Annotated in this window: 45 protein-coding genes (2 of these 45 cut by a window edge); 17 read left to right on the top strand and 28 right to left on the bottom strand. The window is 70.7% G+C overall.

The annotated features are described in order from the left end of the window. The 9 genes from H180DRAFT_RS25300 to mce all read right to left on the bottom strand — a co-directional run. On the bottom strand, window positions 1–297 hold the start of the coding sequence (locus tag H180DRAFT_RS25300) for a 4Fe-4S dicluster domain-containing protein (protein ID WP_079100393.1). It extends 765 nt beyond the left edge of the window; the window shows 297 of its 1,062 coding nt (coding positions 1–297); the start codon lies at window positions 295–297; the stop codon falls past the left edge of the window. Further along, window positions 294–3,563 carry a formate dehydrogenase gene (gene fdh, locus H180DRAFT_RS25295; protein ID WP_055488453.1) on the bottom strand — a complete coding sequence of 1,090 codons (3,270 nt, stop codon included), beginning with the start codon at window positions 3,561–3,563 and terminating at the stop codon, window positions 294–296. Before fdh ends, H180DRAFT_RS25300 begins: the two co-directional genes overlap by 4 nt. Window positions 3,564–3,717: 154 nt before the next feature. Next, entirely contained in the window at window positions 3,718–4,815 is a 1,098-nt protein-coding gene (locus H180DRAFT_RS25290) for an ABC transporter permease (protein ID WP_074466992.1), read from the bottom strand. After that, the gene (locus H180DRAFT_RS25285) at window positions 4,812–6,164 is read right to left on the bottom strand and encodes an ABC transporter ATP-binding protein (RefSeq protein WP_055488452.1); all 1,353 of its coding nucleotides are present in this window, start codon (window positions 6,162–6,164) and stop codon (window positions 4,812–4,814) included. Before H180DRAFT_RS25285 ends, H180DRAFT_RS25290 begins: the two co-directional genes overlap by 4 nt. Before the next feature lie 179 nt (window positions 6,165–6,343). Continuing rightward, on the bottom strand, window positions 6,344–7,114 hold the full coding sequence (locus H180DRAFT_RS25280) for an ABC transporter permease (protein ID WP_055488451.1): 771 nt from the start codon (window positions 7,112–7,114) through the stop codon (window positions 6,344–6,346). Continuing rightward, a complete protein-coding gene (locus H180DRAFT_RS25275) occupies window positions 7,114–8,079 on the bottom strand; it encodes an ABC transporter ATP-binding protein (RefSeq protein ID WP_055488450.1) in 966 nt (321 codons plus the stop codon). The genes H180DRAFT_RS25280 and H180DRAFT_RS25275 overlap by 1 nt, the downstream gene beginning before the upstream one ends. 322 nt (window positions 8,080–8,401) lie before the next feature. Further along, window positions 8,402–9,361 carry a coiled-coil domain-containing protein gene (locus H180DRAFT_RS25270; protein WP_055488449.1) on the bottom strand — a complete coding sequence of 320 codons (960 nt, stop codon included), beginning with the start codon at window positions 9,359–9,361 and terminating at the stop codon, window positions 8,402–8,404. Window positions 9,362–9,484: 123 nt separating this feature from the next. Continuing rightward, window positions 9,485–12,838, bottom strand: coding sequence for a polarized growth protein Scy (gene scy, locus H180DRAFT_RS25265; protein WP_055488448.1), 3,354 nt, complete (start codon window positions 12,836–12,838; stop codon window positions 9,485–9,487). Between the two features lie 171 nt (window positions 12,839–13,009). Next, on the bottom strand, window positions 13,010–13,471 hold the full coding sequence (gene mce / locus H180DRAFT_RS25260) for a methylmalonyl-CoA epimerase (protein ID WP_055488447.1): 462 nt from the start codon (window positions 13,469–13,471) through the stop codon (window positions 13,010–13,012). A 242-nt stretch (window positions 13,472–13,713) separates the two neighbouring features. On the opposite strand from mce, the gene H180DRAFT_RS25255 reads away from it, so the two are divergent. Together H180DRAFT_RS25255 and meaB are read left to right on the top strand one after the other, a co-directional pair. Further along, a complete protein-coding gene (locus H180DRAFT_RS25255; RefSeq protein ID WP_055488496.1) occupies window positions 13,714–14,904 on the top strand; it encodes an acetyl-CoA C-acetyltransferase in 1,191 nt (396 codons plus the stop codon). Window positions 14,905–15,081: 177 nt separating this feature from the next. Continuing rightward, window positions 15,082–16,041: a methylmalonyl Co-A mutase-associated GTPase MeaB gene (gene meaB / locus H180DRAFT_RS25250; RefSeq protein WP_055488446.1), complete on the top strand. Its 960-nt coding sequence runs from the start codon at window positions 15,082–15,084 to the stop codon at window positions 16,039–16,041. A gap of 90 nt (window positions 16,042–16,131) precedes the next feature. Here the strand turns inward: meaB and H180DRAFT_RS25245 are convergent, their stop codons facing one another. Then, window positions 16,132–16,854, bottom strand: a complete 723-nt coding sequence (locus H180DRAFT_RS25245) for a PepSY domain-containing protein (RefSeq protein ID WP_055488445.1) — start codon at window positions 16,852–16,854, stop codon at window positions 16,132–16,134. Between the two features lie 109 nt (window positions 16,855–16,963). Between H180DRAFT_RS25245 and H180DRAFT_RS25240 the strand changes: the two genes are divergently transcribed. After that, entirely contained in the window at window positions 16,964–17,629 is a 666-nt protein-coding gene (locus tag H180DRAFT_RS25240) for a response regulator transcription factor (RefSeq protein WP_055488444.1), read from the top strand. After that, a complete protein-coding gene (locus tag H180DRAFT_RS25235) occupies window positions 17,622–19,094 on the top strand; it encodes a sensor histidine kinase (RefSeq protein ID WP_055488443.1) in 1,473 nt (490 codons plus the stop codon). The genes H180DRAFT_RS25240 and H180DRAFT_RS25235 overlap by 8 nt, the downstream gene beginning before the upstream one ends. Here H180DRAFT_RS25235 and H180DRAFT_RS25230 read toward each other — a convergent pair. From H180DRAFT_RS25230 to H180DRAFT_RS25215, 4 genes are read right to left on the bottom strand one after another with little or no spacing between them, the layout of a single operon-like run. Next, window positions 19,091–19,576 (bottom strand): MarR family winged helix-turn-helix transcriptional regulator, encoded by a 486-nt coding sequence (locus tag H180DRAFT_RS25230; RefSeq protein WP_055488442.1) that lies wholly within the window; start codon window positions 19,574–19,576, stop codon window positions 19,091–19,093. The genes H180DRAFT_RS25235 and H180DRAFT_RS25230 overlap by 4 nt on opposite strands. 48 nt (window positions 19,577–19,624) lie before the next feature. Continuing rightward, window positions 19,625–20,410, bottom strand: a complete 786-nt coding sequence (locus H180DRAFT_RS25225) for an AIM24 family protein (protein WP_055488441.1) — start codon at window positions 20,408–20,410, stop codon at window positions 19,625–19,627. Then, window positions 20,407–21,057, bottom strand: a complete 651-nt coding sequence (locus tag H180DRAFT_RS25220; protein ID WP_055488440.1) for an AIM24 family protein — start codon at window positions 21,055–21,057, stop codon at window positions 20,407–20,409. The genes H180DRAFT_RS25225 and H180DRAFT_RS25220 overlap by 4 nt, the downstream gene beginning before the upstream one ends. Beyond that, on the bottom strand, window positions 21,057–21,695 hold the full coding sequence (locus H180DRAFT_RS25215; protein WP_055488439.1) for an AIM24 family protein: 639 nt from the start codon (window positions 21,693–21,695) through the stop codon (window positions 21,057–21,059). The genes H180DRAFT_RS25220 and H180DRAFT_RS25215 overlap by 1 nt, the downstream gene beginning before the upstream one ends. A gap of 119 nt (window positions 21,696–21,814) precedes the next feature. Here H180DRAFT_RS25215 and H180DRAFT_RS25210 point away from each other — a divergent pair, with 119 nt between their 5' ends. Further along, window positions 21,815–22,177, top strand: coding sequence for a DUF3817 domain-containing protein (locus tag H180DRAFT_RS25210; protein WP_107097768.1), 363 nt, complete (start codon window positions 21,815–21,817; stop codon window positions 22,175–22,177). Then, window positions 22,174–22,470 (top strand): MTH1187 family thiamine-binding protein, encoded by a 297-nt coding sequence (locus tag H180DRAFT_RS25205; protein ID WP_055488437.1) that lies wholly within the window; start codon window positions 22,174–22,176, stop codon window positions 22,468–22,470. The genes H180DRAFT_RS25210 and H180DRAFT_RS25205 overlap by 4 nt, the downstream gene beginning before the upstream one ends. A gap of 150 nt (window positions 22,471–22,620) precedes the next feature. On the opposite strand, the gene H180DRAFT_RS25200 is transcribed toward H180DRAFT_RS25205, so the two are convergent. Both H180DRAFT_RS25200 and H180DRAFT_RS25195 read right to left on the bottom strand, forming a co-directional pair. Next, window positions 22,621–24,741, bottom strand: a complete 2,121-nt coding sequence (locus H180DRAFT_RS25200; protein WP_139151440.1) for an AfsR/SARP family transcriptional regulator — start codon at window positions 24,739–24,741, stop codon at window positions 22,621–22,623. Between the two features lie 468 nt (window positions 24,742–25,209). After that, a complete protein-coding gene (locus H180DRAFT_RS25195; protein WP_055488435.1) occupies window positions 25,210–26,229 on the bottom strand; it encodes an ArsR/SmtB family transcription factor in 1,020 nt (339 codons plus the stop codon). Window positions 26,230–26,463: 234 nt separating this feature from the next. Here H180DRAFT_RS25195 and H180DRAFT_RS25190 point away from each other — a divergent pair, with 234 nt between their 5' ends. The 4 genes from H180DRAFT_RS25190 (at window position 26,464) to H180DRAFT_RS25175 (ending at window position 30,616) form a co-directional block, all read left to right on the top strand. Beyond that, entirely contained in the window at window positions 26,464–27,747 is a 1,284-nt protein-coding gene (locus H180DRAFT_RS25190) for an MFS transporter (RefSeq protein ID WP_074466991.1), read from the top strand. A 21-nt stretch (window positions 27,748–27,768) separates the two neighbouring features. After that, complete coding sequence (locus H180DRAFT_RS25185; protein ID WP_055488434.1) at window positions 27,769–28,278, top strand: MarR family winged helix-turn-helix transcriptional regulator; 510 nt, start codon at window positions 27,769–27,771, stop codon at window positions 28,276–28,278. Between the two features lie 210 nt (window positions 28,279–28,488). Further along, window positions 28,489–28,821, top strand: a complete 333-nt coding sequence (locus tag H180DRAFT_RS25180; protein ID WP_055488495.1) for a DUF3817 domain-containing protein — start codon at window positions 28,489–28,491, stop codon at window positions 28,819–28,821. Window positions 28,822–28,915: 94 nt separating this feature from the next. Then, a complete protein-coding gene (locus H180DRAFT_RS25175; RefSeq protein ID WP_055488433.1) occupies window positions 28,916–30,616 on the top strand; it encodes a coenzyme B12-dependent isobutyryl-CoA mutase large subunit in 1,701 nt (566 codons plus the stop codon). Between the two features lie 145 nt (window positions 30,617–30,761). Here the strand turns inward: H180DRAFT_RS25175 and H180DRAFT_RS25170 are convergent, their stop codons facing one another. Beyond that, the gene (locus H180DRAFT_RS25170) at window positions 30,762–31,391 is read right to left on the bottom strand and encodes a TetR/AcrR family transcriptional regulator (RefSeq protein WP_055488432.1); all 630 of its coding nucleotides are present in this window, start codon (window positions 31,389–31,391) and stop codon (window positions 30,762–30,764) included. 310 nt (window positions 31,392–31,701) lie between these two features. On the opposite strand from H180DRAFT_RS25170, the gene H180DRAFT_RS25165 reads away from it, so the two are divergent. From H180DRAFT_RS25165 to H180DRAFT_RS25145, 4 genes are all read left to right on the top strand, one after another. After that, entirely contained in the window at window positions 31,702–32,664 is a 963-nt protein-coding gene (locus H180DRAFT_RS25165; protein WP_055488431.1) for a tetratricopeptide repeat protein, read from the top strand. Window positions 32,665–33,309: 645 nt separating this feature from the next. Beyond that, a complete protein-coding gene (locus H180DRAFT_RS25155) occupies window positions 33,310–33,927 on the top strand; it encodes a DUF6230 family protein (RefSeq protein ID WP_055488430.1) in 618 nt (205 codons plus the stop codon). A 111-nt stretch (window positions 33,928–34,038) separates the two neighbouring features. Further along, a complete protein-coding gene (locus tag H180DRAFT_RS25150) occupies window positions 34,039–34,662 on the top strand; it encodes a DUF6114 domain-containing protein (protein ID WP_055488429.1) in 624 nt (207 codons plus the stop codon). Window positions 34,663–34,807: 145 nt separating this feature from the next. Beyond that, on the top strand, window positions 34,808–35,929 hold the full coding sequence (locus tag H180DRAFT_RS25145; RefSeq protein ID WP_254666179.1) for a hypothetical protein: 1,122 nt from the start codon (window positions 34,808–34,810) through the stop codon (window positions 35,927–35,929). Between the two features lie 212 nt (window positions 35,930–36,141). On the opposite strand, the gene pyk is transcribed toward H180DRAFT_RS25145, so the two are convergent. The 3 genes from pyk to pta all read right to left on the bottom strand — a co-directional run bounded on the left by pyk (window position 36,142) and on the right by pta (window position 41,133). Further along, entirely contained in the window at window positions 36,142–37,569 is a 1,428-nt protein-coding gene (gene pyk / locus H180DRAFT_RS25140; protein WP_055488427.1) for a pyruvate kinase, read from the bottom strand. Window positions 37,570–37,631: 62 nt separating this feature from the next. Further along, the gene (locus tag H180DRAFT_RS25135; RefSeq protein ID WP_055488426.1) at window positions 37,632–38,873 is read right to left on the bottom strand and encodes an acetate kinase; all 1,242 of its coding nucleotides are present in this window, start codon (window positions 38,871–38,873) and stop codon (window positions 37,632–37,634) included. 136 nt (window positions 38,874–39,009) lie between these two features. Next, a complete protein-coding gene (gene pta, locus H180DRAFT_RS25130) occupies window positions 39,010–41,133 on the bottom strand; it encodes a phosphate acetyltransferase (RefSeq protein WP_055488425.1) in 2,124 nt (707 codons plus the stop codon). 312 nt (window positions 41,134–41,445) lie between these two features. On the opposite strand from pta, the gene H180DRAFT_RS25125 reads away from it, so the two are divergent. Beyond that, window positions 41,446–42,471 (top strand): ATP-dependent 6-phosphofructokinase, encoded by a 1,026-nt coding sequence (locus H180DRAFT_RS25125; RefSeq protein ID WP_055488424.1) that lies wholly within the window; start codon window positions 41,446–41,448, stop codon window positions 42,469–42,471. 126 nt (window positions 42,472–42,597) lie between these two features. Continuing rightward, window positions 42,598–44,013 (top strand): FAD-binding oxidoreductase, encoded by a 1,416-nt coding sequence (locus H180DRAFT_RS25120; protein ID WP_055488423.1) that lies wholly within the window; start codon window positions 42,598–42,600, stop codon window positions 44,011–44,013. A 106-nt stretch (window positions 44,014–44,119) separates the two neighbouring features. Here the strand turns inward: H180DRAFT_RS25120 and H180DRAFT_RS25115 are convergent, their stop codons facing one another. From H180DRAFT_RS25115 to H180DRAFT_RS25095, 5 genes are all read right to left on the bottom strand, one after another. Then, window positions 44,120–44,890: a carbohydrate ABC transporter permease gene (locus H180DRAFT_RS25115; protein WP_254666185.1), complete on the bottom strand. Its 771-nt coding sequence runs from the start codon at window positions 44,888–44,890 to the stop codon at window positions 44,120–44,122. 152 nt (window positions 44,891–45,042) lie between these two features. After that, window positions 45,043–45,876, bottom strand: a complete 834-nt coding sequence (locus tag H180DRAFT_RS25110) for a carbohydrate ABC transporter permease (protein WP_055488493.1) — start codon at window positions 45,874–45,876, stop codon at window positions 45,043–45,045. Window positions 45,877–45,977: 101 nt separating this feature from the next. Then, entirely contained in the window at window positions 45,978–47,336 is a 1,359-nt protein-coding gene (locus H180DRAFT_RS25105; protein WP_175437826.1) for an extracellular solute-binding protein, read from the bottom strand. 474 nt (window positions 47,337–47,810) lie between these two features. After that, window positions 47,811–48,518 (bottom strand): response regulator, encoded by a 708-nt coding sequence (locus H180DRAFT_RS25100; RefSeq protein WP_055488421.1) that lies wholly within the window; start codon window positions 48,516–48,518, stop codon window positions 47,811–47,813. Then, window positions 48,515–50,284 carry a sensor histidine kinase gene (locus tag H180DRAFT_RS25095; RefSeq protein WP_055488420.1) on the bottom strand — a complete coding sequence of 590 codons (1,770 nt, stop codon included), beginning with the start codon at window positions 50,282–50,284 and terminating at the stop codon, window positions 48,515–48,517. The genes H180DRAFT_RS25100 and H180DRAFT_RS25095 overlap by 4 nt, the downstream gene beginning before the upstream one ends. Window positions 50,285–50,449: 165 nt before the next feature. Here H180DRAFT_RS25095 and H180DRAFT_RS25090 point away from each other — a divergent pair, with 165 nt between their 5' ends. Continuing rightward, the gene (locus H180DRAFT_RS25090) at window positions 50,450–51,889 is read left to right on the top strand and encodes a cation:dicarboxylate symporter family transporter (RefSeq protein WP_055488419.1); all 1,440 of its coding nucleotides are present in this window, start codon (window positions 50,450–50,452) and stop codon (window positions 51,887–51,889) included. A 118-nt stretch (window positions 51,890–52,007) separates the two neighbouring features. Here H180DRAFT_RS25090 and glgB read toward each other — a convergent pair whose 3' ends face one another. The 3 genes from glgB to treS form a co-directional block, all read right to left on the bottom strand. Continuing rightward, entirely contained in the window at window positions 52,008–54,785 is a 2,778-nt protein-coding gene (gene glgB / locus H180DRAFT_RS25085) for a 1,4-alpha-glucan branching protein GlgB (RefSeq protein WP_074466990.1), read from the bottom strand. A 63-nt stretch (window positions 54,786–54,848) separates the two neighbouring features. Beyond that, window positions 54,849–56,387 (bottom strand): maltokinase N-terminal cap-like domain-containing protein, encoded by a 1,539-nt coding sequence (locus H180DRAFT_RS25080; RefSeq protein ID WP_055488418.1) that lies wholly within the window; start codon window positions 56,385–56,387, stop codon window positions 54,849–54,851. A 192-nt stretch (window positions 56,388–56,579) separates the two neighbouring features. Further along, window positions 56,580–57,671 carry the 3' portion of a maltose alpha-D-glucosyltransferase gene (treS, locus tag H180DRAFT_RS25075; RefSeq protein WP_055488417.1) on the bottom strand. Its footprint extends 621 nt past the window's final position, so 1,092 of the gene's 1,713 nt are visible here — the last part of the coding sequence; the start codon falls outside the window, past its right edge — the gene reads right to left on this strand; the stop codon is at window positions 56,580–56,582.

Below are 57,671 nucleotides of genomic sequence, written 5' to 3'. Positions count from 1 at the left end.
GATGAACGCGACGTGCCGCCACGTCGAGGCGCCCAGGCCCTGCGAGTTGTCGTAGCTCATCCCGGTCAGGTCGAGGCCGTCCTCCGGGATGGCGTTCCACTCCTTGCACGCCACCTCGCACGCCTTGCAGCCGATGCAGACGGAGGTGTCCGTGAAGAAGCCCATGCGGGGCGGGTGTTCGCCGGGCGCGCCGTGCCCGGCGTCGCCGGCCGGGTCTCCCTCGGGCCCCGCCAGCAGGTTGCGTCCGACGAGGGAGCCCTCGCCGCTGCGGGTCCGCCGCGTGCCGGAGCCGGTCATCCTCGTACCTCCATTCCCGTCTCCTCGCCGGTGCCGCTGCGCTCCCGGTACTCCTCCAGCAGCCGCAGCAGGTCCTGGCCGCGGGGCCGGCGCCCCGGGCGGATGTCGGCGGTGAGGGCCTTGACTTCCTGGATGTGCACGTTCGGGTCGAGGGCGATGGACGTCAGCTCGTTCGCCGAGTCACCCGTGGAGTAGCCGTTGCGTCCCCAGTGGTAGGGCAGCCCGATCTGGTGGATGGTGCGCCCGCCGGCCCGCACGGGGGACATCCGCTCCGTGACGAGCACCCGCGCCTCGACGGCGGAACGCGCCGTGACGACCGTCGCCCACCCCGCGTGCTCCAGGCCGCGTTCGGCGGCCAGCTCCGGCGAGACCTCGCAGAAGAACTCCGGTTGCAGCTCCGCCAGATACGGCGACCAGCGGGTCATGCCGCCGCCGGTGAAGTGCTCGGTGAGGCGGTACGTGGTGACCACGTAGGGATACACGTCGCCGCCCGGCTCCGTCACGTCGGGGTGGTAGCGGTTGTGCTCACGCGCGAAGATCTGCCGGACGGGGCTGCGCTGCTGCCCGTACAGCGGGTTGGCGACCGGGGAGTCCTGAGGCTCGTAGTGCGTGGGCATCGGCCCGTCGAGGAGCCCGGCCGGTGCGTAGAGCCAGCCCTTGCCGTCGGCCTGCATGATGAACGGGTCGACGCCGCTGATGGCGTCGGGGCCCGTCGCACCCGGTTCCGGACGGAAGGACGGCGGCCGGTCGGCGATGAAGTCGGGAACGTCGTGCCCGGTCCAGCGGCCCGCGCTCTCGTCCCACCACACCAGCGCCTTGCGGCTGCTCCACGGACTGCCGTCGGGGTCGGCGGAGGCCCGGTTGTAGAGGATGCGCCGGTTGAGCGGCCATGCCCACGCCCACTCGGAGGCCACCCAGTCCTGTTCCGTGTGGGGTTTCTTGCGGGCCGCCTGGTTGACGCCGTCCGCGCGGACCCCGCAGTAGATCCAGCAGCCGCACGAGGTGGAGCCGTCGTCCTTCAACTGCTGGTAGCCGGTGAGGGGCCGGCCGTCGGCGTCGTAGCCGTTGATCTCGGCGAGCACCGCCTCGGCGCTCGGCTCCTCCAGCCGCCCCTCGGTCGGGTAGTCCCAGGTGACGTCGAGGAGCGGACGGTCCACCGGGTCCCGTGAGTCCTTCAGCCGCTCACGGATCCGCCTGCCGAGGTGGTACATGAACCACAGGTCGCTGCGGGCCTCGCCGTCGGGTTCCCGGGCCGCCTGGTGCCACTGGACGTACCGGTTGGTGTTGGTGAAGGACCCCGCCTTCTCGGTGTGCGCGGCCGCGGGGAAGAAGAACACCTCGGTGCCGATGTCCTCGGTGCGCAGCTCGCCCGTCTCGATCTCGGGGCCGTCCTTCCACCACGTCGCCGATTCGACGAGTGAGAAGTCCCGGACGACCTGCCACTCCAGGTTCGCCATTCCCAGGCGCTGCATACGGGAGTTGGCGGAGCCGACGGCGGGGTTCTCGCCCATGAGGAAGTAGCCCTTGCACACGCCGTCGAGCTGGTTGAGCACGGTGTCGTACGTGCTGTGCGAGCCGGTGAGCCTCGGCAGGTGATCGAAGCAGTAGTCGTTCCCGGCGGTGGCCGCGTCTCCCCAGTAGGCCTTCATCAGGCTGACGAAGTAGGAGCGCATGTTGCCCCAGAAGCCCTTGTCGGCCCGTACCGCTTCGATGAACTTGTCCAGATCCTCGTTCTTGTGTGCGTGCGGCATCGGGATGTAGCCGGGCAGCAGGTTGAACAGGGTGGGGATGTCGCTGGAGCCCTGGATGCTCGCGTGGCCCCGCAGCGCCTGGATGCCGCCGCCGGGACGGCCGATGTTGCCCAGCAGCAGCTGCAGGATGCAGGCGGTACGGATGTACTGGGCGCCGACGGTGTGCTGCGTCCAGCCGACCGCGTAGCAGAACTCGCTCGTGCGGTCCGGGCCGGAGTTCTCGACGAGCGCGCGGCACACCTCGAGGAACGTCTTCCGCGGAATGCCGCAGGTCTCCTCGACCATCTCCGGGGTGTAGCGCGAGTAGTGCCGCTTGAGGATCTGGTAGACGCAGCGCGGGTCCTGGAGCGTGCGGTCCTGCCGCGACTCGGACTCGCCCGCGAGCGGCGGCCCGCCCGAGCCGTGCGCCTCCGCCTCTCCCGAACCGCCCGGTGCGCCGGGGCCATGGACGCGCTCCTCGTACAGTGCGTCGCGCTTCCCGGAGGCCGCCTGGACGGGACGTCCGCCCTCGTAGTGCCAGGAGCGCATGTCGTAGCTGCGGCTGTCCGGGTCCAGGCCGGAGAAGACGCCGTCGAGGTCCTCGGTGTCCTCGAAGTCCTCGCCGATGAGGGTGGCGGCGTTGGTGTACTCCAGGACGTAGTCGCGGAAGTCGGAGCCCGTGCTGAGCACGTGGTTGATGATGCCGCCGAGGAAGGCGATGTCGGTGCCGGCCCGGATCGGCACATGCAGGTCGGCCAGCGCGCTCGTACGTGTGAACCGCGGATCGACGTGGATGACCTTGGCGCCGCGTGCCTTGGCCTCCATCACCCACTGGAAGCCCACGGGATGGGCCTCCGCGAAGTTCGACCCCTCGATGACGATGCAGTCGGAGTTCTGCAGGTCCTGAAGGAAGGTGGTGGCGCCCCCGCGCCCGAAGGACGTCCCCAGTCCCGCGACGGTCGAACTGTGGCAGACCCGCGCCTGGTTCTCGATCTGGACGACGCCCAGAGCCGTGAAGAACTTCTTGATCAGGTAGTTCTCTTCGTTGTCCAGAGCGGCGCCGCCGAGCGTCGCGATGCCGAGGGTGCGGTTGACGCGCATCCCCTCGTGCTCGCTCTCCCAGGTCTCCCGCCGCGTGCGGATCACCCGTTCGGCCACCATGTCCATGGCGGTCTCCAGGTCCAGCCGCTCCCAGTCCTTCGCGTACGGACGCCGGTAGAGGACCTCGTGACGGCGCGAGTCGCCGGTGGTGAGCTGGAGCGTCGCGGAGCCCTTGGGGCAGAGCCGGCCCCGGCTGACGGGGGAGTCGGGGTCGCCTTCGATCTGGACGACCTCGCCGTCCTTCACGTAGACGTTCTGCCCGCAGCCGACCGCGCAGTACGGGCACACCGACTTCACGACCTCGTCGGCCTCCTCGGTGCGGGGCCGGAGGCCGCGTGTGTACGCGGAGGAGGCGGCGGCGCCGCGCCCCAGGGGATCGTCTCCGGTGAGCTGCCGGTAAACAGGCCAGCTCTCGAGCCAGGTGCGCACACCCATCGCCGTCCTCCGTCCACGCGCGTCCACGGATCGCGCGGGACCAGTGCCCCGCTCGACCGGATTCACTCGTGGCGGTCCGGTGGAGATTCGGCCGTGTGCGGCAGCCGTGAAGTGCGGGCGCGCGTACGCGGCCTGCGCGTACGCGCGCTCCGCGTCAGACGTCCCGGCGGTTCAGCAGCGCAAAGGCGAGGGTCAGCACGACCGCCGTCGCGATGGCCAGGATTCCCAGCAGCGGCCAGCCCGTCGCGGTCTGGTCCTCCGACATGGGGATGCGGTACAGCGACGCCAGCCCGTTGAGCGGCGAGTACTCCATGAGCACCTCACGGAAGTCGCTGAGCGTCTCGCCGATCATGAACAGGGCGAGCACCAGCGGCAGCAGAACGAGGCCCATCATCGCCGTGATCGCTCCGGCCGAGTGCCTCAGCAGCGCACCGACGGCCAGGGCCAGCAGGCCCAGCAGAGCCACGTACAGGGCGGCGCCGACCGTGGCTCCCAGCCACTGGCTGCTGCTCGCGACCAGCTCGCCGTTCTCGACGGAGTCCTTGAGCGGTCCCGACTTCGCCGCGAACTCCGGGACCTTCTGGCCGCTGAGCATCGTGGCGTTGATGAGAGCGGTGACCGAGCAGGCGGCCGCCGTCATGACGAACGCGAGGAGGAAGAAGATCAGCGACTTGGCGGCCAGCACGCGGCCCCGCTTGGGGCACGCGGTCATGGTGGTGCGGATCATGCCGGTGCCGTACTCGGAGGTGACCACGAGCACCCCCAGCGTGATGATGCAGATCTGGCCGAGCATCAGCCCGAACAGGCCCGGGGCGAGCAGCGGCAACCCGACGAAGTCGGTGTCGCTGAGCAGGAGCGCGGTCATCAGGCCGATGCCGACGACGAGGGCGAACATGACGCCGAGCGTCCACACCGTCGAGCGGACGGAACGGATCTTCGTCCACTCGGAGACGATCGCGTGGCCCAGGTGGGTGCGCGTGACGGGGATCGGGGAGGCGTAGCCGCCGCCGTACGCGGGGCCGCCCTGGGGGGCGCCGTGCGGAGCGCCCTGGGAACCGCCCTGTGGAGGTCCGTACGGCGCGCCCTGAAAGCCCTGCGGAGGGGGCGCCGTCGCCGTGCCGGCCGCCGCGCCTCCCGCCGCGTGCTGTGCCGCGCCGTGCTGCGGCTGGAACTCCTGGCCCTGGTACGGCTGTTGAGGCGGCTGCTGCGCGGGGTGCGGCTGCTGGTGGTGCGGGTTGTTCGGCGTGGTCATCGGGCGTCGTCCTCGCTGTCGGGCCGGGAAGCGTCGGTGGGCGCGGCGGGCGCCGGCGGTCCGCCCGGCACCGGCGGCGCCTGCGGGGGCCCGCCCTGGGGCTGCTGGGCCGCCACGTGCGCGTACGGGTCAGGGGTGCCGCCCGGCACCGGCTGCGGTCCGTAGCCGGGCCCCGCGCCGTGGCCGGGTCCTGCGCCGTACGGGCCTGCCTGCTGCGCGGGCGCCCCGCCGGGCGGAGGCCCCCAGCCGCCCGCGGCACCCGCACCCACGGGGACGCCCTGCGGCGGCATGGCGCCGGGCATGCCCGGCGCACCCGGCATGCCAGGTGCTCCGGGCGCTCCCGGACCCATCGGCACTCCGAGCTGGGATGCGGCCAACTGCTGTTGCTGCGACGGCTGTTGCGGCGCCTGCTGGAATCCGGCGCGCTGGTCGACGGAGGAGCGGTAGTCCACCGCGCCCTGCGTCAGCTGCATGTACGCCTCTTCCAGCGACGCCTGGTGCGGGGAGAGCTCCCACAGCCGTACGTCCGCGTTGTGCGCCAGTTCGGAGATCTGCGGCAGCGGCAGGCCGTTGACGCGCAGGGCCCCGTCGTCCTCCGGCTGCACGTGGCCGCCCGCCTCCTGCACGGCGGAGGTCAGCTTCTCCCGCTGGCCCGGGTCGCCGTCCGGCGTACGGACACGGGCGAAGCCCACCGAGTTCTGCGCGATGAACTCCTTCACCGAGGTGTCGGCCATGAGCTGCCCGCGGCCGATGACGATCAGATGCTCGGCGGTCAGCGCCATCTCGCTCATCAGGTGCGAGGAGACGAAGACGGTGCGGCCCTCGCCCGCCAGCTGCTTCATCAGATTGCGGACCCACAGGATGCCTTCGGGGTCCAGGCCGTTGACCGGCTCGTCGAAGAGCAGCACCTGCGGGTCGCCGAGGAGGGCGGCCGCGATGCCGAGCCGCTGGCCCATGCCGAGCGAGAAACCCTGCGAGCGCTTCCCGGCCACCTGCCTGAGCCCGACGACGTCGAGAACCTCGTCCACCCGGCGGGCCGGAATGCCCGAGAGCTGGGCCAGCGACAGCAGGTGGCTGCGTGCGGAGCGTCCTCCGTGCACGGCCTTGGCGTCCAGCAGCGCGCCGACCTGGCGCGGGGCGTTCGGCAGATCGCGGAACCGGCGGCCGGCGACGGTGACCTGGCCCGCGGTCGGGGTGTCCAGGCCCAGGATCATCCGCATCGTCGTCGACTTGCCGGAGCCGTTGGGCCCCAGGAAGCCGGTGACGGCTCCCGGCCGCACCTGGAAGGACAGGTTGTAGACGGCCGTCTTGGCGCCGTAGCGCTTTGTCAGGCCGTACGCCTCTATCATCCGTTTGTCCCTGGACGAAGTTCGGGGCGCGTTCGCCCCCGGACATGGCCTAGGAGGCTACAAGGCGCCCGATCGGTTCCGTCCGTTGGCCGACGCAACGGTCTCCGTCCCGGCCCCGGAACCCGTCTCCCTTACTGTCACGGGGAGTTCAGGCCCTGCACCGCATGCCGCGGCCCGGGCTACGCGTCGCGGCGCTTGAGGAGGATCCAGCCGACGATCAGCGCCGCCCCCACCCACGCGGCCATGATCGCCAGCCCCTCGTAGGGGCCGTACGGACGGTTGAGCGACTCCGGCACGACGGCTGTGATCGTCTTGCCCGCCTGGTCCGGCAGATAGTGGGCGTACTTCTTCGTCGCGCTGACTGCTTCGAGGATGTTGGAGATCAGGAAGAAGAACGGCATCAGGATCGCGAAGGCCAGCATCGGACTGCGCAGCACGAAGCTCAGGCCCATGGAGAACAGAGCGATCAGCGTCATATAGACCCCGCCGCCCAGCACGGCCCGCAGCACGCCCTCGTCCTTGATCGAGACGCCGAGATCACCCAGCACCGCCTGCCCGACGAAGAAGGCGAGGAAGCTCGTGGCCATGCCGACCACCAGCACCAGCATCGTGGCGACGAAGATCTTGGAAGTGAGGAAGACGGTGCGCTGCGGCACGGCCGCCAGCGAGCTGCGGATCATGCCGGTGCTGTACTCGCTGGAGACGACCAGCACGCCGAAGGCGATCATCGCGAGCTGCCCGAGGCCGGAGCCCGAGAAGCTCGTCTGAGTGGCGTCGAACGTGGCCTGCTGCTGCTTGCCCAGCTTGTCGAACTGCGAGGCGGTGACGGCGCAGATGGCGGCGGAGACCCCGACCGTCACGACGAGCGCAGTGGCCAGTGTCCACAGAGTCGAGCGCACGGAGCGGATCTTGGTCCACTCGGAGCGGATGACGCGCGTGGCGTGTGGCATTACCGCCTCCTCCTGACGGGCTTGCCGCCCTGGTCCGGCCGTTGTGCGGGCTGCGGGGCCTGAGTGGTCGCCTGGTATTCGACGGACTCCGCCGTCAGCCGCATGAACGCCTCCTCCAGCGAGGCCTTCTGAGGGCTCAGCTCGTGCAGCACGACCTGGTACCAGGCGGCGAGCTCGCCGATGCGGGCCGGTTCGATGCCCTCGACCTGCATCCCGCCGTCCCGCTCGAAGACCGGCATGACGCCGACGCTGCCCAGCACGTCACGCATCCGCTCGGGCTGTGGCGTGCGCACGCGCACGAAGGAGCGCGAGTTCTCGGCGATGAAGTCCGCCATCGACGTGTCCGCGAGGAGCTTGCCGCGCCCGATGACCACCAAGTGCTCCGCGGTCAGCGCCATTTCGCTCATGAGGTGGGACGAGACGAAGACGGTGCGCCCCTCCGAGGCCAGATGCTTCATGAGGTTGCGGATCCACTGGATGCCCTCGGGGTCCAGGCCGTTGACCGGCTCGTCGAACATCAGGATCTTCGGGTCGCCGAGCAGCGCGGCCGCGATGCCGAGCCGCTGCGCCATTCCCAGCGAAAAGCCCTTCGGACGCTTCTTCGCCACGTCGGTGAGCCCGACCAGGTCCAGCACCGTGCCGATCCGCTTCTTCGGGACGTTGTTGGCCTGCGCCATGCACAGCAGATGGTTGTAGGCGCTGCGCCCACCGTGCACCGCCTTGGCCTCCAGCAGGGCGCCGATGTGGTTGAGGGGGTCGCGGAGCTGGTCGTAGCGCTTGCCGTCGATGTGCACGTCACCGTTCGTCGGCTTGTCCAGGCCGAGCATCATCCGCATCGTCGTGGACTTGCCCGCCCCGTTGGGACCGAGGAAGCCGGTGACCACTCCGGGACGCACGCTGAAGGTGAGGTGGTCGACGGCTGTCTTGTCCCCGTACCGCTTGGTCAAGCCGCGCAGCTCAATCATGGGCCGACGCTATGCGCGTTGAGCGCCCGATGCCAGGGGATGCGCGGGCTCACTCACATGCGTGCGCAAGGCTGTGGTGCCGGTTCCCGGTGCTTTCGCACATTGCGGACGACACGGGCCCGCTGCCCTCCGGCCGGTGCGGAGCGGGGCCGCCCCCGATGCGGGAGACCGCGCGTCACGCCGACGGGCCGCAGCCGTGACCGGGTCGGGCCGTGGCCGGCGCCGGCGGGCACCCGAAGGGCCCGGCACATTCCGTGCCGGGCCCTTCGTACCGCGTGCGGTGACCGCGTGGCCGTGACCGCGTGGCCGGTGACCGGGTGCGTCAGCGGGACTGCTGCGCCGGGACGCTGCGGGCAGCGGCCTCGTCGTCGGCGGCGGTCTCGCCCTCCTCGCCGCCCTGTCCGGCGGCGGCAACTGCCGCGCCCGTGAGGGTGGCCAGCATCTCGCGCACGTTGGTCAGCTGCGCGTTGATGCTGTCGCGGCGGTTGGTGAGGGCCGCCAGCTCGCGCTCCGACTCGCTGCGGACGCGGTCGGCCTTGGCGTTGGCGTCGGCCACGATGTCCTCGGCCTGGCGCTGGGCGGTCTCCACCGTCTGACGGGCGCGGCGCTCCGCGTCCGTGCGCAGCTTCTCGGCCTCCAGCCGCAGCTGCTCCGCACGGTGCTCGATCTCCGCGAGGCGCTTCTCCGCCTTCGCCTGACGGGAGGCGAGGTCACGCTCGGACTGCTCCCGGCGCTTGGCGAGGTTCGTCTCGAAGTCCGCGGCGGCCTGGGCGGCCTTCGCGCGGGTGTCCTCGAAGAGGGAGTCCGCCTCCTCGCGCTTGGACTGGGCGTCCTTCTCCGCCTCCGTGCGCAGCGCGGTGGCTTCGCCCTTGGCCTTCTCGACGATGCCGGCGCCCTCGTCCTCGGCCTTGGCCTTGCGCTCGGCGGCGAACGCCTCGGCGTCGTTGCGCACCTGCTGAGCGGCGCTCTCGGCGAGCTCGCGGTGCTGGTCGGCGGCGCGGCGGGCCTCGTCGCGCAGGTCCTTGGCCTCCTCCTCGGCGAGGCGGAGGATCTTCTCGACGCGCGCACCGAGCCCCGCGTAGGACGGCTCTGCGTCGTTTACCTGGGCCTGGGCGTTCTGAGTCTCGAGGTGAAGCTCCTCGATGCGCTTTTCCAGCGAGGTGATTCGGGACAGTGCGCTGTCACGGTCGGCGACGAGCTTCGTGATGCGGTCGTCCACCTGCCCGCGGTCGTAGCCACGTCGCACGAGCTCGAAGCCGAAGGGGGAGGAAGTGTCGCTCATGGGTTTCCTGTCGAGTCAGACGGGTTATCAGACGGGGAGTTATAGGGGAATCCTAGGGGCCAAGACGGCGTGTCATCGAGCCATTGCGGGTTTGATCTGGAGAATGTGCGCTCGTTCGAGTGGCTAACTTCCGGACTCCTTGCCAGCGGGCTTGGTCGTACCTGCACCAACTCCCGCCTTCACACCGTTGGTTGACGCTGTTTCGGCTCCGCCCTTCCTGCCGCCCCCGCTCTCCGGGCCACCGCCGGCTCCGGGGGTCTCGAAGGACTCCAGCGCTTCCAGTACGTCCTGCACGCGGGAGATCTCAGCGTTGATGTCCTCCTGGCGGCGCTCGAGCACCGCCAGTTCGCGCTGTCCGGCCTCGACGGTCCGCTCCGCCTCGGCCCTGGCCTCCTCACGGATCTGCTCGGCGTCCCGGATGAGTTCGGCCTTGCGCTGCTCGGCGTCCTTGAGCAGGCCCTCGGCCTTCTTCACCGCGGAGATGCGCACGTTGCTCGCCTCGTTGTCCGCCTCGCGGACCAGGCGAGCGGCCTTCTCCTCGGCTTCGCGCAGCTGTTCCTGAGCGGCCTTGACGAGCTTGTCGCAGCGCTCTCCCGCGGACTGCATCGCCTCGGAGGACTCCCTGCGTGCCCGCTCGTGCAGCTTCTCGATCTCCCGCTCGACCCGGGTGCGCTGCTCCTGCGTGCGCTCCCTGATCGCCGCGGCGTCGCTGCGGGCCTCGTCCAGCATGGTGTTGGAGTCGTTGCGGGCCTTCTCCACCACCTGGCGGCTGTCCTCGCGGGCCTCGCTGACCAGACGGTCCGACTCGCGCCGGGCCGCGCCCACCATGCTGTCGGCCTGCTCCTCGGCGGAGGTCTGGGTGCGGCGGGCCTCCTCACGGGCCTCGGCGAGCAGCCGGTCGGCCTGCTCCGCCGCGTCGTTGCGCCGGCGTGCGGCCTCCTCGCGCGCCTCGTCCAGAATCCGCTCGGACTCGGTACGCGTACGCTCCGCCTCGTCCAGGGCCTCGGAGACCGTCGTCTCCGCCATGGCCTTGGCGGCCTCGGACTCCTCCTGGGCCTCCCGGCGCAGCTGCGCCGCAGCCTTCTCGGCCTCCGCGCGCCGCCGGGTGATCTCCTCCTCGGCCTGCTCGTGCAGACCGGTGACCGAGTCGCGCACCTGCTGGGCGGTCTCCTCGGCGGTGCTGACCATCTCCGCGGCGCGGCGCTCCGCCTCCTCCACGAGCCGGGCCGCCTCGCTCTGCGCGTCCTCGACCCGCTGCCGCGCGGTGGCCAGGAGCTCGTCGCTCTGCCTGCGCGCGTCCGTGCGCTCCCTGTGTGCCTCCTCGCGGGCGCCGGCCAGCAGCTCCTCGGCCTCGCGCCGCCGCCGGTCGGCCTCCTCGCGGGCGGCCTCCAGCGCCTCGGCCGCCTCCGTGTTCGTGCGTTCCGCGGCTGCGGCGGCCTCCGACCTGATGCGGTCGGCGGTCTCCTGGGCCTCGTTGCGCAGCCGCTCGGCCTCCGATGCGGCGTCGCTGCGCAACTGCACCGCCAGCGCCTCGCCCTCGGCGCGGGACTGGGAGGCATCCGCGTGTGCCTCGCTGCGCAGCCGCTCGGCTGCCTCCTCCGCCTGCTGCTGGAGGGTGCGCAGCCGCTCGGCGGTCTCCGTGCGCAGCCGCTCGGTCTCGTTGCGGGCCTCGTCCCTCAGCCGCTCCGACTCGCTGTGCGCCTCGCGCAGTTCGCGCTCGGCCTCGGCGAGCTTGCTCTCCGCCTCGTTGTGCAGCCGCTCCAGTTCCGCGGCCGCTTCCGCCTTGCGGTCCTTGGCGGCCTGTTCGGCCTCCTCGCGGATGCGCCTGCCCGCCTCGTCGGCGTCCGTGCGCGTCTTGCCCGCCTGCTCCTCGGCGGTCGAACGCAGCTCCTCCGCCTCGGCGTTGGCGCGCTCGAGCGTCTCCTCGGCCTGGCGGCGCAGCGTCGTGGCGCGCTCGATGGCCTCGGTGCGTACACGCTCGCTCTCGGTAGCGGCCTCGGTGCGGGTGTCCTCCGCGTCCGCCTTCGCCTTGACCAGGAGTTCCTCAGCGCGGTTCGCCGCGTCCTCGATCTGCTGGACGGCTTCGCGGCGCGCCTCCGCCCGCAGCCTCTCGCCCTCCTCGACCGCCTCCGCGCGCAGCTGCTCGGCCTCCGCGCGCAGCCGCCGGGCCTCCTCCTGGAACTCGACGGTCCTCTCGCGGTACTCCTTGGTGTCGTCCTTGGCGGCGCCCTCGAGCTCCTCGACCATCCGCTCGGCCTCGGCGCGGAGCCGCTCCGCCTCCTCGTTGGCCTCCCGGCGGATGCGTTCGGCTTCTTCGGCGGCCCTGCCGGTGGTGGCCCTGGCCTCCTCGGACGCCTTGTCGAGTGCGTCCTCGGCGGTACGGGCGGCCTCGGCGAGCTGGTTCGCGGACTCCTCGGCCGACCGGGTACGGGCCTCGGCCTTGGCCTCCTCGATCAGCTGCTCGGCGTGGGCCTTCGCCTCGTCGCGCAGCTGCTGGGCCTCGGCCTTGATGGCCTCGGACTCCTTGGTGGCCTCGCCGACCATGCGGGCCACTTCGTTCTTGGCGGTGCGCAGGCGCTGCTCGTTGTCCGACTCGGCGTCGGCGAGCAGCTTCTCCGCGGTCTCGCCCGCCTTCGTCAGCTTCTCCTCGGCCTCGGCGCGGGCCTCGCGCAGCGCGGCTTCGGCCTCCTGCATCCGCTCGCCGGCCCTGCGCACCAGGTCCGCGGCCTCGCGGCGGGAGGACTCCGACTCCGAGGTGGAGGAGGTGCGCAGACGTTCCGCGTGCTCGCTGGCCTCCTGGGCCTGAGTCGAAGCGGAATTGAGCATCCGCTCCGCCTCGGCGCGCGCCCGGCGCAGGATCGCGTCGGCCTCCGCGCGGGCCTTCTCGGCCTCCGAGTTCATCCTGCTGCGGGTGTCGTCCGCGTGCCGCTCGGCCTCTTCGCGTGCCTGCTGGAGGGAGCGCTCGGACTCGGCGCGCGTCTCCTCCATGAGGCGCTGCGCCTGCTGTTCGGTACGGGCGCGCAGCTGCTCGGCCCAGGCGACGTTCTCGTTGACGTGGGTCTCGACGGTGGAGCGGCGCTCGGCCAGTTCCTGGTCGAGCTGCTGGCGGCGGCGCACCGCCTCGGCGTGCAGTTCCGACTCCAGGCGGGACTGCTGCTCGGCGCGCTCCTGAAGCAGCCGCTGCGTCTCCATGCGGGCGTCGCGCAGCTCGCGTTCGGCGTCGGCCCGCATCTGGTCGGCCTGCAGCTGGGCATTGCGCAGCAGCGCTTCGGCCTGCTGGGACAGGTTGTCGTAGCCGGCCGGGCGCGTGGCCAGAGCGCGGCGCGCCTCGTGCAGCTTGGCGCGCAGCACTTCGACCTGGTAGCCGAGGTCGTCGGCATGGTCGACGGCCTTCTCCCGCTCCTTCTTCAGCCGCTCCATCTCGGCCTCGAACTGCGAGAGGTGGTCGTCAGCCTCGTAGCGGTCGTAGCCCCGCACTGCGCGGTCCCATCCGTCCCCTGGTCGTGGTGGTGAACTGACCCCTCTTGCAGAGGGTGTCAGAACATCGGCAGATCTTCGGGGTCGGAACCCCCGGCCCGGACCCTCCTAGGGATGACGCGGAGGCCCGCCCCGGCCGAGAGGCCACTCTACCGGGCCGGGAAGCAGCCGTCAGTGGCTCGTTGTTGCCGATGAGTTCCCAGGGGTCCCGGGGACGGCAGCGGTGACCAGTTCGGTGAGGACACCGTGGCAGTCCTTGGGGTGCAGGAACGTGATGCGCGAGTCCATCGAGCCCCTGCGCGGCTCGTCGTAGAGCACCCGGACGCCCCGGCCGCGGATCTCCTCCGAGTCGGCGTCGACGTCCGCGGTGCCGAAGGCGATGTGGTGGACACCCTCGCCGTTCTTGTCCAGCCACTTCGCGACGGTGGAGTCCTCGCGCACCGGCTCCAGGAGCTGGATGTACGAAGCGCCGCCGTCGTCCGTGCCGTTGATCCGGAGCATGGCCTCGCGGACCCCCTGCTCCTCGTTGACCTCGGTGTGGAACACCTCGAAGCCGTACGTGGCACGGTAGAACTCGGTGGTCCGCTCCAGGTCGAAACAGGCGATCCCGATGTGGTCGATTCGCGTCAGCATGGCCCCAGTGCAGCGTCTGCGTGCCCGGTTACGCAACGTGCGCACGGTCACACCCTTCGACCGGTGACCCGGGACAGTACCGCTCAGTACATTGGCGGAAGTCCCCTTAACCCTCGTTAACTCCCCTGTGCCCCACGGCCCGTGGACCTCACCCCTGAGCCCCGCGGCCCGGGGGACCCTCAGGAAGGGATCTGAACCTGATGACTGGTACGTCAGCTCGCACGGACGGCAACAGCACCTCGGTGATCGTCTCCGGTGCCCGTACGCCCATGGGACGGCTGCTCGGCTCGCTGAAGTCCTTCTCCGGCGCCGACCTCGGCGGCTTCGCGATCAAGGCGGCGCTGGAACGGGCCGGTATCGGCGGCGACCAGGTCGAGTACGTGATCATGGGCCAGGTGCTCCAGGCCGGCGCCGGCCAGATCCCGGCACGGCAGGCGGCCGTCAAGGCGGGCATCCCGATGAACGTGCCGGCGCTGACCGTCAACAAGGTCTGCCTCTCCGGGCTCGACGCGATCGCCCTGGCCGACCAGCTGGTGCGGGCGGGCGAGTTCGACATCGTCGTCGCCGGCGGACAGGAGTCGATGACGAACGCGCCGCACCTGCTGCCCAAGTCCCGTGAGGGATACAAGTACGGCGCCGTCGAGATGCTCGACGCGATGGCGCACGACGGGCTGACCGACTCCTTCGAGAACATCGCGATGGGCGCCTCGACGGAGAAGCACAACACCAGGCTCGGCATCGCACGTCCCGAACAGGACGAGGTCGCGGCACGCTCCCACCAGCGGGCCGCCGCGGCGCAGAAGAACGGCCTGTTCGAGGCGGAGATCACGCCGGTGGAGATCCCGCAGCGCAAGGGCGACCCCGTCGTCTTCAGCCAGGACGAGGGCATCCGCGGCGAGACCACCGCCGAGTCGCTGGGCAAGCTGAAGCCCGCCTTCGCCAAGGACGGGACCATCACGGCCGGTTCGGCCTCGCAGATCTCCGACGGTGCGGCGGCCGTCGTCGTGATGAGCCGCGCCAAGGCCGAGGAGCTGGGCGTCGAGTGGCTCGCGGAGATCGGTGCGCACGGCAACGTGGCCGGTCCGGACAACTCCCTCCAGTCGCAGCCCTCCCGCGCGATCGAGCACGCACTGGCGAAGGACGGCGCCGGCGTCAAGGCCGCCGATCTCGACCTCATCGAGATCAACGAGGCGTTCGCCGCCGTCGCCGTCCAGTCAACGAAGGACCTCGGTGTCAGCCCCGAAAAGGTGAACGTCAACGGCGGCGCCATCGCCCTCGGGCATCCGATCGGCATGTCCGGTGCGCGTATCGTCCTGCACCTCGCCCTGGAACTGCGGCGCAGGGGCGGCGGCACCGGCGCCGCCGCCCTGTGCGGCGGCGGAGGCCAGGGAGACGCGCTGCTGCTGCGGGTTCCGGGGAACGCGGGCCGGTAGGCCCAGCCGGTACGCGGCGGATCGAGCCGGTCCCGGCAGCGGCGGATCGAGCCGGTCCCGGCAGCGGTCCGGGACCGGCGGGCAAGGTGGCCCGAGGGCCGGCCGCAGGCCGGCGGGCAGAGGAGCCGTCGCAGGCCGGCGGCCTGGAAAAGCACACAGGACAGGGGAGCGGCAAGCATGACGGTGGACGTCTCCGAGCTGGTCGAGCAGGCGAGAGAGGGCCGGCCGAGGGCCGTCGCCCGGCTCATCTCCCTCGTGGAGGGGGCGTCCCCGCAGCTGCGCGAGGTCATGGCGGCGCTGGCGCCGCGCTGCGGCAACGCGTACGTGGTGGGTCTGACCGGGTCACCCGGTGTCGGCAAGTCGACGTCGACCTCCGCACTCGTCACCGCGTACCGGCGTGCGGGCAAGCGGGTCGGCATCCTCGCCGTCGACCCGTCCTCGCCGTTCTCCGGCGGCGCGCTGCTGGGGGACCGGATCCGGATGGGCGAGCACGCCTCCGACCCCGGCGTCTACATCCGTTCCATGGCGACCAGGGGACACCTCGGGGGGCTGGCGTGGGCCGCACCCCAGGCCATCCGCGTGCTGGACGCGGCGGGCTGCGACGTGGTGCTCGTCGAGACGGTCGGAGTGGGCCAGAGCGAGGTCGAGATCGCGGCACAGGCCGATACGAGCGTCGTGCTGCTCGCCCCTGGAATGGGGGACGGGATCCAGGCCGCGAAGGCCGGGATCCTGGAGATCGGCGACGTGTACGTCGTCAACAAGGCCGACCGGGACGGGGCGGACGCGACCGTCCGCGAGCTCAACCACATGCTCGGGCTCGGAGAGGCGCGCGCCCCGGGCGACTGGCGTCCCCCGATCGTCAAGACCGTCGCCGCGCGCAGCGAGGGCGTCGGAGAGGTCGTGGAGGCGCTGGAGAAGCACCGCGCGTGGATGGAGGAGCACGGGGTGCTGGCCGAGCGCCGCACGAAGCGCGCGGCCCACGAGATCGAGACGATCGCGGTGACGGCGCTGCGGGAGCGCATGGGCGAACTCCGCGGCGGGAAGCGCCTCGACGCGCTCGCCGAGAAGGTCGTCGGCGGATCGATCGATCCGTATGCGGCGGCCGACGAACTGGTCGCGGGCGTCACGGAGGCCTGAGGCGGGTTCTCCCCGCCGGGCTGTCGCACGTGTGGGGTGCCGGGACCGCGGTCCCGGCACCCCGCAGGGCTGCAGTGGTGCGTGCAGTCGTCAGTCGTCGCCGTCCCGGTCGTCGTCCCGGTCGTCCCCGTCCCGGTCGTCGTCCCGGCCGTCGTCATCGTGGTCCGCCGCGGACCGGGTGATCTCGCCGGTCCGGCCGTCGACGCTCAGTTCCGTCTCCTGGCCCTTGCCGCCCTTGCCGCCCTTGCCGCCCTGGGTCGTCTCGACCTCCCACGTGGGGGCCTTGGCGTCGTCGTCGAGTTCGACGGAGGTCACCGTGCCGCGTTCGGCGGCCTTGCGGGCCACGTCCGCGGCCGTGAGCTTCGAGCCGGGGTACGCCTCGTCGTCCCGCTCCGTCCTCTTGTCCAGGACCTTGTTCGTGTCCCCGTCCAGCCGGACCTCGTGCGACGTACGGCCCTCGGTCACCTCGACCTCCCAGACCGGGCCCTGCCTGCCGCCGTCCAGGTCGACGCCGGTGACGGTGCCGGGTGCGGCCTTCAGGGCCGCTTCCGCCGCCTCGGCGGCCGTCGTTCCGGTGCTCTCGGCCGCACGGCTCTCGTCCTTGTCGTCGTCCCTGAGCTCGTCGTTGTCGTCCTTGTCGTCCTTGCCGCTGTCGCGGTCCTCGTCGCGGTCGTCGTCGTGGTCGTCGCGGTCCACGGCACGGGCCGAGGAGGAGGCGGACCGCGTGGCGTCGTCGCTGGCGACCGCCGCGACGGAGCCTCCGCCGATCAGGGCCACGGCGGTGACGGTGGCGATGGCGAGCTTGCGCTTCATGGTTCCTCCCGAGCGGTTGCGATGTGGGATCCACCGTGGCGGAAGCCGGCTGAAGAGAACCTGAAGCCACCTGAAGATCACTTCAGGTTCGATGGGGGAGAGTGTTCCCATGCGCCTGCTGATCGTGGAGGACGAACGGCGGCTCGCCCTCTCGCTCGCCCGGGGGCTGAGCGCCGAGGGGTTCGCCGTCGACGTCGTCCACGACGGCGACGAAGGGCTGCACCGGGCCGGCGAGGGCACCTACGACCTGATCGTCCTGGACATCATGCTGCCCGGCATGAACGGGTACCGCGTCTGCGCCGCCCTGCGCGCGGCCGGCGACGAGACGCCCGTACTGATGCTGACCGCGAAGGACGGCGAGTACGACGAGGCCGAGGGCCTGGACACCGGGGCCGACGACTATCTGACGAAGCCCTTCTCGTACGTCGTGCTGCTCGCGAGAGTCAGGGCGCTGCTGCGACGGCGCACCCGCGGCGCACGCACCGTGCTCCGGCTCGGCACGCTCTGCGTCGACCCGGGCACCCGCGGGGTGAGCGTGGGCGAGCGGGACGTGGAGCTGACGGCGAAGGAATTCGCGGTGCTGGAGCATCTGGCGGTCAGGGCCGGGGACGTCGTCTCGAAGGCGGAGATCCTCGAACACGTCTGGGACTTCGCGTACGAAGGCGATGCGAACATCGTCGAGGTGTACATCAGCGCACTGCGCCGCAAGATCGGGGCGGACTGGATCGCCACCGTGCGGGGCGCGGGATACCGGCTGGTGGACGCCGGTGCGTAGCCTGCCCGTCCGTACGCGTGCGGCGCTGGGCGCGACCCTCGTGGTGGCGGTCGCGCTGGTGGCCGCAGGGATCGCGGTGGTGGGTGTGCTGCGGGACGGACTCGCCGGGAACGCGCGGCTTCAGGCGGAGGCGACGGCGCGGGAGGTGGCGGCGCAGGTCTCCCACGTCGACGCGTCCGCAATCGGCGAGGACGTCGACGGGATCGACAGCGACGCGGACGAGCCCGTGCAGGTCGTCGGCCCGCGCGGAAAGGTGCTCGGTGCGGGCGAGACCCTGCGCGGCAAGGGCCCCGTCGCGGACTTCAACCGCCCCGGGCCCGCGGGGGACTGGGGGGAGCGCGACGACGACGGCGACGAGGACGGCGACGACGGCGGGACCGACAGCGACAGCGAGGTGAAGACGCTCTCGCTCCCCACGGACGACGACGGTTCCGCCGAGGCGGACTTCACCGTGGCCGGAGTGCAGGGCAGCACCCGCGACGGAACCCCCGTCACCGTCTACGCGGGCGCCTCGCTCAAGGACCAGCAGGAAGCGGTCTCCTCCGTCACGCAGGCGATGCTCATCGGACTGCCGCTGCTGCTGCTGGTCGTGGGCGGTGTCACCTGGCTCGTGACGCGGCGTGCACTGCGGCCGGTGGAGAGCATTCGCAGCGAGATGGCCGGGATCATGGCGAGCGCCGACCTCTCGCGCCGGGTGCCCGAACCGCACGCACGGGACGAGGTCGCGCGACTGGCCCGCACGACGAACGACACCCTCGCGGCCCTGGAGGCGTCCGTCGAGCGGCAGCGGCGGTTCGTCGCGGACGTCTCGCACGAGCTGCGCAGCCCCATCGCCTCACTGCGCACCCAGCTCGAGGTGGGCGCAGCGCACCCGGACCTGCTCGATCTGGACGGTGCGGTCCAGGACACGGTGCGGCTCCAGCAGCTCGCGACGGACCTCCTGCTCCTCGCCCGCCTCGACGCCGGCGAGCGGCCGGGGAAGGCCCGGGTGGCGCTGGGCGCGCTCGTACGGGAGGAGGTGGCGCAGCACCGCGGGCCGCACCCCGTACGGCTGGGGGAGATGGCCGTTACCGAAGTGACGGGCTCGCGGGCGCAGTTGGCGCGAGTGGTGATCAATCTGCTGCAGAACGCGCAGCGGCACGCGGCCTCCCTGGTCGACGTGTCCGTGCGGGAGAGCAGGGATGCCGCCGGCCGGTGGGTGGAGCTGGAGGTCGGCGACGACGGCCCGGGCGTGCCGGAGGACGAGCGGGAGCGCATCTTCGAGCGTTTCGTACGTCTCGACGACGCCCGAAGCCGCGACGAGGGCGGCGCGGGGCTCGGCCTCGCCATCGCCCGCGATGTGGCGACGCGGCACGGCGGAACCCTGACGGTCACGGAGGGCTCCCGCTTCGTTCTGCGGCTCCCGGCGGCGCCCGGCGAAGAGGGCGTCGGACCCTCGGCCGGGCCGGACAAGGACGGTCCCTAGAACCTGCCGCGTTCGGCGCGGAGTTTCTCGGCCACGGGCAGGAGCGTCTCGTGCAGGTGCTCCAGGTCCTCGGGCGACATGCGGTCGATGAAGTGGCGCCGTACGGAGTCGACGTGATGGGGCGCGACGCGGCGCATCGTCTCCCAGCCGTCCTCGGTCAGCACGGCGAAGAGTCCGCGCTTGTCGGACTCGCAGTTCTCCCGGCGGACCAGACCCGCCTTCTCCATGCGCGTGACCTGGTGCGAAAGGCGGCTCTTGGACTGAAGAGTGGAGGCCGCGAGGTCACTCATCCGCATCCGGTGTTCCGCGGACTCGGAGAGGTTGACAAGGATCTCGTAGTCGTTCATGGTCAGGCCGAACGGCTGGAGGTCGCGCTCCAGCTGGTACATGAGCAGGCGGTTCACGTCCAGGTGGATGCGCCACGCTCTCTGCTCGTCAGCGGTGAGCCAACGGGTGCCGTTGGTGCCGTTGTCGGGGTCCATGCATGAGACTTTACCCAGCGCCCGTACAGATGTGCGCTGGTCCCTCACTCACAGCCCGAACCTGCGCTGCAGGCTTCCGAGCTGGCCCGGGAGCTGCGGGGCCTGCCCGCCGTGCTGGCCCCCTTGCTGTCCGCCGTGCGGGCCTCCGCCCGGGACGCCCGCCTCGTTCGGCACCGCACCCGTCGCCTGCTCCGCCATGAGCGCCTCGCTGGACTGGATCAGGACGGTCCCCGAACCCACGAACTCGAACTGGTGCTCCTCGCCGGAGGCGCCGCCGATACCCGTCATGGCCCTGATGCCGCCCAGTACGCCCTTGAGGTAGCCGTGGTCGTAGTGATGGCACGGCGAAGGGCAGTCCGCCCAGCCGACCAGGGCCTGCGGGTCGACGCGGACGGGCGGCTCGACGAAGTGCACCGCACCGTTGGACGCGGCGACGAACTTGCCCGTCCCGATGAGCGTGAGGAACCCGGGGATGATCGACTGCTTGAGCGACAGCGTCGGCTCGAAGGCCAGGAGGTTCCCGGAGCGCACCGTGAGGTTGCCGTCCTCCAGGTCGTAGGAGTTGACGTCGAAGGCGCGGTCGGCGAGCAGCATCTTGCCGTGGCCCTCGGCGACGACCCAGTCGGCCGCGTGCAGGGGGGAGTGGAAGCTGCTCGCGACGAGGGCGTCGAGATGGCCGTGGCCGACGCCGCTGAAGTCGATCTGCCCGTAGTAGGCGATCATCTTGCCCTTCTGGAGGAACCACTGGCCGTTGAGTTCCACGCAGAAGGTGTAGGAGTTCACGTTGTCGTCGGACGGCAGGGTCGTGACGTCCAGGATCTGCGGGGCGGTCACAGCTTCTCCTCACTGGCCTGAACGAACACGGCGCCGTTTCCTGACAGTTCGAGCTGGAAGGCCTCGCCCGAGCCGCGACCCACCATGTCGCGCCAGCCGAGGGCCGTGGAGAGCTTGTTGCGCACGTCGCCGTGGTGCGCCACATATGCCTGGGGGTCCACGTGCACGGGACGGTCGGGGGTGACGGGCAGCTGGATGACGCCGCCGTGCGCCATCACCGCGACGGAGCCCTTGCCCTTGAGCGTCGTGGTGAAGAGGCCCTGGCCGGTGACCTGGCCGCGCACCATGCCCATCACGCCGCCGTCGGAGCCGAGGAAGAGCGTGCCCTGCTCCAGCGTGCCGTCGAAGGCGAGGAGACGGTCGGCCTCGACGCAGAGGGTGTCACCGTCCAGTTGGATCACCTCGACGTGGTGACCGCCGTGGCCGAACATCACCGTTCCGCTTCCCTCGACCGTCATCAGCGGTGTCGCCTCGTTCGCCACACGGCGCCCGATCATGGACATCACGCCCCCCTGGCCGCCCTGCATGTTGGGGGTGAAGCGGACGTCCCCCTTGTAGGCGATCATGGCGCCACGCTGGCTGAACAGCCGCTGCCCCGGCTGCACTTGGGCCTCGACCATCTTGCTGCTGATCTCGCGGAACGGCATCACACCTCGCCCCCGATCGTGTTGCGCTCGCTGGGCTGCACGTAGACCAGCCCGTCCCCCTCGAACCGGATCTGGAAGGACTCGCCCGAGCCCTCGCCCATGAACGTGCAGAAGTTGACCCCGGACTGGAAGTGCTGCTGGAGGTTGCCCTGATGCGCGATGTAGGCGCCCGGGTCGACCTGGAGCGGCATGCCCTGCGCGACCCTCAGGACCACGGCCGGCCCGTCCGACATCAGGGCTGCCTGCCCGGTGCCCTCGACGGTGGTCGTGAACAGCCCGTTCCCCTGGGAGGCGCCGCGCAGCCCGGTGAAGCTGGTGCCCGTGCGCAGGCCCGAGTCGGTGCAGAGCAGGTTGCTCGCTTCGACGTGCAGCGTCTCGCCGTTGAGCTGGACGAGGTTGATCTCGCTGGCGCGGTCGGCGAAGTAGCACGTGCCGTGCCCCTTCACCTCCATGACCGTCATCTGCTCGCCGGTCAGCCGACGGGTCACCATTCCCCGCAGGCCTTCGCCGCCGCCTGACATCTTCTTGAACGCCATCTCGCCGTCGTAGGCGACCATGGAACCGTTCTTCGCTTTCACGGCGTCGCCGGTCATCGAGACGGCGAGCACATGCGGACTGTGAAGTCGGAACTGAGCCACACACGAAACCTACCCTGGGCTGGGCGAGGCCGGGCAAGGCTGCAAGAATGGGCAGCGCTTGTGCATCACTTCACAAACAAGCGAGGTCTCCCGTGTCGATCCTGGAATCCCCGACCGGCCTGCCGCCGAAGTCGGTCTCCGCCCTGCGCCGTCTCCGTCTGGTCTCCACCCCGGAGGCGATCTCGTTCCTGCTGCTGCTCGTGTGCTCCGTGCTGAAGCGGACCACCGAGTTCAACGCCGTGCCCGTGGTGGGCGCCGTGCACGGCGGGCTCTTCGTCCTGTATGTGCTCTTCTGGGCCGACGCCTGGAACCGCGTGCGCTGGCCGCTCGGCCGGGCCGCTTTCATGTTCGTCCTGTCCGTGCTGCCTGCCGGTGGTTTCTTCGCCGACAAGGCACTGCGGCGTGAGGAGGAGGCCGGCGTGATCGCCGCCCGCGCCCGCAAGGAGCAGGACTCGCGGCGCGTGAACGCGGAGAAGCCGTGATCGTCGCCTTCTCCGTGACGCCGCTCGGGGTGGGCGAGGACGTCGGGTCCTACGTGGCGGACGCCGTGCGCGTCGTGCGCGAATCGGGCCTGCCGAACCGCACCGACGCCATGTTCACCTCGCTGGAAGGCGACTGGGAGGAGTGCATGGACGTCGTGCGCAGGGCGGTCGCGGCCGTCGAGGCGCGGGCGCCGCGCGTCTCGCTCGTCCTCAAGGCCGACATCCGGCAGGGCGTGACGGACGGCCTCACCTCGAAGGTCGCGTCCGTGGAGCAGCAGCTGGACCGGCGCTGAGCCTTCCGCCCCTGATGGAGCGGAGCGTTGCCCTCGGTGGGCGATCACCGGTTTCCGGCCGCGTCGACCTGGACAGGACGGTGGTCCGTTCAAGCGCTCATGCCCGCCGCTTCGGTGCCGTGCTCCCGGCCGCCGTGGAGGTGATGCAGATCACCAGACCCACAGGCCCTTGTAGTGGATCGTAGGTTTCCGGAACTCGAGCTTGAACTCACATGCGCTGTTTGCTGATGCAGTGAGAGTGATCGTCTCCGGATCGGCCGGGAGAGCGCTGTCGATCGTCGTGGTGTCCCCGGCGTTCGCGGAGAGTGTTCCTGACTTGATCTCTGTCTCGCCGTTGATGCTGAGAGTCCACCCTGTGCCGATGCTCAGAGGTTCCGAGCAGTGAGGGCCGGCGTCTTCGGGTGCAGAGAGGATGAGCTTCGCCTTCAGGTGACGTTCGAATGTTATGGCCGGAGACCGCTCATCGGGGGTGTATACGCTCCACAGGTCCTGATTGCCCATCTGCGTGTACTGCGGAGATGGAGGGAGGAGGGGGCGCAGCGCTGTGGCTGAACTGCTGATTCTGGCCGGAGGGTTCGACATATCGTAGTCGAGTTTCACGTTGCGGCTCTCGTAGACCGTCGACGAATAGACCAGTAAGAAGGCAGCCGCCCCAGCAAGAAGCCCTCCCGGAAGCCACGTCAGTCTCCCAGAGACTTCACTCTTCCTGGCCTGCAGGGGCTTTGCCGCGGGTGCCGTCCCATCGTCTCCCGCGTCCCGCTCGACCGGGCCGTCACTCCGGGCGGAAGGGCTTCCGGCGGCTTCGGGTGGGTCCGGCAGGGCGGTAGCGCCCGCAGGAGGGCCGTTCACGAGTTCTCCGCGGACAACTCTTACGTCGTCATCGGTGTCGACCTCCTCCGCCGGCCTTGTGAGATCGAGCATGCCACTCAGTTCGTCCAGCTGGCCCGCTTGCTCCTTGAGTTGCATTTCGGAGGCTTCGAGGAGGTGATCGACTTCGTACAACGGGGCCAGCCCGAATTCTTCCGCGCTCGTGAACCGGTCGTGGCCGGCGTCACCTTCTCCGAGCTGGGACTGAGGGCCCGGTTCCCGTTCATGGAGCCGCTCTCCGACCAAGCGCTGAGTGGCCAACTGGATTTCTTCAGCCCTCTCCCGCTCGCGCCGTGCCTGTGCGAGCTGCCTTCTGGCCTTCGCCAACCGTTCATGAGATGCGGTCAGTTCCTGCTGAAGTTCTGGACCCGGCGCATGCAGGCGCTTTTCGGCTTCGAGGTGCTGCACTCTTTCTTGCAGCGAGTTCACCATTCCCAGCAGCCGGAACACCAATGCGTAGGCTGTGCGCGCCTCGTCCCCCGCTTTGATCTGCATCTTGCGTGCGTCATCCAGCCGCAACGCCAGGTCTTCAGCTGAATCGGGGCGGCACGAGGCCGGCACCCGATGTCGCCCCTGCCCCCGATGCTCTGTGGCATCGGCCCCGTCAAGGGTCAACGCGGCGTCGCTGGTGAGGATCTGGCGGTGCCGCTGCTGCAGTTCGGGACCGGGGTCGATACCCAGCTCCTCAGCCAGCACGCCACGCGCCGTGTCGTAGACCGCCAGCGCCTCGGCCTGTCGGCCGGCCCGGAAGAGGGCCAGCATCAACAGCGAAGCAAATCGCTCGCGGAGTGGGAACTCAGCGACGAGCTGCGTCAGTTCGGGGATCAGCCGGCCATGGCGTCCCAGGTGGAGATCCGTATCGATGCGCTCTTCCAATACGGCGGTCCGCAACTCCGCCAGCCGGTCACGCTCCACATCCAGGACCGCGCTGGAGACGTTCTCCAAGGCCGGGCCGCTCCACAGAGCCAGCGCGTCCGCAAGCTCCGTCGCCGCCTGCTGGGCATCTCCCTCGGCGAATGCTTCCCGCCCCCGGCTGACCCGGTGCTCGAATACCGACAGATCGAGGCTGTCCCTCGCGACCCACAGGATGTATCCACCCTCCGACCACACCAGGACCTTGGACGGCGAACGTGCCGTCCGGCCGGGTTCCAAGATCCGCCGCAGCGCCGAGACGTACTTCTGCAACTGGTTGACCGCATACGCCGGTGAGGGAGCTCCCCACACCGCTTCGATCAACCGTTCCCGGCCCACCGGACGGTTCGCGTGCAACAGCAGCACTGCCAGCACGGCTCGCTGACGCGCAGACCCCAAGTCCAGCTGCTCCTCGCCCCGCCAGGCCCCGATTGCGCCGAACACCGTGAACCGTAACGGTCCTTCGGCGTCCTCTGCGTTTTTCGCGCCCACCTGCGACCCCCGTTGTCCTTCCCGCCCCGGCTCGGCCAGGTGCTCCGTCCAAGAGACACATTCGTGAGTGCGCCGGCGTCTCTTCCAGAGCCTGTACCAGTGATACGCCCAATCGAGCCGACCACAATACTCAGGCACAGGGGGGACCGCCGCGGTCCGGAGAGATCTTCTGAACCGAGAGGTATGGGGAAGCCTCGGTGTCTCGGGAGACCGGCAGATCGGGCCGGAGCCGCGGCGACGGCGCCGGGCCTGGGCTGCTTCCAGCGGTCGAGCAGCACAGGCCCGGCAGCCGGAGAACTGCAAGGCCGCAACGCGGTGTTCACGTCCACTCAGACGGCGAAGCCGACAGGCTCCCCTCGCCGGCCGGGTGAGGGGCCACGGGCCCGCTGGCAGGCCACCTCCGGGGCGGCGGTTTCGGCGGGTGCTTCGGGCAGAGCAGCAGCTCGGCGGAGGCGGCGGGGAGCACGGTCAGGGCTGAGAGCCGCCGCCTCCGCCGAGCAGGGCGATGCCCAACGGCGTGCGCTCGTAGAGCACTTGGTGATGCACGCGGCGAGAGGTGAGCAGTCCCGCGTCGCGCAGCGCCGAGAGGTGCGCGGAGACCGACGACGGGGCGAGTCCGAGGCGGGCGGCGAGCGCCGTCGTCGAGGCGGGCTCCTGCAACTCGCCGAGTACGGCCGCCCGGTTGGCGCCCATGAGACGCGCCAGCGACTTCGCCGCGCCGGGTGTGGGCCGCTGCCACAGGCTGCCGACACCGCGTGCGGGATAGATCACTGTGGGCTGCCAGGGCGGAGCGAAACCACTCACGACGTCGGGCCAGATGAACGCGCTGGGCATCAGCATCACCCCGCGGCCCCTCAGCTCCTGCACCAGCAGGGTGCGGGACTTGGTGCGCACCGACAGAGTGCCGTCGCGCCACGTCAGTCCGGGCCGGAGGTCCGCGAAGAGTCCTTCCAGGCCTTCCTCGGCCAACTGCCGTGCGCGGTGGGCGATGTCGGCCTCCAGCAGGTCCCGCAGCCGCGGCCAGTCGGGGGCGACCAGCGCCTCCCAGGCCCGCTCCGTGAGGTCGGCCAGCTCCCGCACGGCCCGTGCCGGGTCGGCGAGCATCGCCCGGCCGCGCGCCGACTCGGCGGCTCCCGGGGTGCCCGCCAGGGAACGGGCGATCTCCTGCCGAGCCAGGCCGGGGTCGACGGCCCGTACGCGCGCGAGTTCGTCGCCGAAGGAGACCGCGGTACCCGTTCCGCCGGCCGCGGCCGGCGGCGGACCGAGGAAGTCCGGCGTGTATCCGGTCTGCCGGGGCATCAGCAGCCACAGCGGGGTCAGGTCGAGCTCCGCGAGGGCGTCGTGGATTCTGCGCAGCCACGGCAGGTGGTAGCTGTGCCGGTCCGTGCGGCGCAGTGTGCGTACGGCCTCGTGGGTCTCGCACAGCGGCGACAGGGCGAAGCGGCAGCGCAGCAGATCGTCCGTGCCGAACTGAAGGTGCAGTGGCATGGCCCCCCGCTCCGCTTTCCTGTCCCTGGCCGTGCGGCCGGCCCTGCGGCCGGGCCCACAGCTGGTCCTCTGGCCGGGCTTGCGTCCGGGCTGGTCCCGCGGGCCGGGGTCCACGTCCGGCCCGCCGAACCCCGGCTTCGCCGTTGCCCGGGTCTCGCCGCACTTGCGGCCGCCGGGGATTCGTCCCGTGCCGAAAGAGTAGAGAGCCCGGCGCGGCGGCGACAGAGTTGCGGCATGACGTCTCAGCAGGGCTACCGCGCGGTCTTCCGGGTGCGGGAATTCCGGTTCGTCTTCGCAGCCCACGTGCTCTCCCTTCTCGGCGGCGTCGTCTCGCACGTTGCGCTGCCGGTGCTCGTGTACGAGCAGACCGCCTCGCCCCTGATGGCCGCCCTCACCTTCGGGCTCGGGTTCATGCCGCAGGCACTCGGCGGCGCGCTGCTGGCGCCGGTCGCCGAGAGGTACCCGGGGCGCCCGGTACTGGTCGGCTGCGACCTGGTCTGTGCGGTGGCCGTCGCGGCGATGACGGTGCCGGACGCGTCGCCGGCGCTTCTGCTCGTCCTCCGGGCGGTGACCGCGTTCGTGCAGCCGCTCTTCGGCGGCGTACGCGCGGCCGGGCTCGCGGAGATCCTCGCGGGCGACGCCTTCGTACTGGGGCGCTCGCTCATCAGGATCTCCGCGCAGGCCGCGCAGATCGCCGGGTTCGCGGCCACCGGCCTGCTGCTGATCGTGCTGCCGCCGCGGGGAGCGCTGCTGCTGACCGTCGCCGGGTTTCTCGCGTCGGCGGCGCTGCTGCGCTTCGGCAGCGCCCGGCGCCCGCCGGCGGCCGTGGAACGCACCCGCGGCGGCACGCGCGCCCTCTTCGCCGACAGGCGCGTACGGGCGCTGCTCGCGCTGTGCTGGCTGCCGCCCGCCTTCGTCGTCGTACCGGAAGGACTGGCGGCCCCTTACGCCGCGGAGATCGGCGCCGGGTCCGTGGGTGTCGGGCTGCTGCTGGCGGCCATGCCCGTGGGCGGCGTCGCCGCCGAACTGGCCGTGGGAGCGCTGCTGAAGCCCGCCACCCGGGAGCGGCTCGTGCTGCCGCTCGCGGGCACCATGCTGCTGCCGTTCCTGCTCTTCGCGTGGCGGCCCGGGCTGCTGCCGGCGCTGGTCGTGCTCCTCGTCGCCGGGACGGGTGTGGCCTCCACGCTCGGCCTCGACCGCTGGTTCTTCGACGCCGTCCCCGAGGAGTTGCGGGCGCGCGCCATGACGGTGATGACGGCGGGGCTCATGACGGTGCAGGGCATGGGCATGGCCGCCGGCGGCGTCGCCGCGGAGTTCATGCCGCCGCATCTGGCGATCGTGGCCGCCGGCGTCGTCGGGACAGCGTGTGTGCTGCTCGCCGTGGTCGCGGTGCGCGCGGCGCGGAAGGCGGGGGAGCTGCCGCCGGGGGATGTGCGGGATGCGGCGGGGGTGAGCGCGAAGACCGGTGAGGACGGTCCCGGGAGACCGGCTGCTGAGACACCTATGGCCGGCATGTGAGCGGCTACTAGGGTTTACCGCGTGTCGAAGCCCCTCAGTCTGACGTTCGATCCCATTGCCCGCGCCGACGAGCTCTGGAAGGAGCGGTGGGGGTCCGTGCCGTCGATGGCCGCGATCACCTCCATCATGAGAGCGCACCAGATCCTGCTGGCCCAGGTCGACGCGGTGGTCAAGCCGTACGGACTCACCTTCGCCCGGTACGAGGCGCTGGTGCTGCTCACCTTCTCGCGGGCCGGCGAGCTGCCGATGTCGAAGATCGGCGAGCGTCTGATGGTGCACCCGACGTCGGTGACCAACACCATCGACCGGCTCCAGAAGTCCGGCCTCGTCGACAAGCGCCCCAACCCCGACGACGGGCGCGGCACGCTCGCCTCCATCACCGACAAGGGCCGCAAGGTCTGCGACGCGGCCACGCGGGAGCTGATGGCGGTGGAGTTCGGCATGGGCGCCTACGACGCGGAGGAGTGCGGGGAGATCTTCGCGATGCTCCGTCCGCTGCGCGTGGCGGCTCAGGACTTCTCGGAGGAGTAGGGCCTGCTCGCCTGGGAGTCGCAGGCCTTTGCGGTCCTCTCTTGCCGGTTTCTCCGGCCCGCGGAAGGCCGGCCCGGCAGGCCCCGGCGCAGGTCGGCGCGGTGCCGGCGGCACGGCCCCTCCGCCGGACCCGCCCGCGCCGGTGCGGGCCGGGGGCGGCGGAGGGGCCCGCGGAAAGGGCCCGCGGAAGGGCCCGTTACGCTCGTGCTCATGAAGAAGTCCGTACTGACCCGGTACCGGGTGATGGCCTACGTCACCGCCGTGATGCTGCTGGTGCTGTGCGTCTGCATGACGTTCAAGTACGGCTTCGGCATGGGTGAGGATCTGACCTTCGTGGTCTCCCAGACCCACGGCCTCCTCTACATGATCTACCTGGTCGTCGCCTTCGACCTGGGCCAGAAGGCCCGCTGGCCGTTCGGCAGGCTCCTGTGGATCCTGCTCTCCGGGACGATTCCCACCGCCGCCTTCTTCGTCGAGCGCAAGGTGGTGCGCGAGGTCTCGCCGCTGGTGGAGGACGGGCGCACCGCCGCAGCCGAGGCGTAACCGCCATCCCGCGGACCCCGCGAGCCTCTTCGTCCGCACGCGTCACCGAACGATCGGTCGACAATTACTTGGACGTCCAAGTAAATTCGGGGGTATGGATGCACACGCGATTGAAGAGGGCCGTCGCCGTTGGCAGGCCCGGTACGACGCCGCGAACAAGCGGGATGCCGACTTCACCACGCTGAGCGGTGACCCGGTGGCGCCGGTCTACGGGCCCCGCGCCGGGGACACGGTGGAGGGCTTCGAGCGGATCGGCTGGCCCGGCGAGTATCCGTTCACGCGTGGCCTGTACCCCACCGGCTACCGGGGCCGGACCTGGACGATCCGGCAGTTCGCCGGCTTCGGCAACGCGCAGCAGACCAACGAGCGCTACAAGATGATCCTGGACTCCGGCGGTGGCGGGCTGTCCGTGGCGTTCGACATGCCGACCCTGATGGGCCGGGACTCCGACGACCCGCGCTCGCTCGGCGAGGTCGGACACTGCGGCGTCGCAATCGACTCCGCCGCCGACATGGAGGTGCTCTTCTCCGGGATCCCCCTCGGCGACGTGACCACCTCGATGACGATCTCCGGCCCGGCGGTGCCCGTCTTCTGCATGTATCTGGTCGCGGCCGAACGTCAGGGCGTGGACCCTGCCGTGCTCAACGGCACCCTGCAGACGGACATCTTCAAGGAGTACATCGCCCAGAAGGAGTGGCTCTTCCAGCCCGAGCCGCACCTGCGGCTCATCGGCGACCTGATGGAGCACTGCAGCCGGGGCATCCCCGCCTACAAGCCGCTGTCGGTCTCCGGCTACCACATCCGGGAGGCCGGCTCCACGGCCGCGCAGGAGCTCGCGTACACGCTCGCCGACGGCTTCGGGTACGTCGAACTGGGCCTGAGCCGCGGCCTCGACGTCGACAGCTTCGCACCGGGCCTTTCCTTCTTCTTCGACGCGCACGTCGACTTCTTCGAGGAGATCGCCAAGTTCCGCGCCGCGCGCAGGATCTGGGCCCGCTGGATGCGCGACGAGTACGGGGCCACCAGCGAGAAGGCGCAGTGGCTGCGCTTCCACACCCAGACGGCGGGCGTATCGCTGACCGCGCAGCAGCCGTACAACAACGTCGTACGCACCGCGGTGGAGGCGCTCGCGGCGGTGCTCGGCGGCACCAACTCCCTCCACACCAACGCCCTGGACGAAACGCTCGCCCTGCCCAGCGAGCAGGCCGCGGAGATCGCGCTGCGCACCCAGCAGGTGCTGATGGAGGAGACCGGCGTCACCAACGTCGCCGACCCGCTCGGTGGTTCGTGGTACATCGAAGCGCTGACCGACCGCATCGAGGCCGACGCGGAGAAGATCTTCGACCAGATCAAGGAGCGCGGGCGCCGTGCCGTCCCCGACGGCAATCACCCCATCGGGCCCATCACTTCGGGCATTCTGCGCGGCATCGAGGACGGCTGGTTCACCGGCGAGATCGCGGAGGCCGCCTTCACCTATCAGCGGGCGCTGGAGAAGCAGGACAAGAAGGTCGTCGGCGTCAACTGCCACACCTCCTCGGTCACCGGTGACCTGGAGATCCTGAGGGTCAGTCACGAGGTCGAGCACGAGCAGGTCCGGGAGCTGGGCAGGCGCCGCAAGGAGCGGGACGAGGCTGCCGTGTCCGCCGCCCTGGCCACGATGATGGAGGCGGCCCGCGGCGACGCGAACATGATCGGACCGATGCTGGACGCGGTGCGTGCCGAGGCCACGCTGGGCGAGATCTGCGACGCGCTGCGCGACGAGTGGGGTGTCTACACGGAGCCGCCCGTCTTCTGACCGCCGGCCGGGCGGTGCGGTCGGCGGTGGTGGTGCGCTCGTGCACGGGGCGATCGCCGACGGGCCCGCCCGGGCGCTCACTTCGGACGGAGGCACCGCCTTTCCGCCGCCCCGCAGGGGTGCGGCAGCGTGGGCCCTCCGGACGTCAGGGGGAGGAGGCGGCCGCAAGGCCGTGCAGGAACAGGGAGGTGAAGCGGCCCGCCCACTCCGCGTCCACCGGCTCCGCGCTGACCAGTGTGCGGTGCACCACCGCTCCCGCGATGACGTCGAAGATCATGTCGACCAGCTGTGCGTCCTCGGCGGGGTCGGCCGATGCGGCCGGCAACTCGCCGCGTGCCTGGGCCCGTTGGCGGCCCTGGAGCACGAGCCGCTTCTGCCGTTCGACGATCGCCTCGCGGATGTGCTCGCGCAGGACGGTGTCGTGGGTGGACTCCGCGACGACCGCCATCAGCGAGGCGTTCGTTCCGGGCCGCTGCAGGAGACCGGCGAAGGCGAGCACCACGAACTCGATGTCGGCCCGCAGACTGCCGCAGTCGGGCAGTTCGAGTTCGTCGAAGAGGGCTGCGACCGCGTGGACGACGAGTTCGCCCTTGTTCGCCCAGCGCCGGTAGAGGGTGGTCTTGGCCACACCCGCCCGCGCGGCGACGTGTCCCACGGTGAGCTTGCTCCAGCCCACCTCGACCAGCGCCTCACGTGTCGCTTCCATGATCGCGGCGTCGGCCTCGGCGCTGCGCGGCCTGCCGGCGCGGCGGCGCGAGGGCTCGGAGGGGGCCATGCCGTCAGACCATACCGGGCGGTCTGCCGCGGCGGACGGCGGGCTCCGGGCATTCACCGCCGGGGCAACCGGAACGGCACGGGCACGCGAGGGGAGCCGGGGCCCGGGCGGAACCGGGGCGCGAGCGGGACCTGGGCCGGAACGCCGGCGGAACAGGACGCGGGGGGCTTGCGCGAGGGGACCCCGTAGCAGTTACGCTACGAACCGTATCGGAAAACGGGGGCGCTTTCCGGTGCGACGACCACGACCACAGCCGGACGGGGACCCGGCGCGGCACACAGCACGGCGGGAAAGGGGGGAGACTGGACTCATGCAGCCACGCAACATGTCCATGAGCGGAGTGGTCGACCTCTCCGCGGTGAAGGCGGCCGGTGAGGCCAAGCAGAAAGCAGAGCAGGCCAGGGCGCGCTCGGCGGCGCAGGGCGACGCCGGCGCCCCGGTGAGCCTGGTCATCGACGTCGACGAGGCGGACTTCGAGGCGAAGGTGCTCCAGCCTTCCGCCGAGGTCCCCGTGGTGATCGACTTCTGGGCCGAGTGGTGCGAGCCGTGCAAGCAGCTCTCGCCCGTGCTCGAGCGCCTGACGCGGGAGTACGCGGGGCGCGTGCTGCTCGCGAAGATCGACGCCGACAAGAACCAGATGCTGATGCAGCAGTTCGGCGTCCAGGGGATCCCCGCGGTGTTCGCCGTCGTGGCCGGTCAGGCGCTGCCCCTCTTCCAGGGCGCCGCTCCCGAGGCACAGATCAGACAGACCCTCGACCAGCTGATCCAGGTCTCCGAGGAGCGCTTCGGTATCACGGGCCTGCAGGGCGCCGTGGCCGACGAGGGTGCCGAGGAGGCACAGCAGCAGCCCTCGGAACCGGAGGACCCGGCGCTCGCGGCGGCCCAGCAGGCCCTGGACACGGGTGACTTGAACGGTGCGGTACAGGCGTACAAGAACGTCCTGTCGACCGACCCCGGCAACACCGAGGCCCGGGTCGGCCTCGCGATGGCCGAACTGCTCGGCCGTGTGCAGGGTCTGGACGCGCAGCAGGTGCGCAAGGACGCCGCCGACCGCCCGGCCGACGTGGAGGCCCAACTCCGGGCGGCAGACCTGGACATGGCGGGCGGTCACGTGGAGGACGCGTTCGGCCGGCTTGTGGAGACGGTGAAAAAGACCGCGGGGGAGGATCGGGAGACTGCGCGTCTGCGGCTGCTGGAGCTCTTCGACGTGATTGGCGCGGAGGATCCACGGGTAGTCACGGCGCGTAGCGCCCTCGCACGCGTGCTGTTCTGACCGGAGTGTGCGGGGCCGCACCTTCGGTCACGACAGATGGTTTTAGCGACATCAGCGGCTGTGTTTTGCCAAAACTTGGCAATCGCAGTCGCTGTTACTCGCAGTAAATGCCCCTGCGAGCTTTCTTCTCGGATGTCCGGTTGGTTCCCGGTTCCTTCCCCCAGGGGTGACGACCCTGTGTGTCTGCCCTATGCTGATCGGCCGCTGAGCGGTTATCTGGCCGTTACTCACTGGTAACGCACCCCCTTGTGCGCAGCCTTCGGATAGACCACGATCGGCCAAGCTCGGTCCATTGCCCGCAGCCCGGCAACCATTCGGTGCCTTGCTGGCTTTGGATCCCCACCGAGCAGGACCGGCACGCAAGCTTGAGCTCGACCCAGTAACACCGCCGGTTCTACGGACAGGGGGGTCTCTGCCGAAACCGGCAGGGCCTGTCCGAACAAAGCAGGTTGCGCGAGAGCGTGGCCAGTGGTTGTCGCTCGGGGGTGATCGCCGACAGCTCGGACGTGACGTACCCGTACGTCTGTCGATGACGGCGCTCTCCTTCCCGAGGACGTAGCACTTCTCCCATCCCAGGTCAGGGAGCGGGCCGTTGAGGATCGGTCCGTCCAGGCCGGAGATGTACGTCCGAGAAGGAGGAAAGTCATGGAGTCCCTGGCTCGTGGCGGGACCAGATGGAAGCGGTTCGCCGTCGTCATGGTGCCGAGCGTCGCTGCCACCGCAGCGATCGGTGTGGCACTTTCGCAGGGTGCGCTGGCGGCGTCGTTCAGCGTCTCCGGCCAGCAGTTCAAGGTCAGCGCCGACCGCCTGGACGGCAAGGGCTTCGTCCAGTACGGCGCCGTCGACTCGACGAAGGCCGGTAAGAAGCCCGTTGCGGTCGTCGGCTTCAACGAGGCGAAGATCAGGAATCTTTGCCAGTCCGTCGTCGTGCCGGTTCCGGCATTCGGCGACGTGACGATGAAGCTGGGCGCAGGCGCCGATCCGGCGACGCCGGTCGAGGCCAAGAAGCTGTACATCGATGCCGATGACATCGCGGCCAACGCCCAGTTCAACAACATCGACATCGGCGTCGCGGCGGACAGCACCTCGAAGGGCCCCGGCCCGAACAAGGGCGACAAGTACGCGCCGGGATCGTTCGCCCAGCAGGCAGACAGCGCGACATTCACGGATGTCAAGCAGCGTGCCTGGGCGACCACCGCCGGTACTTTCAAGCTCAGCGGTCTCAAGATGGCCGTGAAGAAAGGCAAGAACGAGTGCTACTGATGCGCACTCGCTGACCGGATGGGTGTGGCGCGGCTGCTCCTTGCCGCCCCGCACCCATCCGGTCTGCTCCACCAACGCAAGCTTTGTGCCAGTCCCGAGGAGCTGTACGACATGAGCGCCGAGACGCGACAAAGGCTGACGACCGGATTCGGCCAGAAGCGCAGTTCGTTCCGGGACTGGCGTGGACAGCGCCCGTTCTGGGGCGGACTGCTGACGCTGCTCGCCGGCATCCCCATCATGTACATCCCGTATCACAACCTCACGTTGGGCTCCTTGACGATCCGGATGTCGACGACGGCGGGCGCCGGCTCGCTGATCATCGGCGCCCTGCTCATCGTGCTCGGGTTGACGATGTGGTTCCAGCCGCATTCTCGGGTGTTCGCCGGTATCGCGGCGATTCTGCTGTGCCTGGTCTCCTTGGTCGTCTCCAACTTCGGCGGCTACATGATCGGATTCCTGCTGGGTCTGATCGGTGGGGCGCTCGGTGTCTCCTGGGGGCCGGGAAAGCCCCTGGCGAAGCGAGAGGCTGGAGGCGATGAGCCCGAGGACGTCAACTCGGCCGCCCGCAGGGCACCCTCGAGCCCCACTTACTCCTCGTCGCCCACCGACGCGGACAGGGACTCGGAAATCGGCCGTCCCAGCGGCACGGCCCAGGACGACCTTTCAGTCTTTGGAACGGCTTCGTCGACCGGAGCCGATGTGAACCACGGGAACGGGAGGCACCGTGCCGGGTGACGAGGTTCAGGAGGAGGCGGTGCCGTCGGCGCAAGAAGCGTCCGACGCCGGCCGCGGGAGAATCGGACCGCGTCACGCGGCTCCGAGGAAACCGCTGCTGAACCGCCTGCATGTCCCCGCGGGCAAAGCGATAGCCATCGCGGCCATGCCGTCCGCGGTCCTGATGGGCATGGGGCTGACGCCGCAGCTCGCCAGCGCCAAGCCGTTGCCCAAGAACCCCTTCAAGGGCGGCGCCTGCGTGTCCCAGCCCGACAAGGACGAGGACGCGGAGGAGAAGGCCAGGGAGAAGGCCGAGAAGGAGGCCAAGGAGAGGGCCGAGAAGGAGAAGGCCGAGAAGGAGAAGCAGCGGGACGAGGCCGACGGCGGTTCCGACTCCTCCGAGCCCGGCTCCGGCTCCTCCGAGCCCGAGCCCAGCCCGTCCGGCGGCAGCGGCGGCAGCGGCGGGTCCGAGGACCCCGAGCCCAGCCCGTCACCGTCCGACCCCGAAGAGGACGAGGACGGCGGCGGTCTCCTGGGCGGTGTCGGCGACGCGATCGGCGACATCCTCTCCCCCGAAGAGAAGGCAGCGGAGAAGAAGGAGGAGGAAGAGGAGAAGGCCTCTTCCTCCCCCGAGCCCTCCACCAAGGCGGACGAGCCGGTCGGCGACGCCGTCGAGAAGGTGGGCGACGGCCTCAAGGACACCACCGACAAGCTCGGCAAGGGTGTCGAAGAGGCCGGCAAGGGCGCCGCGGACAAGCTGCCTTCGGCCGGCGAGGACGAGGCCGGAGAGGAGAACGCCCGCAAGGACGGCAAGGACTTCCCCTGCGTCGAGGCGAAGAAGTCCGCCGGGAAGGACGAGCAGACTCCGAACAGCCTGCCCAACGAGCCGTGGCAGCTGAAGGCCAGTTCGCTCGGTCTGCACGGCCTGGACTACGAGGGCGTCGTCAACATCCGCACGCAGGACGGCAGGACCAAGCAGGCCCTGAAGTTCACCGCGAGCAGCCTCGACATCGGCGACCTGCACCAGATCGTGAAGGGCCCGGACGGCACCAACTACCACGTCCAGGCTGCCAAGGGCTCCACCTCCACGATCCGTGGCGGCAAGGTGACGATGTACACCGAGGAACTCAAGGGCAACCTGTTCGGGCTGATCCCGATCGTCTTCGACCCGGAGCACCCGCCGCCGCTGAACATCCCCGAGGCGTACTTCACCAACGTCGAGGTGAGGCAGGCCGGTCAGTTCGGGGGCAATCTGACGGTCCCCGGTCTGCACCAGAGCATCGACTGAGCCGCCCGCAGCCGTTCACCGGGAGCCGCCACAGCAGGGCCCGCGACCTCAACGAGGCCGCGGGCCCTGCTCGTTGCGCTCCGCGGGTGTGAGCCGCGCGTGAGCCGTGAGCCGTGTGCGGGACAGGCGGCCTCGGGCGAGACTGCCGCGGGCCCGTGGCCGGAGAACCGGCCACGGGCCCGCAGCAGTCGGGCTCAGGCGCGCGAGCCCGGTCAGTGCGCCGAGCCGCCCAGGTGGTGCACCCGGACCATGTTCGTGGTGCCCGGGACACCGGGCGGGGAGCCCGCGGTGATGAGCATCGTGTCGCCTTCGTCGTAGCGCTGGAGCTTCAGCAGTTCCGCGTCGACCAGTTCGACCATCTCGTCGGTGTGCTCCACGTGCGGCACCACGTACGTCTCCACGCCCCAGCTCAGCGTGAGCTGGTTGCGGGTCTCGGGCTCGGTGGTGAAGGCGAGGATCGGCTGGCAGGCCCGGTAGCGGGAGAGCCGGCGGGCGGTGTCGCCGGACTTGGTGAACGCCACGAGCGCCTTTCCGTCCAGGAAGTCCGCCATCTCGGCCGCGGCGCGTGCCACCGAACCGCCCTGCGTGCGGGGCTTCTTGCCCGGCACGAGCGGCTGCAGGCCGCGGCTGAGCAGTTCCTCCTCGGCCGCCTCCACGATCTTCGACATCGTCTTGACGGTCTCCACCGGGTACTGGCCGACGGAGGACTCCGCGGAGAGCATGACCGCGTCCGCCCCGTCCAGGATCGCGTTGGCGACGTCGGAGGCCTCGGCGCGCGTGGGACGGGAGTTGGTGATCATCGACTCCATCATCTGGGTCGCGACGATCACCGGCTTTGCGTTGCGGCGGCACATCTCGATCAGCCGCTTCTGCACCATCGGCACCCGCTCCAGCGGATATTCGACGGCCAGGTCGCCGCGGGCCACCATCACGCCGTCGAACGCCATGACGACGTCTTCCATGTTCGCGACGGCCTGCGGCTTCTCGACCTTGGCGATCAGCGGGACGCGCCGGCCGACCTCGTCCATGATCCGGTGCACGTCGCGCACGTCGGAGGCGTCCCTGACGAACGACAGCGCCACCATGTCGCAGCCCATGCGCAGGGCGAAGCGCAGGTCCTCGATGTCCTTCTCGGACAGCGCGGGGACGTTCACCGCCGCACCCGGCAGGTTGATGCCCTTGTGATCGGAGATGACGCCGCCCTCGATCACGATGGTGCGCACATGCGGACCGTCGACCTCGGTGACCTGGAGGGCCACGTTCCCGTCGTTGATGAGGACGGGGTCGCCCTTGGTGACGTCTCCCGGCAGCCCCTTGTACGTGGTGCCGCAGATCGTCCTGTCACCCTCGACGTCCTCGGTGGTGATGGTGAACTCCTCGCCGCGCACCAGCTCGACGGGCCCCTCCGCGAAGGTCTCCAGGCGGATCTTGGGGCCCTGGAGGTCGGCCAGTACGCCCACCGCCCGGCCGGTCTCCTCCGCGGCCTTGCGGACGCGGTCGTACCGCTCCTGGTGCTCGGGCTGGGTGCCGTGGCTCATGTTGAATCGGGCCACGTTCATGCCGGCCTCGATCAGCGTTTTCAGCTGCTCGTAGGAGTCGACGGCTGGGCCCAGGGTGCAGACGATTTTGGAACGGCGCATGAGGACGATCCTAACGGTTTGTTCAAATGCGGAACGTATCGGGGGTGAAGTGGATCACGAGTTCAGTGACGAGCCGGTGAACCCGACTCGCTGACCAGCGCATAGGTCTGCTCTGCGATCTCCAGCTCCTCATCGGTCGGTACGACGGCCACGGCGACGCGGGCGCCCTCGGGCGAGATGAACCTGGCCTGCCGTGCGGCCGGGTCCTCCCGCTCCGCCTGGTTTCTCTCCTCGTCCACACGCAGCCCCAGGCCCTCCAGGCCGGCCAGCGCGGCCCGTCGTACCGGAGCGGAATTCTCGCCCACACCGGCGGTGAAGGCCACGGCGTCGACGGTTCCCAGCACGGCGGTGTAGGCGCCGATGTACTTCCTGAGGCGGTGGATGTAGATGTCGAAGGCGAGCCGGGCTGCCTCATCCCCTTCCTCGACGCGGCGGGTGATCTCACGCATGTCGTTGTCGCCGCACAGACCGACCAGCCCGCTCCGCTTGTTCAGCAGCTCGTCGACCTCGTCGACGGACATGCCCGCGACCCTCACCAGATGGGAGACCACGGCGGGGTCCACGTCGCCGGAACGGGTACCCATCACCAGGCCCTCAAGCGGGGTCAGCCCCATCGAGGTCTCCACGCAGCGGCCGGCCCTGACGGCGGACGCGGAGGCCCCGTTGCCCAGGTGCAGCACGATGACGTTGACCTCGGAGGGGTCCTTGCCGAGCAGGGCGGCGGTCTCGCGCGAGACGTACGCGTGGGAGGTGCCGTGAAAGCCGTAGCGGCGCACGCGGTGCTCGTCGGCCGTGGCGGTGTCGATGGCGTACCGCGCGGCGTACTCCGGGATCGTCGTGTGGAAGCTGGTGTCGAAGACGGCGACCTGAGGCAGGCCGGGGTTGAGGGCACGGGCGGTCGTGATGCCCGTCAGATTGGCCGGGTTGTGCAGCGGCGCCACGGGGATCAGCCGCTCGATCTCCGCGAGAACGCTGTCGTCGACGAGCGTGGGCCGCGTGAAGGTGCGCCCGCCGTGCACCACGCGGTGCCCGATCGCGGCCAGCCGCGGGGAGTCAGGACCGAACCCGTCCGCCTCCAGCTCCTCGGAGACCGCACGCAGCGCCGCCTCGTGGTCCGCGAACTCCTCGACACGCTCCCGGCGTTCACCTCCTGAAGCCAGCGGACTGTGGAGCAGACGCGACTGCTTCTCCCCGATGCGCTCCGCGATCCCCGCGGCGAGGCGTGTGCCGTCGGTCATCTCCAGAAGCTGGTACTTCACCGAGGAGGAGCCGGAGTTGAGTACGAGGACGCGGGTGGCGGTCACGGGGTGCTCGGCTTTCTGCGTGGTCCTGCGGCGGTGGCGGGGCGGCGTGCGGCCTGCGGGCAGGCGGCGGCCGCTCACGACGATATCGCCGCGGCCGTCGCCGCGGGCCGTCCCGGGCGGCCGGCGGCGAGCGCCCTCAGCCGCCCGTGCCGCCGTTGCGCTGCGCCTGGACGGCGGTGATCGCGACCGTGTTGATGATGTCGGAGACCAGCGCCCCGCGTGAAAGATCGTTGACCGGCTTGCGCAGCCCCTGGAGCACCGGCCCGACCGCGACCGCTCCGGCCGAGCGCTGCACCGCCTTGTAGGTGTTGTTGCCGGTGTTGAGGTCCGGGAAGACCAGCACGGTCGCGCGGCCCGCGACCTGTGAGCCGGGGAGCTTCGTGGCCGCGACGGAGGGCTCCACCGCCGCGTCGTACTGGATGGGGCCCTCCACCAGCAGTTCCGGCCTGCGTTCGCGCAGGAGTTCCGTCGCCCGGCGGACCTTGTCCACATCGGCGCCGGAGCCGGAGGTGCCCGTCGAGTAGGACAGCATCGCGATACGCGGCTCGACTCCGAAGCGGGCGGCCGTGGTCGCCGACTGGACGGCGATGTCCGCGAGTTGCTCCGCGTCCGGGTCCGGATTGACCGCGCAGTCGCCGTAGACGAGGACACGGTCGGCCAGGCACATGAAGAAGACGGACGAGACGATCGAGGCGTCGGGGCTCGTCCTGATCACCTCGAAGGCGGGACGGACGGTCGCGGCCGTGGAGTGGGCGGTGCCCGAGACCATGCCGTCCGCGAGCCCCTCGTGCACCATGAGCGTCCCGAAGTAGGACACGTCCGCGACGACGTCGTGGGCGAGTTCGAAGGTGACGCCCTTGTGGGAGCGCAGTTTCGCGTACGTCTCCGCGAAGCGCTCCCGCAGCGGCGACGTCTGCGGGTTCACGATCCGCGCGGACGCCTGCGCGTCGGAGGGGAGTTCGTCCTCGCCCAGAAGCGTGAGGTCGATGCCGAGCTCCGCCGCCCGCCTGCGCACCGCCGGGCGCTCGCCCAGCAGCGTCAGGTCGCAGATGTTGCGGCGCAGCAGCACCTCAGCGGCGCGCAGCACCCGCTCCTCGGTGCCCTCCGGCAGCACGATGTGGCGGCGGTCGGCGCGGGCCCGCTCGACGAGCTGGTGCTCGAACATCATCGGCGTGACGCGTTCGCCCCGCGCGACGGCGAGCCGGCCGGTCAACTCCCCGGTGTCCACGTGGTGTTCGAACAGACCGAGCGCCACTTCCGCTTTGCGCGGCGTGGCGGCCGTCAGCCTGCCCTCCAGCAGCAGCAGCTCCGCCGCCGTCGGGAACGAACCGCCTGTGACGCCCAGGACGGGCGTACCGGGCGCGAGCCGTGCCGCCAGCGCCATGGTCTCCGCGCCGGGACGCTCGCCGAGGGTGAGGACGACGCCGGCGATGGCGGGGGAGCCGGCGGCGTGCGAGGCGAGTGCACCCACGACGAGGTCGGCGCGGTCCCCGGGGGTGATGACCATGCAGCCCTCGGTCAGGGCCGGCAGGAAGACGGGGAGGTGCGCTCCTCCGAAGACGAAATCCCGCACGTCGCGGGCGAGCGCCGCCGGTTCGCCCAGCAGCAGCTCGGCGCCGAGCTTGTCCCGTACCTGCGCCACCGTCGGAGCGGACAGCGCCGGTTCCTCCGGCAGCACGTACACCGGTTCGGGAAGCCGGCCGGCCAGGCGGCGCGCGGTCTCGTCCCGTTCGGCACCGCGCACCCGGTTGGCGATCATCGCGACGACGTCGCACCCGAGCGAGCTGTACGCATGACGGGCGTTGCGCACCTCCGACGCGACGGAGGCGGCGCCCTGGCCCTTGCCGGAGACGACGGGCAGCACCGAGGCGCCGAACTCGTTGGCCAGGCGGGCATTGAGCGTGAGCTCGGCCGGCAGCTGGGTGTCGGCGAAGTCGGTGCCGAGGACGAGCACGGCGTCGTAGCCGGCGGCTGCTTCGTGGAAGCGCTCGACGAGGCGGGAGACGAGTTCGTCCTCCCCCCGGCCGGCCTGGAGCGCGGCCGCCTCCGTGTAGGTCATGCCGAGGGCGCTGTCGGTGGGCTGGGTGAGGCGGTAACGGCTGCGCAGCAGCTCGTAGAGGCGGTCCGGGCCGTCGTGCACCAGCGGGCGGAAGACCCCGACGCGGTCGACGCGGCGGGTCAGGAGCTCCATGACTCCCAGCTCGATGACCTGGCGGCCGTCGCCGCGGCCGATTCCGGTCACGTACACGCTGCGGGTCACAGGTGTTCTTCCTCTCGTCTCCGGCCGGGCGCTCATGGCGGCAGACCGTGCAATAGTCGGCCCGTGCGGGGATTTGCCGCACTTCTGCAGGTGCCCACGCCCCCTCGCCCCCGACCGTACCCGCGGTGCGAGGTGAGCCGGTTCCCGGAGCGGGCAGGAGAGCCGGAGAAGCGGTCCGGTGGGCGGACGCCGGTGCGGCGTGCGTTCAACACATGAAACACTCGTCATCGCTCAGACGGCTCACCGCAAGGACCGAGAAGCAAGAAGCGCCCGCCCGGCGCGGGCCGACCGACACCAGGAGACAGAACCCCCATGCGCATCGGAGTCCTCACGGCAGGCGGCGACTGCCCCGGCCTGAACGCCGTGATCCGTTCCGTCGTCCACAGGGCAGTTCACGACCGGCACGACGAAGTGATCGGTTTCGAGGACGGATTCACGGGGCTGCTCGACGGACGCTACCGCTCGCTCGGCACCAACGACGTCGCCGGAATCCTCGCCCGCGGCGGGACGATCCTGGGCTCCGCCCGACTGGAGCGCGACCGCCTGCGCGAGGCGTGCGACAACTCCGAGGAACTGATCGACCGGCTCGGCCTCGACGCGCTGATCCCCATCGGCGGCGAGGGAACGCTGACCGCGGCCCGGATGCTGGCTGACGCGGGCCTACCGGTCGTGGGCGTGCCCAAGACCATCGACAACGACATCTCCGCGACCGACCGCACCTTCGGCTTCGACACCGCCGTCGGCGTCGCCACGGAGGCCATGGACCGCCTCAAGACCACCGCCGAGTCCCATCAGCGGGTCATGGTCGTCGAGGTCATGGGGCGGCACGCCGGGTGGATCGCCCTGGAGGCGGGCATGGCCGCGGGCGCGCACGGCATCTGCATCCCGGAGCGGCCCTTCGAGGTCGACGACCTGGTGAAGATGGTCGAGGAGCGCTTCTCCCGCGAGAAGAAGTTCGCCCTGATCTGCGTGGCGGAGGGCGCCCACCCGGCCGAGGGCTCGATGCCGTACGAGCGGGGCGTCATCGACCGGTACGGGCACGAGCGCTTCGTCGGCATCGGCAACCGGCTCGCGAGCGAGCTGGAGTACCGGCTGGGCAAGGAGGCGAAGCCGGTCATCCTCGGGCATGTGCAGCGGGGCGGAACGCCCACCGCGTACGACCGGGTGCTGGCCACCCGTTTCGGCTGGCACGCCGTGGAGGCGGCACACCGCGGGGACTTCGGCCAGATGACGGCGCTGCGCGGCACCGAGATCGTCATGACTCCGCTGGCGAACGCGGTCACCGAACTGAAGCGGGTTCCGCAGGACCGCATGGACGAGGCCGAATCCGTCTACTGACGGCCGGCGGTTCCCGGCGGTGGTCCCAGAGCCTGCGGGCGCCCGGCCGGCCTCCGGGCCCCGCGGCCGCGGCCTACCCTGGAAGGGACAGCGGCACAAGGCAGCGCGCACCGGGAGGTGACGCCGATGCCGCACGAGCAGACGAACGCATCGACAGCCGCCGCGGAGCAGGCGATCGCCGGTCAGCTCCGCGACTCGCTCCGCGGCGAGGTGATCGACCGCGGGCATCCCGGGTACGACGAGGCCCGCGCCGTGTGGAACGGCCTGATCGACCGCCGCCCCGCCGTCATCGCCCGCTGCCGCGGCACCGCGGACGTCGTCGGGACGGTGCGGGCCGCGCGCGAGCACCGTCCCGTCGTCAGCGTCCGCGGCGGCGGCCACCAGGTGGCGGGCAGCGCGGTGTGCGACGACGGGCTGGTGATCGACCTTTCGCGGATGCGGGGCGTGCACGTCGACCCCGCCGCACGTACGGCACGCGCCCAGGCCGGCGTGACCTGGGGCGAGCTCGATTCCGAGACGCAGCTGCACGGGCTGGCCGCGCCCGGAGGAGAGATCTCGGTGACGGGCATCGCGGGGCTCACTCTCGGTGGCGGGCTCGGCTTCGTGATGCGCACCTTCGGGCTGAGCTGCGACAGCGTGCGCTCGCTCGAGGTCGTCACCGCGGACGGCGCGGTGCGCACCGTGAGCCGCGAGGAGGACCCCGAGCTGTTCTGGGCGATGCGCGGCGGGGGACGCGGCATGGGAGTCGTCACGTCCTTCGAGTTCGGTCTCCACCGGCTCGGCCCGCAGGTGGCCGCGGCACTGGTTCTGTACCCCTATGAGCACGCCGAGTCCGTGCTGCGGGCCTGGCGGGACGTGACGTGCACCGCACCGGAGACGGTCACGCCGGAGATCCTGCTGTGGAGCGTCCCCCCGGATCCCGCGATCCCGGAGGAGCTGCACGGGGCGAAGTGCGTCATCGTCGGTGGCGTGTACGGGGGGCCGGCGGGTGCGGACGCGGACGCCGCGTTGGCGCCGCTGCGCGACCTCGGTCCGCCCCTGGCGGACCTGAGCGGAACCGTGCCCTACGTCGCGCTGCAGAGCGCGAACGACGGGCTGTTCCCCGACGGCCGGCGTTACTTCATGAAGTCGCATTTCACGGAGGAGCTGACCGACGAGGCCATCCGGACCCTGCTGGAGTGGGACTCCCGGCGGCCGACTCCGCAGAGCCTCGTCGTCGTTCGCACCCTGGGCGGTGCCGTGGCGCGCGTCGGCCGCGACGACAGCGCGTTCGCCCACCGGTCGGCCCGGTACAACGTCAGTGTCGACTCGGCCTGGGAGGACCCGGCCCTCGACGACGCCGCGATCGGGTGGGCGCGTTCGGCGTGGGACGACATGAAGCGGTTCTCCAGCGGCGGTACGTACGTCAACTTCGCCGGTCTCGGCGAGGATGCGAGCGAGCTGCACGGCGAGGTCTTCGGCCCGCACGAGGAACGGCTGGAGCGGATCCGCACCGCGTACGATCCGGAGGGCCTGTTCGCACGGGCGGCGCGCAGGCCGTGAGCACCGTGGCCGCGGGCCCGTGAGGGGTGGTGCGGGGGCGGTACGCCGATCGCCCGTTTCTGCCGCGGCCTGAAGGCCTGCCGGCCGCGGCAGAAACGGAACCGTCTCAGCCCTTCACCGCTCCGCCCAGCGTGAAGCCGCCGCCCAGCCGCTTCGAGATGAGGATGTACAGCAGCAGCACGGGCGTGGAGTAGAGGATCGAGAACGCGGCGAGCTCGCCGTAGGCGATTGAACCGAAATTGCCGAAGAAGGTGAAGATGCTCACCGACGCGGGCAGTTGGTCCGGGCTGATGATGAGCATGAAGGGGACGAAGAAGTTCCCCCACATCATGATGAAGCTGTAGACCGTCACCACGGCGAAGCCCGGCCCCATCAGGGGCAGGATCACCCGCACCAGCGCCTGGAGCCAGCTCGCGCCGTCCGTCCAGGCCGCCTCTTCCAGCGCCACCGGTACGCCGTCCATGAAGTTCTTCATCAGCCAGATGGCGAAGGGCAGTTGCGAGGTGGCGAGGAAGAAGGACGTGCCGTGCATGGTGTCGATGAGGTTGGTCTGCACGAACAGGCCGTAGACCGGCACCATGACCGCCGTGATCGGCAGGCACGTGGTGAAGAGGATGGTGAGCAGGTAGGGGCGTGAGAATCGTGCCCTGTACCGGGAGAGCGGGTAGGCCGCAAGTGCGGCGCAGACGACGGTCATCAGGGTGGCACTGCCGCACAGCAGCAGGCTGTTGAGCATCGGGGTGAAGGTGATCTCGTCCGTCAGGACGTTGGAGAAGTTGTCCAGCGTCAGGGAGCCGGGCGGCGTCACCGTCATCCCGGGCTTCTCGTCCACCGAGGCGAACAGCAGCCACAGCAGCGGGAGTACGAACGAGGCCATGATGACGAGCAGCCCGAGGTCCGCCGCGATCCGTTGCCGGGTGCCGCGGCTGAGGGCGTGGTGGGGGAGCGGTCGGCGGCCCCGTCCGGCGGAACGGGCGCCCGGGGCCCCCGCCGCGGGGGTGGAGTCGTGGAGGGCGGTCATCGCTTGCCTCAGACCTCCTCGCGCATCAGGCGCAGATAGACGACCGAGAACAGCGCGCCGACGACCAGCAGGAGCAGTGCCACCGCGGTGCCGTAGCCGATGAGCGACTTGTTGAACGCCTGGTCGTACATGAAGATCGGCAGGGTCTGGCTGCGGTTGCCGGGCCCGCCGCGGGTCATCGCCCAGATCAGCCCGAACACCGACAGCGTCTGCAGGGTGTTGAGCATCAGGTTGGTGCCGATGGAGCGCCGGATCATCGGCAGCGTGATGCGCCACAGGCGCTGCCACGCTCCGGCGCCGTCGACCTCGGCGGACTCGGTGACCTCCTTGGGGATCTCCGAGAGGGCGGCCGAGTAGACCAGCATCGAAAACGCCGTTCCGCGCCAGACGTTGGCGAAGGAGACCGCGATGATGGGCAGTGTGTACAGCCAGTTCTGGGACGGCAGGCTCAGCCATTCGAGTACGGCGTTGAGCGTGCCCTCCTTGTTGAAGAAGGTGTAGAGCAGGAAGCCGGCCACGATCTCCGGCAGCACCCAGGCGCTGATGACGACGGCTCCGGTCACCGACCGGACGGTCTTCGAGGAGCGCGCCATGAGCGCCGCCAGGGCCAGCCCCAGGGTGTTCTGCCCGAGGATGCTGGAGACGAGCGTGAAGACCAGCGTCAGTACGACGGCGTTGCGGAAGTCGTCGTCCTTGAAGGCCCGTTCGAAGTTGTCCAGGCCCACGAAGGATGCGGACGCCTGGCCGGTCAGCTGCATGTCCGTGAAGGCGATGTACACGCAGTACGCGATCGGTCCGGCGAGGAAGAGCAGCAGCAGGAGCGTGGCGGGGGCGATGGGCAGCCACCGCCAGGCGGGCGCGCGGTCGCCGCTCGCCTTGCGGGTGTGGCCGCCGCCCCCGCCCGGGGGTCCTGTGCCGACGGGCGGGGTCAGGTCGGTGGTGGTCACTTGGTGGTGACGTCTCCGTCGGTGATGGATTCCAGTTGCTGGTCGTAGGACTTCGCGGCTTCCTCGACGGAGGAGTCGCCGGTCGTCACGGACTCCATCGCCTCGGTGATGGCCGTGGAGACCTGGGGGTAGACCGGGAGGGCCGGGCGGTAGTCGCTGTGCTCGACGCGGTCCGTGAAGAACTTGATGCCGGGCAGGGAGTTGAGGTACTTCTCCTCCGCCGCGACGTCCTTGCGTACGGCGATCTGCGAGCCGCGGATGCACCACTCCAGCGCGTTCTCCTTGGTCTGGAAGGTCTCGATCATCTTCCAGGCCAGGTCGGGATTCTTCGACTTGGCGGGTATCGACCAGGTCCAGCCGCCGGACAGACTCACCTCACCGGGCGCCTCGCCGTTCTGCGTCGGCATCGGCGCCATGCCCATGGTCTCGTCCCATTCGGGCCACGGACTTCCGCCGGTCTTGATCCAGTTGTTGCTGAGGAACGAGCCGTCGATGCCGATTGCCAGCTTCCCGTTCGGGAAGAGGTCGGTGCCGACCTTGGTCTGGATGTTGGGGTTGAGGGCCGCGTCGACGTCCGGCCCGAGGCCGTCGCCGTAGACCGTCTCGACGAACTTCAGGCTGTCCCGGAATCCCTTGCTGCCCTTGACCCACTTCTTCGACTTCTTGTCGTACAGCGGGTCCTCGCCGGTGCCGTAGAGCAGCATCTCGAAGCCCTGCATCGCCGCCGCCTCGCCGGCGGCCTTGCCGGTGAAGACGTTGAGCGGGATCTTGCCGGGTACTTCCTTCTTGACCGTACGGGCCGCCTCCAGGACCTCGTCCCAGGTCTTCGGCTTCCAGTCCTCGGGGAGGCCGGCCTTCTTGAAGATCTTCTTGTTGAACCAGATGGCGCGGGTGTCCGTGCCGTCGGGCACGCCGTAGGTCTTGCCGTCCTCCGCCTTGGCCGCGGTCTTCGCCGACGGCTCGAACTGGTCCCAGGCCTCCCACTTGCGGAGGTAGTTGTCCACGGGGCGCAGATAGCCGCTCTTGATGTCGGAGTTGATGAGGAAGGTGTCCTCGTAGACGAGGTCGGGCGCGGTCTTGGGCGAGCGCATCATCTGCTGGATCTTGGAGTAGTAGTCCTGCTGCGACGCCTGGATAGGGATGATCTCGACCTTCTTGCCCTTGTGCTTCTTCTCGAACTCCTCGGCCATGTCCTTCACGTAGTCGTCCCGCACCGTGACCTTCTTGTCGGTGTCCTTCGGGAAGGCGATCTTGATCGTGTTCGGGTCGCTGCCGCTGCCTCCGCCGCAGGCTGTGAGCGTTCCTGCGGCGAGGACGGCGGCGATACTGAGGACCAGTGGGCTGGTGCGGCGCACGGGCATCACGGAGCATGACCTCCTCGGGCCACGGCCGGGCCGCCGACGGGGGCCGCGGGCCGCGTGGGACGGCTTTGTCCGTACAATTTCCCGGTCCGCCGTGTCCAGGTCAATGGCCGTGCAGAGGCGCAGTTCATCACCGTGACAACGTTGTTATGAACGTCCGCCGTGCGCCGGTCGCCGCGCGCCGGTCACGGGTGTCGCGGGTGGCTCAACCCCCGTTCCCGGCGCAGATCCTGGAGAACTCCCACGGCTGGGAGTTCGACTCCGCCGCGTCGAACTCCCGTCATGGGTGGGCGATCTGGGACGCATGAACCGCCCGTGACGGCCGGGTGCCGTCGCGGAGGCGTGGTGCGTCGGCACGCCGGCGCGCGGGCATGGTCCGGACGGCAGAAGGTAAGGAAACGCTCCGCTCGATCCCGAACCCGGCGGCGCCTTCGCTTCCCCGTCCGCCGCCGACGCCTCAGCTGCGCTTCAGCCGCGCCAGCTGTAGCACAGCTCCGGGCGTCCGACCTGCCCGTACTGCGGCCTGCGGCCCGCGCGGCCGTCCTCGACCAGATGCTCCAGATAACGCCGAGCCGTGATCCTGTTGACGCCCAGGGCTTCCGCCGCGGCGCTCGCCGTCAGCCCGGCGTCGCCCGCTTCGCGAAGCTCCCGCGTCACCGCTTCCAGCGTCGCCTCGCTCAGCCCCTTGGGCAGCGCCGTGGACCCGGGCGTCGCGCGCAGCCCCGACAGCGCCCTGTCCACCTCGGCCTGGCTGCCCGCCTCGCCGTCCGCCGCCGCGGTGCTGCGGAACTCCGCGTAGCGGCGCAGCCGTTCGCGCAGCGTGGGGAAGGTGAAGGGCTTCAGCACATGCTGGACGACGCCCAGGGACACGCCCTCCCTGATGACGGTCAGATCGCGGGCCGACGTCACCGCGAAGACGTCCGTCGTACGGCCCGCGGCGCGCAGCGACCGCAGCAGCGCCAGGCCGTGACCGTCGGGGAGATACAGGTCGAGCAGGATCAGGTCGACAGGAGTGCGCTCCAGCACACGCAGCGCCTCGGCCCGCGAATGCGCGACGCCGGCAACGGCGAAGCCCGGGACGCGGGAGACGTAGAGCGCATGCGCGTCCGCGGTCACGGGGTCGTCCTCCACGACCAGGACCTGGACGGGCGGGGCCGCCCCCTTTGGGCCGCTCACCCCTCCTCCCGCGGAAGAGGCAGCCGCACCGCGAACTCCGCGCCGCCCTGCGGGGTCGTCCCCACGGCCACCGTGCCGCCGTGACGTCGCACCGCCTGCCGTACCAGGGCCAGACCGAGGCCGCGTACGGGCCGGACACCCGCGCCGGTCTCGTTCTCCCGTCCGTCCTCCGGGCCGGAGGTCCCGTGGCTCCCCGCGGTCCGGGCCGTCCCCGCGTCCTTCGTGGACCAGCCGCGCTCGAAGACCGACTCGGTCTCCTCCGGCGCGATGCCCGGTCCGCTGTCGCTGACCTTGAGCAGCAGCGCCGTGCCACCGCTCCCGTCCCGCTCGCCGCGCACGCTGACCCCGACGCGAGAGGTTCCCTGGCCCGCACCCGAACCGGCTGCGGCGTCGACCGCGTTGTCGATCAGATTGCCCAGCACTGTGATCACGTCGCGGTGGGGGAGGCTGGCCGGCAGCAGACCGTCGTCGATGTGGCTGTCCGGGCTCAGCGACAGCTCGACGCCCCGCTCGTTCGCCTGTGCCGCCTTGCCGAGCAGCAGCGCCGCCAGCACCGGCTCCGCGACGGCCGCGACGACCTCGTCCGTGAGGGCCTGTGCCAGCTGCAGTTCCTCGGTGGCGAACTCGACGGCCTCGTCCGTACGCCCCAGCTCGATCAGCGAGATGACGGTGTGCAGCCGGTTCGCCGACTCGTGCGCCTGCGACCGCAGCGCCTCCGCGAAGCCCCGCACCGAGTCCAGCTCACCGGCGAGCGACTGGAGTTCGGTGTGATCCCGCAGCGTGACGACGGTGCCGCGCTGCTCGCCGCCGTCCACCGGTGAGGTGTTGACGACGACCACTCGGTCCTCGGTGAGATGCACCTCGTCCACCCGGGGTTCGGAGGCGAGCAGCGCGCCCGTGAGCGCCTTGGGCAGTCCGAGCTCCGCCACGCTGCGGCCCAGCACCTCGGTTCCGGCCTCGGCCTCGGCGTGACCGTTGCCGGCGCCGGGGCCCGCGCCGTTGCGGGCGCCCCGCAGCCCCAGCAGTTCGCGCGCACCGTCGTTGACCAGGGCGACGCGCTTCTGTCCGTCCAGCATCAGCAGTCCCTCGCGGACCGCGTGCAGCGTCGCCTGGTGGTAGTCGTGCATGCGGCTCAGCTCGGCCGCGTTCATGCCGTGCGTGTGGCGCCGCAGCCGCGCGTTGATCACGTACGTGCCGACGCCGCCGAGTACGAGGGCGCCGCCCGCGACTCCCAGCAGGAGCACGACCTGGCGGCGCAGCTCCTCGGTGATCGTGTCCACCGCTATGCCCGCGCTGACCAGCCCCACCACGCGCCCGTCGTCCCGGATCGGCGTCACCACGCGCACCGACGGGCCGAGCGTCCCCGTGTAGGTCTCGCTGAAGCTGCGGCCCTTCAGCGCCTGGCCGATGTGACCGACGAAGCGGCCCCCGATCCGCTCGGGGTTCGGATGGGTCCAGCGGATGCCCTCGGTGTTCATGATGGTGACGAAGGTGACCCCGGTGTCACGGCGCACCTTCTCCGCGTACGGCTGCAGCGCCTCGCTCGGGCGGGGGCCGGCTATGGCCTCCCGCACGGACGGGGAGTGGGCGATCGCGGCCGCCGTCGCCGACGAGCGGTGCCGTGCCGACTCCTCCGCCTGCATGCGGTCCGTGACATAGGCGAAGACTGCGCACCCCGCCACCACGACCGCGACCAGCACGACCTGCATCGCGAAGAGCTGGCCGGCCAGGCTGCGGGGAGGCCGGGGAGTACGGGGCGTGCGCATGCCGCCAGTCTGCCCGGTGGAATTTCCGTGCACGTAATGCACTCAACCGTGACGGGCGTCACGCCGCGTTGCATAGTCACCGGGACCCGGAACCGGACCGGGGCCGCAGCCCGGCACCTCCGGGACCGGGCCAGAGCCGCGACAACGCACAACGAGGAGCCCGACGTGTCCCAGCAGACACCGCCGCCCACGCCGACGGCGCCGCCGAAGAGGACGAGGCGGGACCGCACGCACTACCTGTACCTGGCCGTGATCGGTGCCGTGGTGCTCGGAGTGGCCTTCGGCCTCATCGCGCCCGACACCGCCAAGGAACTGAAGCCGCTGGGCGAGGGCTTCGTCTCCCTCATCACCATGATGATCTCGCCCGTCATCTTCGTGACCATCGTGCTGGGCGTCGGCTCGGTGCGCAATGCCGCGAAGGTCGGTGCCGTGGGCGGTCTCGCGCTCGGCTACTTCCTGGCGATGTCCGTCGTCGCCCTCGTGATCGGCCTGGTCGTCGGGAACCTCCTGGACCCGGGCAGCGGTCTGCAACTGTCCGAGGAGGCTCGAAGCGCGGGCGCCGCCGAGGCGAAGGGCGCGAGCGAGGGGACGGCCGACTTCCTGCTCGGCATCATCCCCACCACGATGATCTCGGCCTTCACCGAGGGCGAAGTCCTCCAGACGCTGCTGATCGCCCTCTTCGTCGGCTTCGCGCTTCAGGCGATGGGGCAGGCGGGCGAGCCGATCATCCGCGGCATCGGACACATCCAGCGGCTGGTCTTCCGCGTGCTGGCGATGGTCATGTGGGCGGCTCCGGTGGGTGCCTTCGGCGCCATGGCAGCCGTGGTCGGGGAGACGGGGCTCGGCGCGCTGAAGTCCCTGGCCGTCATCATGCTCGGCTTCTACGCCACCTGTGTCGTCTTCATCTTCGGGGTGCTGGGGCTGCTGCTGAAGGCCGTCACGGGGATCAACATCCTCGCGCTCTTCAAGTACCTGGCCCGCGAGTTCCTGCTGATCGTCTCCACGTCGTCGTCCGAGTCGGCGCTGCCGAGGCTCATCGCGAAGATGGAGCACCTGGGCGTCAGCAGGCCCGTCGTCGGCATCACCGTGCCGACCGGCTACTCCTTCAACCTCGACGGCACGATGATCTACCTGACGATGGCCTCGATCTTCGTCGCCGAGGCCCTGGGCGACCCGCTCTCGCTCGGCCAGCAGATCTCGCTGCTCATCTTCATGTTCGTCGCATCCAAGGGCGCCGCCGGAGTCACCGGTGCCGGACTGGCCACGCTCGCGGGCGGCCTCCAGTCCCACCGGCCCGAACTGCTCGACGGGGTCGGGCTGATCGTCGGCATCGACCGCTTCATGAGCGAGGCCCGCGCCCTGACGAACTTCGCGGGCAACTCGGTGGCCACGCTCCTCGTCGGCACCTGGACCAAGGAGATCGACAAGACCCGGGTGAAGCAGGTCCTCTCGGGCGAGTTGCCGTTCGACGAGTCGACGCTCCTGGACACCGGCACACCGGAGGGCCGGGAGGACGCCGTCGGCGGCGACGGCGACGCGGACGTGCCCGGGGCCCGCTCCGGCGAATCCAAGGTGTCCGTCTCCACCGCGAAGAGCGACGGCTGACGCAGGCCGGCTGCCGCTCGCCCGGCACACACGAGGCCCGCCCGGTACACGCCGTACCGGGCGGGCCTCGCCATGACGTCGGTGCCGTCGGTGCCGTCGGTGCCTGCCGTCGGGCTGGTCAGGCGGGACGGAACCAGAGCGTCGCCCGTGCGGGCAGCACCGGCGTGATCGACGCGGGGTGCCCGTGGGCCGGGTGCGCCTCGGACTTCAGCGTCCCGGGGTTGCCCGTGCCGCCGCCGCCGTAGCGCGCGTCGTCGGTGTTGAGCACCTCGCGCCAGGCGCCGCAGTCCGTGTGCGGCACACCCAGCCGGTACGAATCCACCGGCGCGGAGGAGAAGTTGCTCACCGCCAGCAGCGGATTCCTCGCGGCGTCGAACCGGAGGAACGCGAGGACGCTCTCCCCTCCCAGGCCGGCCGCACCGCTCGTTCCGTCCGCCACCCAGGAGAAGCCCGACGGATCGGTGTCGAGCTGCCACAGCGCCGGCGTGCTCGTGTAGCGGGAGTTGAGGTCCCGCACCAGGTCCCGGACCCCGCGGTGCCCGTCGTTCCCGTGGGAGGGGAAGTCGAGGAGCCGCCAGTCGGGCCCGCGCTCCTCGGACCACTCCGACTCCTGCGCGAACTCCTGGCCCATGAAAAGCAGTTGCTTGCCCGGGTGCGCCCACATGAAGCCGAGGAACGCCCGGTGGTCCGCGCGCTGCTGCCGGGCGTCGCCGGGCATCTTCCGCACCAGCGAACCCTTGCCGTGCACCACCTCGTCGTGCGAGACGGGCAGGATGAAGCTCTCGGAGTAGGCGTAGCTCATGGCACGCGCCAACTGAGCGCCGCGGTACGTGCGTTCACGGGGCTCCAGACGCATGTACCCGAGCGAGTCGTGCATCCAGCCCATGTTCCACTTGAAGTCGAAGCCGAGGCCGCCGAAACCGCCCTCGCCCGGCTGGTCCGTCGGCCGCGTCACCCCGTCCCACGTCGTCGACTCCTCGGCCGCCGTGATGACGCCGGGGCAGCGGCGGTGCAGCGTGGCGTTCATCTCCTGGAGCAGGGCGACCGCGTCCGGGTTCTCCCGTCCGCCACGGGAGTTGGGCGTCCACTCGCCGGGACCGCGCGAGTAGTCGAGGTAGAGCATGGAGGCGACGGCGTCCACGCGGAGGCCGTCGATGTGGAACTCCTCGCACCAGTGGACCGCGCTGCCGATGAGGAAATCGCGCACCTCGCGCCGCCCGAAGTCGAATTCCAGCGTTCCCCAGTCGGGGTGCTCGGCCCGCGAGGGGTCCGGGTGCTCGTACAGCGAGGAGCCGTCGAAGCGCGCGAGCCCCCACTCGTCCTTGGGGAAGTGCGCGGGCACCCAGTCCATGAGCACCCCGATCCCCGCCCGGTGCAGCGAATCCACCAGGTACTTGAAGTCGTCCGGACTTCCAAGGCGCGAGGTCGGCGCGTAGAAACCGGTGACCTGGTAGCCCCACGAGCCGCCGAACGGATGCTCCGCGCACGGCATCAGCTCGACGTGGGTGAAGCCCAGGTCCTTCACGTACGCGGGGAGCAGCACGGCGAGTTCGCGGTACGTCAGACCCGGGTGCCAGGAGGGCAGATGGACCTCGTAGACGGACAGGGGCGCCGCGTGCGGACGGCCGGCGGCGCGCCGGTCGAGCCAGTCGCCGTCGCTCCATCTGAACGTCGAGGTGTGGACGACCGAGGCAGTGGCGGGCGGAACCTCGGTGGCGCGGGCCACCGGGTCGGCGTGCAGCACGCGGGAGCCGTCATCCCGTACGACTTCGAACTTGTACAGGGCGCCGTCGCCGACATGGGGAAGGAACAGCTCCCACACGCCCGACGGACCGAGCGAACGCATCGGGAAGGCCCCGGCGTCCCAGCGGTTGAAGTCCCCTGCGACGCGCACGCCGCGCGCGTTCGGGGCCCACACGGTGAACCGTGTCCCGGTCACGCCCCGGTGCGTCATCGTGCGGGCGCCGAGCAGCTTCCACAGCGCCGCGTGCCTGCCCTCCGAGAACAGGCGGAGGTCCAACTCGTCCACGGCGGGCGGGAATCCGTACGGGTCGCGGACGCGGACCTCGTCCTCGCCGGGCCGCTCCCCGTACCGCACCAGCAGCTCGTAGCCGGGAACCCGGCGGGGGGCGTCCGGGCGGGCGGAGCCGTCCTGGCCGACGCCCTCGCCGGTGTCGGCGGGGACGCTGTGGTCACCGGTGCCGGCGGGGATGCTGTGGTCACCGGTGTCGGCGGGGACACCGTCCTCGTCGGTGTCGCCGGGAAGAGTCAGCTCGCCGGCGAAGAACCCGTCGCCCTCGTCGGGCAGTTCGGCCCGCCGCTCGCCGTCGCCGTCCTGGACGACGACGGTCACGGAGCGCGCGAACGGGCGGAGCACCCGGAAGCGGACGGCACCGCCGGGGACGGCGTGGGCCCCCAGGTGGGCGTGCGGGTTGCGGTGGGTGCCCGCCAGCAGCCGCGCCCGGTCCTCGCCGGGCAGCGCCGGCGCCGCGGCGGCACGGTGCGCGGCCGGCCCGGAGCCGGGGCCGGACTCGTCCCGCCGTGCGGGGGGTGCCTTGTGCGCCGGGGGCCTCGCTCCAGCGGCCGGGCTTGCAGGGGTCCGGCTTCCAGTGGTCCGGCCTCCCGCGGTCCGGACTTCTGCCGTCCACAGCCCCGCAGCTTCGGGCGCCGCGGTCTGCGGCAGTTGCGCCGCCCTCCTGCGCCCCTTGCCGCGACGGGCCCGCTCCGGCGGTACGAGCCCGCGGGGCGGTCCGGCCGGCAAGCCCGTCAGGGCGGCCGGCGACAGGTCCGCGCGGGCGTCCCCGGCGGGGCCGTCGGCCCGGCCGGGCAGGAAGGTGGCAGGCACGGGCGGCCGTACCCTCCCCGTGGGGTCGGGCGGCAGCTGAGAGGCGGTCACGGTCGGAACCTCCTGATTGCGTGATCGGGACCGGCATGCCGGAAGGGGAAGGACGGCCCTCCGCTACCGGTGCACGGCCGCAGCCGCGAGGCGGCGGATCGCGGACATCGGAACGTGCAGCCACGTGGGCCGGTGCCGGGCTTCGTAGAGCACTTCGTAGACCGTCTTGTCGGTCTCGTACGCGCGCAGCAGCGTGACCTCCCCCCGCGGGTCCTGGCCTGCGGCCTCGGCGTAACCGGTGCAGAACGCTTCCCGGTTGGCGGCCGCCCACCGCTGTGCGAAGCCGTCGTCCCCGGGTCCGGCAGGGGCCGGTACGGGGCCCGGCTGCGCGAGCTGCCGCTGGCACGCCGCGTAGTCGAAGGAGCGCAGCATTCCCGCGATGTCGCGCACGGCCGGCTGGGGCACGCGCCGCTCCGCGAGCGGCCGGGCCGGCTCGCCCTCGAAGTCGATGAGGGACCAGCGCTCTTCCGGCCCCGACAGCACCTGGCCCAGGTGCAGATCGCCGTGCACGCGCTGGGCCGGGCAGGTGTGGCCGTGGCGGCCCAGTTCCGCGAGCGCGCGGAAGGCGTCGCGCAGTCCCGGCCGGTAGGGGCGCAGCTCCGGCACCGCCCGCGCGGCGGCCTCCAGCCTCCGCGTCATGGCTGCGGCCGTGTTCTCCAGGGCGTCACGTCCGAGGACGCAGGTGGGCAGCGCCTCGGCGAGGCCGGTGTGCACCTCGGCGGTGGCGCGCCCCAGGGCGTGCGCCTCGGAGGTGAAGTCGCGCCGCTCGCCGAGGGCGTTGAGCGCCAGCTGCCAGCCGTCGCGGCAGCCGGCCAGGAACGGCTGAAGCACACCGAGCGTCAGCGGGGGAGCGGCGCGGTCCGTCATCTCCCCAGGCGGGCCGCCCGCACTCCGCGCCGCCGCCTCCCCCGTGCTCTCCGCGACGGCCTCCGCCTCGAACCAGGCCGTGGGGGCCGGAACCCGGCGCGAGCCGTGCCGGGCGAGTGCGAGGGGCAGTTCCAGATCGGGATTGATCCCGGCCTCGACGCGGCGGAAGAGCTTGAGGATGTACCGATTGCCGTAGACCACCGAGGAGTTGGACTGGTCCGCCGCCAGCGGCCGGGGCGCGAGGCCTCTCGGTACCGCCGACTCCGGCTCGCGCCGGAAGCGCAACGGCCCCACCCGTCCGGGATCGCCGAGCCGTTCCAGCAGATGTCCGGCGAGCACAGGGTCGTGCAGCGCCTCGTAGACGACACGGCCTTGCAGCGGACCGGCGTCGGGGCGGCCGATGAGGGCGGCGTCGAGTTCCGGAGGCAGGGGGGAGGCGGCGTCGCGCACCCCGAGCAGCAGTTGGTAGCAGTCGGCGGGCTGCGCGTCGCCGCCGTGGTGCCGTGCCCGCAGCAGCAGATGGAGCAGGGCGGGGGCCTCTCCCGCGCGGTCGCAGGGCAGCAGCCACGTCGCGGTGAGGAGACCGAAGCCGCCGATGGCGCGGCCCTTGCCGGCGAACCAGCGCTGCCGGGGGAGCCATTCGGCGAGCGGCCGGGCCAGGGAGCCGAGCAGTTCGCCGGAGGAGGGGACGGTGTCCGTCCGAAGGGCTGTGCGGGACAAGGAACTTTCCGACATGACGTCTGGCGTCCTTTCCCCGGGTACACGGAAAGCACGCAGATTGTTGCTTAATGTCATGTTCTGTGTCTGGTTGTGCAGGCCGTGTCGGAGATCTTCACCCACCGGCCAAGGCCGCCGCCCGCCACCGGAACCGCGGAGGGCCCGGGGCGCCGGCCCCGGGCCCTCCGGCTCCGCTGTCGTGAATTCCCGTCAGTTCTGCCTGCGCAGGCGGAACCAGTAGAAGCCGTGGCCGCCCAGCGTCAGCAGATAGGGAAGTTCACCGATCGGCGGGAAGCGCACGCCGCCGATGAGCTCCTCGGGCACGCGCCCGTTGAAGAACTGCAGGTCCAACTCCGTCGGCTGAGGGAAGCGGGAGAAGTTGTTCACGCACATCACAAGGTCGTCGCCGCCGTCCGGCAGCCGCACCTCGCGGAGGAACGCCAGCACGGCCGGGTTGGACGAGGACAGCTCGGTGTACGTGCCCAGCCCGAAGGCCGGGTTCTGCTTGCGGATCTCCACCATCCGCCGCGTCCAGTGCAGAAGGGAGCTCGGCGAACTCATCGCCGCCTCGACGTTGGTGACCTGGTAGCCGTGGACCGGGTCCATGATCGCGGGGAGGTAGAGGCGCCCCGGATCACAGGAGGAGAAGCCGGCGTTGCGGTCCGGCGTCCACTGCATGGGGGTGCGTACGGCGTCCCTGTCGCCGAGCCAGATGTTGTCGCCCATGCCGATCTCGTCGCCGTAGTAGAGGATCGGCGAACCCGGGAGCGACAGCAGCAGAGCGGTGAACAGCTCGATCTGGTCGCGGTCGTTGTCCAGAAGGGTGGCGAGGCGGCGGCGGATGCCGATGTTGGCGCGCATGCGCGGGTCCTTGGCGTACTCCGCGTACATGTAGTCGCGCTCCTCGTCGGTGACCATCTCCAGCGTCAGCTCGTCGTGGTTGCGCAGGAAGATCCCCCACTGGCATCCGGAGGGGATCTCGGGCGTCTTGGTGAGGATCTCCGAGACGGGGTAGCGCGATTCGCGGCGCACCGCCATGAAGATGCGGGGCATGACGGGGAAGTGGAAGGCCATGTGGCACTCGTCGCCGCCCTTTGCGTAGTCGCCGAAGTAGTCGACGACGTCCTCCGGCCACTGGTTGGCCTCGGCGAGCAGCACGGTGTCGGGGTAGTGCGCGTCGATCTCGGCGCGCACCCGCTTGAGGAAGCCGTGCGAGCGGGGCAGGTTCTCGCAGTTGGTGCCCTCCTCCGCGTACAGGTAGGGCACGGCGTCCAGGCGGAAGCCGTCGACGCCCAGGTCCAG

Origin of the sequence: Streptomyces sp. WMMB 322, from assembly GCF_900090145.1 — a bacterium.
Classification (GTDB): Bacteria; Actinomycetota; Actinomycetes; order Streptomycetales; family Streptomycetaceae; genus Streptomyces.
This window is presented reverse-complemented; position numbering and strand designations above follow the sequence as displayed.

Bases quoted from the DNA above. Each gene is read 5' to 3' on its own strand.
- fdh (WP_055488453.1), bottom strand. From the start codon at position 3,563: ATGGGTGTGCGCACCTGGCTCGAGAGCTGGCCTGTTTACCGGCAGCTC.
- H180DRAFT_RS25290 (WP_074466992.1), bottom strand. From the start codon at position 4,815: ATGACCACGCCGAACAACCCGCACCACCAGCAGCCGCACCCCGCGCAG.
- H180DRAFT_RS25285 (WP_055488452.1), bottom strand. From the start codon at position 6,164: ATGATAGAGGCGTACGGCCTGACAAAGCGCTACGGCGCCAAGACGGCC.
- H180DRAFT_RS25280 (WP_055488451.1), bottom strand. From the start codon at position 7,114: ATGCCACACGCCACGCGCGTCATCCGCTCCGAGTGGACCAAGATCCGC.
- H180DRAFT_RS25275 (WP_055488450.1), bottom strand. From the start codon at position 8,079: ATGATTGAGCTGCGCGGCTTGACCAAGCGGTACGGGGACAAGACAGCC.
- H180DRAFT_RS25270 (WP_055488449.1), bottom strand. From the start codon at position 9,361: ATGAGCGACACTTCCTCCCCCTTCGGCTTCGAGCTCGTGCGACGTGGC.
- mce (WP_055488447.1), bottom strand. From the start codon at position 13,471: ATGCTGACGCGAATCGACCACATCGGGATCGCCTGTTTCGACCTGGAG.
- meaB (WP_055488446.1), top strand. From the start codon at position 15,082: ATGACGGTGGACGTCTCCGAGCTGGTCGAGCAGGCGAGAGAGGGCCGG.
- H180DRAFT_RS25245 (WP_055488445.1), bottom strand. From the start codon at position 16,854: ATGAAGCGCAAGCTCGCCATCGCCACCGTCACCGCCGTGGCCCTGATC.
- H180DRAFT_RS25240 (WP_055488444.1), top strand. From the start codon at position 16,964: ATGCGCCTGCTGATCGTGGAGGACGAACGGCGGCTCGCCCTCTCGCTC.
- H180DRAFT_RS25230 (WP_055488442.1), bottom strand. From the start codon at position 19,576: ATGGACCCCGACAACGGCACCAACGGCACCCGTTGGCTCACCGCTGAC.
- H180DRAFT_RS25220 (WP_055488440.1), bottom strand. From the start codon at position 21,057: ATGCCGTTCCGCGAGATCAGCAGCAAGATGGTCGAGGCCCAAGTGCAG.
- H180DRAFT_RS25195 (WP_055488435.1), bottom strand. From the start codon at position 26,229: ATGCCACTGCACCTTCAGTTCGGCACGGACGATCTGCTGCGCTGCCGC.
- H180DRAFT_RS25190 (WP_074466991.1), top strand. From the start codon at position 26,464: ATGACGTCTCAGCAGGGCTACCGCGCGGTCTTCCGGGTGCGGGAATTC.
- H180DRAFT_RS25180 (WP_055488495.1), top strand. From the start codon at position 28,489: ATGAAGAAGTCCGTACTGACCCGGTACCGGGTGATGGCCTACGTCACC.
- H180DRAFT_RS25175 (WP_055488433.1), top strand. From the start codon at position 28,916: ATGGATGCACACGCGATTGAAGAGGGCCGTCGCCGTTGGCAGGCCCGG.
- H180DRAFT_RS25170 (WP_055488432.1), bottom strand. From the start codon at position 31,391: ATGGCCCCCTCCGAGCCCTCGCGCCGCCGCGCCGGCAGGCCGCGCAGC.
- H180DRAFT_RS25165 (WP_055488431.1), top strand. From the start codon at position 31,702: ATGCAGCCACGCAACATGTCCATGAGCGGAGTGGTCGACCTCTCCGCG.
- H180DRAFT_RS25155 (WP_055488430.1), top strand. From the start codon at position 33,310: ATGGAGTCCCTGGCTCGTGGCGGGACCAGATGGAAGCGGTTCGCCGTC.
- H180DRAFT_RS25150 (WP_055488429.1), top strand. From the start codon at position 34,039: ATGAGCGCCGAGACGCGACAAAGGCTGACGACCGGATTCGGCCAGAAG.
- H180DRAFT_RS25145 (WP_254666179.1), top strand. From the start codon at position 34,808: ATGCCGTCCGCGGTCCTGATGGGCATGGGGCTGACGCCGCAGCTCGCC.
- pyk (WP_055488427.1), bottom strand. From the start codon at position 37,569: ATGCGCCGTTCCAAAATCGTCTGCACCCTGGGCCCAGCCGTCGACTCC.
- H180DRAFT_RS25125 (WP_055488424.1), top strand. From the start codon at position 41,446: ATGCGCATCGGAGTCCTCACGGCAGGCGGCGACTGCCCCGGCCTGAAC.
- H180DRAFT_RS25120 (WP_055488423.1), top strand. From the start codon at position 42,598: ATGCCGCACGAGCAGACGAACGCATCGACAGCCGCCGCGGAGCAGGCG.
- H180DRAFT_RS25115 (WP_254666185.1), bottom strand. From the start codon at position 44,890: ATGGCCTCGTTCGTACTCCCGCTGCTGTGGCTGCTGTTCGCCTCGGTG.
- H180DRAFT_RS25095 (WP_055488420.1), bottom strand. From the start codon at position 50,284: ATGCGCACGCCCCGTACTCCCCGGCCTCCCCGCAGCCTGGCCGGCCAG.
- H180DRAFT_RS25080 (WP_055488418.1), bottom strand. From the start codon at position 56,387: ATGTCGGAAAGTTCCTTGTCCCGCACAGCCCTTCGGACGGACACCGTC.